This window comes from Bradyrhizobium sp. CCBAU 11430 (assembly GCF_028128855.1).
Taxonomy (GTDB): domain Bacteria; phylum Pseudomonadota; class Alphaproteobacteria; order Rhizobiales; family Xanthobacteraceae; genus Bradyrhizobium; species Bradyrhizobium ottawaense.
This window is the reverse complement of record NZ_LBJV01000069.1, coordinates 223,784-281,244: the sequence shown is the minus strand read 5'-3', so window position 1 is coordinate 281,244 and position 57,461 is coordinate 223,784. Positions and strand designations below refer to the sequence as shown.

Below are 57,461 nucleotides of genomic sequence, written 5' to 3'. Positions count from 1 at the left end.
CTCCGACCAGCGTCCGACCCGCGAGGCCATCCTGGCCCTGTTGCCCCGCTTCACCGGGGTGATCGAGCAGATCCCACCGCGCTATTCCGCGATCAAGGTCCAGGGCGAGCGCGCCTACGACCTCGCCCGCGACGGCGAGGTCGTGGAACTGGCCGCCCGTCCGGTCGAAATTCACCATTTAACCCTTGTGGATCAACCGGATAACGACCGAGCCGTGTTCGAGGCCGAATGCGGCAAGGGCACCTATGTCCGGGCGTTGGCCCGCGATATGGGCCGGATTCTCGGCACTTACGGCCATATCTGCGCGCTCAGGCGGACCCTGGTCGGCCCATTTGGCGAAAACGACATGATTCCGCTGGATCAGCTGGAGGCTTTGTGCGATAGAGCCGCGTCCGGCGAGGGTAGCCTCGCGGACGCGCTTATGCCCGTTGAGACCGCGCTGGACGACATCCCGGCACTGGCCGTCACTCGGGCTGATGCGGCAAGGCTCCATCGGGGCCAGGCCGTTTTGTTGCGCGGACGGGATGCGCCCACTTGTAGCGGCACAGTCTATGTCACGGTGGCAGGCCGTCTTCTCGCGCTTGCTGAAGTCGGCAATGGCGAAATCATCCCCAAGCGTGTGTTCAACCTGACCGGCCTGACTGCCAGCCCCGGTCGCAACGAGAGAAATTGACGATGTCGATTGCCGCAGAACGCAAAGCGGAAGTCATCAAGACGAATGCCAACAAGGCCGGCGACACCGGCTCGCCCGAGGTTCAGGTCGCGATCCTGTCGGAACGCATCAACAACCTCACCAACCATTTCAAGACCCACGTGAAGGACAACCATTCGCGTCGCGGCCTCTTGAAGCTGGTCTCGACCCGCCGCTCGCTGCTCGACTACCTCAAGAAGCGGGACGAGGCGCGTTACAAGGCGCTGCTCGAGAAGCACAACATTCGTCGCTAAGAGTTCTTGCGCGCGCCAACGGCGCGCGTTTTCGCACGTGGTTTCGAACGAAAGCGCTTATTTTAAGCTTTTTGATCGAGGTTGCGTGCACGTCGGATGCGGGCCGTTGACGGCCAGCATCCGGGCATGATGAGCGAAGATCGCAATTCGGTGTTCGCATTCGTGCCGACTGACAGTCCAGCAGCAATCCGGCGGCTGGGCACAACGGGCAAGGCGCCCGTATGACCCGAAAGGATGGACGCCATCCGAAATCCAAAAACCATGGCAGGATCGCAGGACGCTGATCACCCGCTTCGATCAGCGCCCCGCAATCTTGCGCATGGTTTTTGTTTTTCGAGCCGTCCTTCTTTCGAGAACCCATGAAAGAAGACATCTATGTTCAATAAGCATTCGGTCGAGATCGACTGGGGTGGACGCACTCTCAAGCTGGAAACCGGCAAGATCGCCCGCCAGGCCGATGGCGCCGTCGTCGCCACCTATGGCGAGACCGTGGTTCTCGCCACCGTCGTCGCCGCGAAGTCGCCGCGCGAAGGCGTCGATTTCCTGCCGCTGACCGTCGATTACCAGGAAAAGACCTACGCCGCGGGCCGCATTCCCGGCGGCTATTTCAAGCGCGAAGGCCGTCCGACCGAGAAGGAGACGCTGGTCTCCCGCCTGATCGACCGTCCGATCCGTCCGCTGTTCGTCGACGGCTGGCGCAACGAGACCCAGGTGATCGTCACCGTACTCTCCCACGACATGGAGAACGACCCTGACATCGTCGCGCTGGTGGCGTCGTCCGCTGCGCTGACCCTGTCGGGCGCTCCCTTCAAGGGCCCGATCGGCGCGGCACGCGTCGGCTTCGCCAATGACGAGTTCATCCTCAACCCGACGCTCGACGAGATGGTCGACACCCAGCTCGACCTGGTCGTCGCCGGCACCGCCGACGCCGTGCTGATGGTCGAATCGGAAGCCAAGGAACTGAACGAAGACATCATGCTCGGCGCCGTGATGTTCGGTCACCGCCACTTCCAGCCGGTGATCAACGCGATCATCGAGCTGGCCGAGAAGGCCGCCAAGGAGCCGCGCGAAGTCACCGTGATCGACAATTCGGCGCTCGAGAAGGAAATGCTCGGCCTCGTCGAGCAGGAACTGCGCGCCGCCTACGCCATTCCGGTCAAGCAGGATCGCTACGCCGCGGTCGGCAAGGTCAAGGAAAAGGTGATTGCCCACTACTTCCCCGAAGGGCAGGAGCCGAAATACGACAAGCTGCGCATCGGCGGCGTGTTCAAGGAGCTCGAAGCCAAGATCGTTCGCTGGAACATCCTCGACACCGGCAAGCGCATCGACGGTCGTGACAGCAAGACCGTGCGCAACATCATCGCAGAAGTCGGCGTGCTGCCCCGCGCCCACGGCTCGGCACTGTTCACCCGCGGCGAAACCCAGGCGCTGGTCGTGACCACGCTCGGCACCGGCGAGGACGAGCAATACATCGACGCGCTGTCGGGAACGTACAAAGAGACGTTCCTGCTGCACTACAACTTCCCTCCCTACTCGGTCGGTGAGACCGGTCGCCTCGGTGGCACCAAGCGCCGCGAGATCGGCCACGGCAAGCTCGCCTGGCGCGCGATCCACCCGGTGCTGCCGCCGCATCACGAATTCCCCTACACCACGCGCGTGGTGTCGGAGATCACCGAATCGAACGGCTCGTCCTCGATGGCTTCGGTCTGCGGCGCTTCGCTCGCGCTGATGGATGCCGGCGTGCCGTTGAAGCGGCCGACTGCGGGTATCGCGATGGGTCTGATCCTCGAAGACAAGCGCTTCGCGGTTCTCTCGGACATCCTCGGCGACGAGGACCATCTCGGCGACATGGACTTCAAGGTCGCCGGGACCGAGCAAGGTATCACCTCGCTTCAGATGGACATCAAGATCGAGGGCATCACCGAGGAGATCATGAAGGTCGCGCTCGGTCAGGCCAAGGATGGTCGTATCCACATCCTCGGCGAAATGTCCAAGGCGCTGACCAACGCCCGCGCCGAGCTCGGCGAATACGCGCCGCGCATCGAGACCTTCAAGATCGCCACCGACAAGATCCGCGAAGTGATCGGCACCGGCGGCAAGGTGATCCGCGAGATCGTCGAGAAGACCGGCGCCAAGGTCAACATCGAGGACGACGGCACCGTGAAGGTTGCGTCCAGCGATGGCGAGGCCATGAAGGCCGCGATCAAGTGGATCAAGTCGATCGCCTCCGATCCGGAAGTCGGCCAGATCTATGACGGCACCGTCGTCAAGGTGATGGAGTTCGGCGCCTTCGTGAACTTCTTCGGCTCCAAGGACGGTCTCGTCCACATCAGCCAGCTCGCATCGTCGCGCGTGCAGAAGACCTCCGACGTCGTCAAGGAAGGCGACAAGGTCAAGGTCAAGCTGCTCGGCTTCGACGACCGCGGCAAGACCCGCCTGTCGATGAAGGTCGTCGACCAGACCACCGGCGAAGACCTCGAAGGCAAGCTCGGCGACGGCGAGAAGGCCCCGCGCGAAGCGGCCGGCGAGTAAGCGCTCGGCAACATCAGAAACACGAAGGGCGGCCGAAAGGCCGCCCTTTTTGTTTGTGTCCGCCCCGGGGTGACTTGCACCTCTCCCGCAAGCAGGAGAGGTGCAGCGACTTACGCCGCGATGTCGTACCGGTCGAGGTTCATCACCTTGGTCCAGGCCTTGGCGAAGTCCTTCACGAACTTCTCCTTGGCGTCCGAGGTGGCATAGACCTCGGCGTAGGCGCGGAGCTGCGAGTGCGCGCCGAAGATCAGATCGACGCGCGTGCCGGTCCACTTGACGGCGTTGGTCTTGCGGTCGCGCCCCTCGTAGGTGCCGTCGGCCGCCGGCGTCCATTGCGTGCTCATGTCGAGCAGGTTGACGAAGAAGTCGTTGGTCAGCGTTCCCACCTTGGAGGTGAAGACGCCGTTCTTCGAATTGCCCGCGTTGGCACCGAGCACGCGCAGGCCGCCGAGGAGCGCCGTCATCTCGGGCCCGGTTAGCCGCAGAAGCTGCGCGCGGTCGACGAGCGCCTCTTCCTGCTGCATGAACTGATGCCGCTTGCCGATGAAGTTGCGGAAGCCATCGGCCCGCGGCTCCAGCGGAGCGAAGGACTCCGCATCGGTCTGCTCCTGCGAGGCGTCCATCCGGCCCGGCGTGAAGCCGACCTTGACGTCGACGCCGGCATCCTTGGCGGCCTTCTCGACCGCGGCAGAACCGCCGAGCACGATGAGGTCCGCGAGCGAGACCTTCTTCGCGCCTGAAGACGCGTTGAAGTCCTTCTGGATCGCTTCGAGCTTGCCCAGAACCTTGGAGAGCTGAGCCGGCTGGTTCACCTCCCAATCCTTCTGCGGGGCAAGACGGATGCGCGCGCCGTTGGCGCCGCCGCGCTTGTCGGAGCCGCGGAACGTCGAGGCGGACGCCCAGGCGGTCGAGACCAGCTCGGAGACCGACAGACCCGAGGCCAGGATCTTGCTCTTCAGCGCCGCGATGTCCTGCTCGCTGGCCAGCTCGTGATTCACGGCCGGAATCGGATCCTGCCAGATCAGCGTCTCCTTCGGCACCAGCGGGCCGAGATAACGCTGAATCGGACCCATGTCGCGATGGGTGAGCTTGAACCAGGCGCGGGCAAAGGCGTCCGCGAACTGAGCCGGGTTCTCCAGGAAGCGACGCGAGATCTTCTCGTAGGCCGGGTCGAAACGCAGCGAGAGGTCGGTGGTCAGCATGGTCGGCCGATGCTTCTTCGACTTGTCGAAGGCATCGGGAATGATCGCGTCGGCGCCCTTGGCGGTCCACTGGTTCGCACCGCCCGGGCTCTTCGTAAGCTCCCATTCGTAGTTGAACAGGTTCTCGAAGAAGTTGTTGCTCCACTTGGTCGGCGTCGCCGTCCAGGTCACTTCGAGACCGCTGGTGATGGAATCACCGGCGAGGCCCGAAGCGTGCTTGCTCTTCCAGCCGAGGCCTTGATCCTCGAGCGCGCCCGCTTCCGGCTCCGGACCGACCAGCGACGGATCGCCGGCGCCGTGTGTCTTGCCGAAGGAGTGGCCGCCGGCGATCAGCGCGACGGTCTCTTCGTCGTTCATCGCCATGCGGGCGAAGGTCTCGCGGATGTCCTTGGCCGCGGCAACCGGGTCCGGCTTGCCGTTCGGGCCTTCCGGATTGACGTAGATGAGGCCCATCTGCACCGCGCCGAGCGGCTCGGCGAGCTGGCGTTCGCCGCTGTAGCGCTCATCACCCAGCCACGTGCCTTCGGGACCCCAGTAGAGCTCTTCCGGCTCCCAGACGTCGGCGCGGCCGCCGGCGAAGCCGAAGGTCTTGAAGCCCATCGATTCCAGCGCGACGTTGCCGGCGAGAACCATCAGGTCGGCCCAGGAGAGCTTGCGGCCGTATTTCTGCTTGATCGGCCACAGCAGCCGGCGCGCCTTGTCGAGGTTGGCGTTGTCGGGCCAGCTGTTGAGTGGTGCGAAACGCTGCTGGCCGGCTCCGGCGCCGCCACGGCCATCGGTGATGCGGTAGGTGCCCGCGCTGTGCCAGGCCATACGGATCATGAGACCGCCATAGTGACCGAAGTCGGCGGGCCACCACTCCTGCGAGTCCGTCATCAGCGCGGTCAGGTCCTTGACGACCGCGTTAAGGTCGAGCGTCTTGAATTCCTTGGCATAGTCGAATTCGTCGCCCATCGGATCGGACAGGCCGGAATTCTTGTGCAGCATCTCGATGCTGAGCTGAGTTGGCCACCAATCGCGGTTCGCTGGCACGCGTTTTCCACCCGAAAACGGGCACTTCGAAGTGTCGTCCATGAATACCTCCTCTGGTGGCGTCGAACTCGCGCCCTTGACCAGGTAGAACCACTCTAAGCGTCGCGTCCTATCAGGTAAAGTTGACTTTAATGATCGCTGCGATAGGATTTTCTGATGATAAACCTGACGCTGCGCCAGCTCCGGTATTTCGACGCCCTGGCGCGTCACGGCCATTTCGGCCGCGCGGCTGAGTCCTGCTCCATCTCGCAACCGGCCTTGTCGATGCAGATCAAGGAGTTGGAGGAGACGCTCGGCGGCCTGCTGCTGGAGCGCAGCGCCCGGCAGGTGGCGCTGACCCGGTTCGGCGAGGAGCTCGCGCAACGCGTTCGCGACATTTTGCGCTCGGTCGATGAGCTCGGCGATTTCGCCCGCGCCTCGCAGGATCGCTTCGCCGGTCGCCTGCGCATCGGCATGATCCCGACGATCGCGCCGTATCTGCTGCCCACCATCACCAAGAATCTCACGCGCATGCATCCGGAGCTCGACATCCGCGTGCGCGAGACCATGACGCCGCGATTGATCCAGGAGCTGGTGGAAGGGCGGCTCGACACCGCCATCGTGGCCCTGCCGGTGTCCGAGCCTTCGCTCACCGAGGTCGCACTGTTCGAGGAGAAATTCCTGCTGGTCCGGCCGAGCGCGGATGAGGGGACCCCGGCGCCGTCGCGCGAGATGATGCGCGAGATGCGGCTGTTGCTGCTCGAAGAGGGACACTGCTTCCGCGATCAGGCGCTGTCGTTTTGCAACATGCAGTCGGCGCCGCCGCGCGAGATGCTGGATGCCAATTCGCTGTCGACGCTGGTCCAGATGGTCAGCGCCGGCATCGGGGTCACGCTGATCCCGGAGATGGCCGTGCCGGTGGAGACGCGATCGGCGTCGGTCTCGCTCGCGCGCTTCCTCGATCCGCAGCCATCCCGCACCATCGGCATGGTCTGGCGCAAGACCAGCCCGTTGGCGCGGCAGCTGCTGCAAATCTCCGAAGTGGTGTGCCTGTCGGCCGGCAAGGTGCGCGCACGCCCGCCTGTGCGCAGCCAGCGGGCCTGAGGCTCCGATGTCGCATCCGATCATCCGCCTCGCCCGCGCCGACGAATACGACGAGGTCGGCCGCGTCTGGATGGAGAGCTGGGTCTCGACCGGCCTCGGCGAGGCCAGCGACTTTCTGCTCGCCAATCTCCGCGCGCGCATCCGACGCGAGATCGAGAACGGATGGAGCCTGTTCGTCGCCGATGATCGCGGCACGATCGCCGCCATGCTGGCGCTGCATGTGCCAAAACTCTATCTCGACATGCTGTTCGTCGGACCCGCCTATCAGGGGCAATCGCTCGGGCGAAAGCTGCTCGCCTTCACGCGCACGCAAATGCCCGACGAGATGCACCTGCGCTGCGTGCGCGAGAACGAAAAAGCCTGGCGCTGGTACGAGCGCGAAGGTTTTGTGTTCGAGAAGGAAGAGATCGAGCCAGCGAACGGGTTCATGATGAAATATTACCGGTGGAAGCGGCAGCGACCAACCGGATAGACCACGACCTCCGGGTGCAGCTTGCGGTTGTCACCGTCCTAATCTAGGGTGGCGTGATCGATATTCTCCCGCTGCTGATGCCCTGGAATCCATGATTCGATTTGCTGCTTCCGCGATCGTTTTGCTGTCTTCTCTAGCTCTGGCAGCAGCTCAAACTCCTCCTGCAACCACCGCGCCACCCACGCCTCCCTCAAAGCCGACCGTCAAGAAAGCGGCGACGAAGCCGAAAGCTGCGGCAGTCAAACCAGCCGAGCAGATGAACAGCGGTCCGTGCCGTCTCGGCGTAATCTCGGTAATCGGCGAGCATTACTCCGTACAGAAGTTCGGCGTGACAATCTTCGAGGCGGAAGCAAAGGAGGCCCCGATCGACTGGGGCCTCGATGATCTCGTTTTCGCGCGCGTGCGGGCGGCAACGAACAACGATTCCTCGATACGCAGGATCGCTTATCCCAAGGGCGCCTTCGATCCCTTCTATCATGCGAAGGCGATCTTCATCCCGGACCCCAAAGAGACTCTGCCGGTGATCGTGAAGGGGTTCACCGCGAATGCGAATTGCGATCGCTATCTCGTCGCAACCACTTTCAAGACGAAGCTGCCGAACTCAAACATGACGCTGAACGGGATCGGCACCTACAACCAGGGGCTCGGCAGCTTGATTCGGCACTCACACCTTTTCGCCAATGTTGCGATCACGCTGATTGACGGCCGCAGCTACGAACAGATCAAGCGCCCCCTTACGGATATCGGCGCGAATCTCGCCACAAGCATGCGTCTGTTTGAAGACCCGATCACGAAGCTCGACAATTCACTGTTCCCAGATCCGCCCGAGACAGCTTCGACCAACGCGGCGTTGCGCGAGAGAACGCGTGCGCTCGTCGTAGAAAGGCTCGACCGGAACCTCCCCGGCTATCTAAAGGAAGAGTAAGCGCCTTTGTCGACACGACGCGCCAAAGGATCAAGTTTGGCTGCGCCTGCGAACACAGTCGCATTCAGCATGATCGCCCGGCTGCTCGTCATTACGCTCATCCTGTGGTGTTTTTCAACTCAGGCGCCGGCACAAGCCCAATGGGAGACGGCACAACCAACCGTCAAACAAGCCAATGGCAAGCTGACCACGCGGCGTGAAGCGACGGGCAAGCCCGCTCCCGTGGCCGGCGGCTCGTGCGACTTCGGTGTCGTCATCACCACCGGCGATGAGTTCACCGTGCAGACGACCGGCCTGACCATATTTCAGAACAAGAAGACGGTGGTCCCGATCCCAGGCTGGGGACTGAGCGATCTGATCTTCGCGCGGACTCGCGCCGCGATCCCTGCCGGCGCGTCCGTTCTGAGAATCACCTACAATCCGGCGAAATTTCCTCCCCACGATGAGTCAAAGGACACGTTGAAAGATAGGTTGGTCCGCGATCCCAACGCGGAGCTGGCCGGATACATGCGCGAGGCCGTGAAAGGAACGAATTGCCGGCACTACATCCAGATCCTCAATGCAATCAGTCCGATCGGGTCATCAAGCTATACGGTCCGCGGCTTCGGCATCCTCAACCAGGATGTGGTGCTCGGGCGTCGCATCTTTCTCCACGCCCTGGCGTTTATCCGTATCTTTGACGGGCGCGCCTTTGCCATCGTCAGACAGAGCTCTGCACTGATCAACCTGGATCATTCGCTGGCGGTGCAGAGGTTTTTGGGCAAGCTCGTCGGCGGCCCTTATCGCGAGTTGCCCGCAGAATCGTTTCCAACGCGCCCTGAAGATGCCGCCGACAACCCCGCACTGCGCGACGGCGTGCGCGCCATGCTGGCGGAAAGCCTCGACAAGACGTTGCCGCTTTTGCTTGGACGTCGACCAGCAGCACGCCAAAGCGACACTGAACAACGTTGACCCACATGTCGTTTACGCTGGTTGGCATCGACCCAGGCGTAGTGCGTTGCGGATACGCGGCAAACGCGGCATGAATTGCACGCTGCTGGCCTTCCGCCGATGAAAGGTTCCCGCCATGATCAAGCTCTATTGGTCGCCCCGCTCGCGCTCGTTCACGACGCTCTGGCTGATGGAAGAGAGCGGCCTGCCCTATGAGCGCGTGCTGACCGACATCTCGACCGGCGCGCAAAAGGCGCCGGATTTCCTCAAGGTCAATCCGATGGGGAAAGTGCCGGCGCTCAGCGACGGCGATGCAGCCCTTGGCGAGGCCGCGGCCATTTGCGCCTACATCGCCGACCGCTACCCCGAGACGAAGCTCGCACCCGCCGTGACCGACCCGCGCCGCGCGCGCTATCTGCAATGGCTGTTCTTCTCCCCGGGCTGCATCGAACCTGCCATCATCCAGATCTTCACCAAGATCGAGATCCCGACCTCGACCGCGGCCTGGGGCAGCGCGACGCAGGTGTTCGACGTTCTGGAAGCTGCGCTCGCCGAGGGGCCGTGGATTCTCGGCGAGGAGTTTTCGGCCGCCGACGTCACGATCGGCTCGGGCCTGAATTTCGCGCTGCGCCTGTTCAAGATGGTGCCGTCGCGCCCTGCCTTCGACGCCTATCTCGCGCGCTGCATGGCACGTCCCGCGTTCCAGCGCGCGGAGAAGATCGCCGCGGGTTAGACGAACTCTCGTAGGGTGGGCAAAGCGTAGCGTGCCCACGTCATGTATCTATTGCGATCACGCAGAGATGGTGGGCACGTCGCTTGCGCTCCTTTGCCCACCCTACGGCGTCGTCATATCAGGCTACTCGCGGACGCCTCAGTCGGGCGTCTTCAAATCGTCAGGCCTCGGCATCAGGACGATGTTGTAGCCGGAATCGACATAGTGGATCTCGCCGGTCACGCCGCCGGAGAGATCCGACAGCAGATACAGCGCCGAGCCGCCGAGCTCGTCGAGCGTGACGCCGCGGCGAAGCGGCGAATGCTTCTGCATGAAGGCGAACATCGCGCGCGCCTCGCCGATGCCGGAGCCGGCGAGCGTCCGGATGGGGCCCGCCGAGATCGCGTTGACGCGGATGCCGCGCGGTCCGAAATCGGAGGCGAGATAGCGCACGGAGGCTTCCAGCGCCGCCTTGGCCACGCCCATCACGTTGTAGTTCGGCATCGCGCGCTCGGAGGCGCCGAAGGTCAGCGTGATCATGCTGCCGCCCTCCGTCATCAGTTCGGCGGCGCGCTTCGCCACTTCCGTGAACGAGAAGCACGAGATCACCATGGTGCGTGAAAAGTTCTCGCGGCTGGTGTCGGCGTAGCGGCCCTTCAGCTCGTTCTTGTCGGCAAAGCCGATGGCGTGGATGACGAAATCGAGCTTGCCCCATTTTTCACGGAGCACATCGAAGGTCGCATCGACGCTGGCGATGTCCTCGACGTCGCACGGCAGCACCAGATCGACGCCGAGCTGCTCCGCCAGCGGCTTGACGCGCTTGCCGAGGGCCTCGCCCTGGAAGGTGAAGGCAAGCTCGGCGCCGTGGGCATGCAGCGTCTTCGCCATGCCCCAGGCGATCGAATGATCATTGGCGATGCCCATGATCAAACCGCGCTTACCTTTCATCAGACCTTCCATCTCGCGATTACCTTCCGCTTAGGTCATGCTCGGGCTTCCACGCCCTTCCAAACCTAGTCCCAATACGTGGATGGCCGGGACAAGCCCGGCCATGACGAGAAAATCAACAGTACGCCAACAACGACGTCACGCATCCAACCGGCTGAACACCAGCGTGGCGTTGGTGCCGCCGAAGCCGAAGGAGTTCGACAGCACGGTGCCGATCTTGACGTTGTCGATGCGCTTGCGCACGATCGGCATGTCGGCGAAGACAGGGTCGAGCTCCTGGATATGCGCGCTCTCGCAGATGAAGCCGTTATTCATCATCAGCAGCGAGTAGATCGCCTCCTGCACGCCGGTGGCGCCCAGCGAGTGGCCGGTCAGCGCCTTGGTCGCCGAGATCGGCGGGCACTTCTCTCCACTTCCGAACACGCGGCGGAGCGCGTCGATCTCCGGCGGATCGCCGGCCGGGGTCGAGGTCGCGTGCGGATTGATGTAGTCGACCTTGGTCTTCACCGTCGACATCGCCATGCGCATGCAGCGCTCGGCGCCTTCGCCTGAAGGTGCGACCATATCGTAGCCGTCCGAGGTCGCGCCGTAGCCGACGATCTCGCCGTAGATGCGGGCGCCGCGCGCCTTGGCATGTTCGAGCTCTTCCAGCACCAGCACGCCGGCGCCGCCGGCGATGACGAAGCCGTCGCGGTTGACGTCGTAGGGACGCGAGGCCGTGGCCGGCGTGTCATTGTATTTCGAGGACATCGCGCCCATGGCGTCGAACAGCACGGAGAGCGACCAGTCCAGTTCCTCGCAGCCGCCGGCGAAGATGACGTCCTGCTTGCCGATCTGGATCGTCTCATAGGCGTTGCCGACGCAATGGTTCGACGTCGCGCAGGCCGAGGAGATCGAATAGTTCACGCCCTTGATCTTGAACCAGGTCGCAAGCGTCGCGGAGGCCGTGGACGACATCGCCTTCGGCACTGCGAAAGGTCCGACGCGCTTCGGTCCCTTGGTGCGGGTGATGTCCGCGGATTCGACGATGGTACGGGCGGACGGGCCGCCGGAGCCCATGATGATGCCGGTGCGAATGTTGGAGACTTCGTCAGGCGACAGACCGGAGTCCTGGATCGCCTGCTCCATCGCGACGTGATTCCACGCCGCGCCCTGGCCGAGGAAACGCATCGCGCGGCGGTCGACCACCGTCGCAGGATCGAGCGTCGGCGCGCCCTGTACCTGCGAACGGAAGCCGAGCTCGGCATATTTCTCAGCCCGCGAAATGCCCGACTTCGCCTCGTGAAGGCTCGCAAGCACTTCCTGGGTGTTGTTTCCGATCGACGAGACGATGCCCATCCCGGTGACCACAACCCGCCTCATGACAGCCTCGCCTCAATCGTTGTTGTCTTGGTGATGCGCTCAGCCCAGGCTCGTGCCCTGCTTGAACAGGCCGACCTTCAAGTCCTTGGCGCGATAAATAATCTGGTCATCGACCGAAAGCCACCCGTCGGCGATACCGAGCACCAGCTTTGAACGCATCACGCGTTTGATATCGACGTTGTACACAACCTTGCGCGCCTCGGGCAGCACCTGGCCGCTGAACTTCAGCTCGTTCAGGCCAAGCGCGCGACCACGACCTTCGCCCCCGGTCCAGCCCAGGTAAAAGCCGACCATTTGCCACAGCGCGTCGAGGCCGAGGCAGCCGGGCATCACCGGATCGTTCTTGAAGTGGCAGCCGAAGAACCAGAGGTCGGGCTTCACGTCGAGTTCGGCGCGCACCAGCCCCTTGCCGAACTCGCCGCCATTGTCGTTGATGTCAGTGATGCGGTCGAACATCAGCATCGGCGGCAACGGCAGCTGGGCATTGCCCGGGCCGAACATCTCGCCGCGGCCACAGGCCAGCAGATCTTCATATTCGTAACCGTTGCGCCTGTTCAGCATGCACGAGCCTCTGTTTGAATTCCGATTGAGCGGCGCTTTTTGGCGAAAATGGGCCCCGTCTCGGTCGGAGAGCAACGCCAATTGCCACTGTCAGGCGCTGCGCCCGCATGCCCCGGATGGACTGCGGACCGGGCTTCGATGCCCGGCTGCGCCAAAATCGGCTAAGCGGAACCGCGCGCTCTCTAACACAGGCTATTTCGGGTAGCAAAGCGCATCCACGAAGGTAAAATGACGCGATCCCGCTCCGGTTCCAAGCCTGATTAGAACCCCTCTAGTTGCGAGAAACTTGCATCTGCATCTTTCTGTTCTTATATTGCTGAGAGATATTGTTCACGCGTGCCCGAAATCTGGAAATGAACGAGAATACCGCGCCCCATCACGACGACGACGTCCATGCCGCGGCCCTCTTGTCCGGCCGCCAGCCGGCTCTGACGGGCTGCCCCTGGCACGACGTCAATGAAATGCTCCAGTCCGCCGGGCTCCGTCCGACGCGCCAGCGCATGGCACTGGGCTGGCTGTTGTTCGGCAAAGGTGCGCGTCATTTGACGGCTGAAATGCTGTACGAGGAAGCCACGCTGGCCAAGGTTCCGGTGTCGCTGGCGACCGTGTACAACACGCTGAACCAGCTCACCGATGCCGGCCTGCTCCGCCAAGTCAGCGTCGACGGCACCAAGACCTATTTCGACACCAACGTCACCACCCACCATCACTACTACCTCGAGAACAGCCATGAGCTGGTCGACATCGAGGATCCGCATCTGGCGCTGTCCAAGATGCCGGAGGTGCCGGAGGGTTACGAGATCGCGCGCATCGACATGGTCGTGCGCCTGCGCAAGAAGCGCTGAACCTCACAACTCTATTGTCGTCCCGGCGAACGCCGGGACCCATACCGCGTGATCCCTCAATGAGGCACGCTGGCTGACGCCTTCCAAAACAATTTAACCTGTGGTTATGGGTCCCGGCATTCGCCGGGACGACGGCAGCGTCAATTCACCTGCTCGTCCGAATACACGCCCCAGAGGCGCTCCTGCTGGATCCAGCCGTCAAAACCGTTGCCGGTGACGCGGCACCAGTTTGCAGCGCACTTCTTTACCTGCGTGACGACGCCGGCCTGGAGTCTTGCTGCAACCGCGCTGTCGAGGTCGGCGCGATCGTAGATCGGGGCGAGGTCGTCCTTGTGCTTCATGGTGACGACCGCGGTGCGGCGGCCCGACAGCAACGAGTGATAGACCCAGCCCTCGGCGCCTTCGGAATCGCGCACCCGGCGCCAATTCTCGAACTCGGCGGTGATTTCCACCGGCAGGCCCGAACGGGTGTAGACCCAGGCCACGTCATTGTCCTTGGTCGGGCCGGCGCGGACGTTCACATGATCCGATTTGAGGCTGACATAGCGCGGCACCGGCAGGCCGCTGGCGGTCTGGGGCGTCGTATCCTTGGCCGAATGCGAGGGGCCGACCGAAGCGCTCAACCAGGTGCAAACGAGCGCCATCACCGAACAAAAACGCCCCAACGCCATCAACCCGTCTCCTGTCGAAGACCCGGCCCGAGCCGGGTCCTCACCCCAAATTCCAAAACCTGCCGCGCAACCCCCTGACCCGCCCCACGCGGGTGTTCCCAAGCCTTGACCCGTGGTTCTTGTCTTGGCCCGGCCTTCTGCTAGAGAGGACGGGCACTTGAACAACCAGTTTGCCCCGATTTTTCCGGCCGGAAATATCGGGAGAGCTTGAAGGAAACGCCGGGGACGGACACGGCAAGGGCAGTGTCGAACAACCGGGTTAATGAGACCTCAACGACCGGCCTTTGGCGACAGAGGCGGCTTGCGACGCCTCATGAGAGCAGGACATGTCGGTGAAGAAAAAGCCCCTCGTCGTGGTGACGCGCAAGCTGCCGGATTCGATCGAGACGCGGATGCGCGAATTGTTCGACGCGCGGATCAATCTCGAGGACACGCCGATGTCCGCCGACCAGATCGCGGAAGCCGCACGCACCGCCGACGTGCTGGTTCCGACCGTCACCGACCATATCAGCGCCGACATCATCAACCAGCCCGACTGCAAGCTGCGGCTGATCGCCAATTTCGGCAACGGCGTCGATAATATCGACGTCGAGGCCGCGCATGCTCGCGGCATCACCGTCACCAACACGCCGAAGGTCCTGACCGAGGACACCGCCGACATGACCATGGCGTTGATCCTCGCCGTGCCCAGGCGGATGATCGAAGGCGCCTCGATCCTGACCGAAGGAAAACCCTGGCCGGGCTGGTCGCCGACCTGGATGCTCGGCCACCGCATCGGCGGCAAGCGGCTCGGCATCATCGGCATGGGCCGCATCGGCCAGGCGGTGGCGCGCCGCGCCCGCGCCTTCGGCCTGCAGATCCACTATCACAACCGCCGTCCCGTCGCGCCGAAGATCGCCGAGGAGTTAGGGGCGACCTATTGGGAAAGCCTCGACCAGATGCTGGCGCGGATGGACATCATCTCGGTGAACTGTCCGCACACGCCGGCGACCTATCATTTGCTCTCGGCGCGGCGGCTGAAGCTGATCCGCAAGGACGCCTACATCGTCAACACCGCGCGCGGCGAGGTGACCGACGAGGACACGCTGATCAAGCTGATCGAAGGCGGCGAGATCGGGGGCGCCGGGCTCGACGTCTACGAGCACGAGCCCGCGGTCAACCCGAAGCTGGTGCGGCTTGCCAAGGCCGGCAAGGTGACGCTGTTGCCGCATATGGGCTCGGCCACGATCGAAGGCCGCGTCGAGATGGGCGAGAAGGTGATCATCAACATCCGCACCTTCCTCGACGCCCACAAGCCGCCGGATCGCGTGCTGCCGAGCATGCTCTGAGGTTTCACTGCCACCTCTACTCGCGGTGGATGCTCAAATCGTCGAACACCGGCCCGTCGCCATTGAGCGGGTTGGCCGGATCGCGCTCGTAGCGCAGCGTCTCGAAGCGCATCGCGCGCGCATCGATCATCAGGAGGCGGCCGACCAGGCCGTCGCCGAAACCGACGATCTCGCGGATCGCCTCCATCGCCATCATCGATCCCAGCACGCCCGCCAGCGCACCCATGACGCCGGCTTCCGCGCAGGCCGGAACGGTACCCGGCGGCGGCGCCTCCGGAAACAGGCAGCGATAGGTCGGATTGAATTCGCCCTGCTCGTTGGTCTCGTGCGCGCGGATGGTGGTGAGCGAGCCGTCGAAGGTGCCGAGCGCCGCCGTGATCAGCGGCCGCTTCGCGAAGAAGCAGGCGTCCGAGACCAGATAGCGCGTCGAGAAATTATCGGAGCCGTCGAGCACGAGGTCGTAGTCGCCGATCAGGCTGAGCGCATTGTCGGCATTCAGCCAGGTGGCGTGGCCGACGAAACGAACATGCGGATTGAGCGCCGCAATCCGCTCGGCCGCGCTCTCGACCTTGTGCCGGCCGATATCGGGCGTGGTGTGGATCACCTGGCGCTGCAGGTTGGACAGCGACACCACGTCGTCATCGACCACGCCGAGTGTGCCGATACCGGCGGCGGCCAGATACATCAGCGCCGGCGCGCCGAGCCCGCCGGCACCGACCACCAGCGCGGAGGCCCGCTTCAGCGCGGCCTGGCCCGGGCCGCCGACGTCGCGCAGCACGATATGACGGGCATAGCGTTCGAGTTCGTCCGGGCTCAGCATCGTCGTACGCCTCTCCTACCAAGCCGTCGCTTTCACTCCTCATGGTGAGGAGGCGCAAAGCGCCGTCTCGAACCATGCAGGCCCCGATCTCGCCGCGGCCATCCTTCGAGACGCGGCCTTGAGGCCGCTCCTCAGGATGAGGACCTGAGTACGCGGCTCGACCTTAGGCCTGAACCACCGCTACATTGTTCGCGACCAACGAGATGTGCTTGAATGACATTGCGTTCAATGGGCTGGCTGGATTTGTCATGAGATCGATGCTTGCGGCAACACTGATGTTTGCGTCTGCCACAGGCGCGAACGCCCAGATGACGACGCCGCAGATCCCCGGTACCAAGCCGAAGCCGGTCCAGATCGTGCCGATCCGGCCACCCGCAATGCAGACGCCGTCGGCGACGGCGGATGCGATGGCGCAGGGGGAGCGGCTGTCGCTGCAATCCGACCTCGCCTGGGTCGGCCAATACAACGGCGCCATCACCGGCGACGCCAGCGCGCGGCTGGTCACCGCCATCAAGGAATACCAGAAGGCCAAGGGCGGCAAGCCGACCGGCGTGCTCAATCCGCTGGAGCGCGCCGCGCTGGCCGAGACGGCGCGAAAGAAGCAGGACGGCGTCGGCTGGAAGATCGTGACGGAGCCGACCAGCGGCGCCCGGCTCGGCATCCCCTCGAAACTGGTGCCGCAGCAGGCGAGCGACGCCAACGGCTCGAAATGGACCTCGCCGACTGGAACCGTGCAGGTGCTGCTCAGCCGCCGCAAGGAGGCGAACCCGACCACGGCAAAACTCGCGGAGCTTGAGAAGGAGCCGTCCGGGCGCAAGGTCGATTACACCGTGGTGAAGCCGGATTTCTTCGTGCTGTCGGGTTTGCAGGGCCTGAAGAAATTTTACGTCCGCGGCACCTTTAGAGGCGACGAGGTCCGCACCATGACAATCCTCTACGACCAGGCGACCGAGAACACGGTCGAGCCGGTCGTGATCGCGATGTCGAGCGCGTTCAATGCATTTCCGCCAGGCCCGCAGGCCGGGCCGCCGCCCCGCAAGACCGTCGAGTACGGCACCGGCCTCGTCGTCAGCGACGACGGCGCGATCGTCACCGACCGGCTCGTCACCGACAACTGTCTTGCCATCACGATCGCCGGCTATGGCAGCGCCGATCGCCTCGCCGAGGACAAGGAGCGCGGTCTCGCACTCCTGCATATCTACGGCGCGCGCGGCCTGAAGCCGTTCAGCCTCGCTGGCGGCGCGGCAAGGACGAACGTGGATGTCGTCGGCATCGCCGATCCGCAGAGCCAGGGTGGCGCGGCCGGCGTGTCGAGCATCAAGGCCGCGCTGGCGCCGGTCCCGAGCAGCGATTCCGTGCTGTCCCCACCGCCGGCGGTCGGGGTATCCGGGGGTCCGGCGATCGATGGCGACGGCAAGTTCGCCGGCATTGCGCTGTTGAAGCCGGCGATGGTCGCGGGGCCCGCGACATCGGTGCCGGCGTCACAGGCGGTGATGGTGTCCGCGGAAACGGTGCGCGATTTCCTGAAGGCGAACGAGGTCACAGCGAACGGCACCTCGACGGATGCAAAAGCTGCCGTCGTGCGCGTGATCTGCGTCCGGAAGTAGGTCTAACGCCAACTCTCGTGTCCCGGACGCGGTGCGGCGCGTAGTGCCGCGCCGCTGAGCCGGGACCCATGCTTCCTCAAATTCCGTGCAAGTGGCTTTCTGGGCCCCGGCTCAGCAGCGCATCACTAGCGTGCTGCGCTTTGTCCGGGGCACGAGCTCAACCGAGCCGCGAGCATCATCACACGTACGACTACTGGTCCAGTAATGGTACGGATTAGCTGGCCATCCCTCTTCCGCCATCATCGTTGCTGCTGATTCGGACCTCCGCGATCCCCCTTTGGATCGGGCCGGCACGTCCTGAGCTAGAAGGCTCAGCATCGAGATCGATGCACGTTCGCGTGGCGTATTCCTGACCCAAGCATTCCAAAGGATTGATCTTCAAATGCACACGATCGTACTGGCCACCCAAAAGGGTGGCAGCGGCAAGAGCACGCTCGCCATCGGCCTCGCGCTCGCGGCCAAGCAGGCCGGCTTCACCGTCCGCCTGATCGAGACCGACCCGCAGGGCACCCTGTCGAACTGGCAGCGCCGCCGCACCGCCGATGATCTCGTCGTCGACCCGATCTATCACGCAGCCGACATCGAGCCGCGCCTGAAGATGCTGGCTGACCGCGGCCTGCAGCTTGCGATCGTCGACACCGCCGCCGGCCTCAGCGCCGCGACCACCGCTGCAATCCGCCATTCCGATCTCTGCCTGATCCCGGCCCGCCCGAGCGTCGCCGACATCGAGGCGACCGTCTCGACGCTCAGCGTCGCACGCGCCTGGAAGCGGCCCTACAGCTTCGTGTTGAACCAGACGCCGATCCGCGGCCAGCGCATCGACAACGCCGCCAACACCCTCGCCGAGGAAGCGGCGCTCGATCTTTCTGACGTGCTCGCGCGCCCGCTGATCGTGATGCGCAACGATCACCAGGACTCGCTCGCGAACGGCCTTGCGGTGAGCGAATTCGCGCCGAACGGAAAGTCGGCGGACGAGATCCGCGGCCTCTGGCGCTGGATCGAAACCCGGCTCGAGCTAAGTGCCACGACCAATGTCCAGATCGACCAGGTGATATCGGCTGCGTGCGGCATGCTGCATGTCGCTGCCGAGCTTTCGGCGGACGAGACTACGACACTGGCGTCCTGACCGGGGCGGTCGCTCAGACGGCAGCCGGCCCTCACCATCCCGAAGGGCTCCAGCGACGAAGCAATCCGGCCACCAGCCCGGCCGGATTGCTTCGCTCCGCGTTGTTTGCCCCCCATCCATCCGTCACGCCCCGGGCAAAAGCGCGAAGCGCGGCTTCGCGCAGGTGTCCCGGGCATCCACGTCTTGGCAACAGGGAAGAAGAACGCAGATGGCCGGGACAAGCCCGACCATGACGCTGGGCATGCATTAGCCTTCAATCGCAGATCTGTTGCCCAACCAGGCCTCCCGCCGCACGATCCATTTCTCGGACTTCGATTGCCCGTCGTGATGGGCGAGCTCGATGAAGCCGACGAATTCCGCGCCGGTCTTCTGCTTGACCCGACGCGAGGCTTCGTTGGTCGCGGCGTTGCAGACGTAGAAATGATCGAGGCCGAGCGTGAGGAAGGCAAAATCGTTCACCGCGGCGATGGCTTCCGTCATCAGTCCGCGCCGCCAGTAAGGCTCCGCCAGCCAGAAGCCGCGATTGCCTTTCGGGCCTTCGGCACGGGGCCGCAGATGAATGTTTCCAATCGCCTCGCCGTCACCCTCCTTGAGCACCAGAACCCAGAGATGGATGTCGTCGCCGGCTGAGATCTTGTCGAACTGCATCCTGACAAACGTCTCCGCTCCGTCGGCGGGATACGGCCACGGCACGACCATCGAGAGATGCCGGATGATGTTCCAATTGTCGAAATGGCGCTGGATCGCCGGCACGTCTGACAGCGCCAGCGGACGCAGGATCAGCCGTTCGGTTTCAAGCTGCGGCGTCGGCATGGATTTCTACTTCTGACACTTCTGACACCAGAAGGTGGACCGGCCATTCTGCGTAAACCGCTTGACCGTGCCACCGCACCCCGGCGTCGTGCATTTCTCGCCTTCGCGGTCGTAGACCTTGAACGAGTGCTGGAAATAGCCGAGCTCGCCCGAGGTCTGGCGATGGTCGCGCAAGGACGAGCCGCCGGCCTTGATGGCGTCGTTCAGCACGGTGTGGATCGCACTTACCAATCGCTTCGCATGATCGGTCGGCTCGCCGCCGCCAACGCCCTTGCGACCCTTGGTCGCGAGCGTCGCCGCGATCCGGCGCGGCGACAGATGCGAGCGATGCAGGGCTTCGCAGACATAGATGTTGCCGAGCCCCGCCACCACGCGCTGGTCGAGCAGCGCGGCCTTCAGGCTGGTGGCCTTGCCTTCGCAGGACCGCGCCAGCATCGCGGCGTCGAATTCGTTGCCGAGCGGCTCGGGGCCGAGGCCGCGCAGCAGCGGCTCCTCGTCGAGTGCGTTACGCGCGATCACTTTCATGTAACCGAAACGGCGCGGGTCGTTGAAGACGATGTCGGCGCCGGAAGACATCCGAAACAGCACGTGGTCGTGCGTGGAGTCCTTACCCCTAGGATAGTGAAACTCGCCGGGAGCTGCCTCGTTGTCCGGCTTGATGACGCGGAACGAGCCCGACATGCCCAGATGCATCAGGAGCACATCGCCGGAGGCGAGATCGGCCATGAGATATTTTGCACGGCGGCCGAGCCCCGTGACGACCTGCCCCTGAAGCCGGGCCACGAAGTCCGGCTGGAACGGAAAGCGCAGGTCCGGCCGGCGGGCCTCCGCCACCAGGATTTTCGCACCCTCCATCACGGGCTGAAGGCCGCGGCGGACGGTCTCGACTTCGGGCAATTCAGGCATGGTTCAGGCATTCACCTTATGAGGGCGGTGTGATAGCGCCATTGCGGCGGGCGCGCTATGGTTCGCCCAGTGGAGCAGAGTAATGGATCGGCCGGGCGAAACCACGCATTTTGGCTTCAGGGACGTCCCCCTCGGGGACAAGCAGACGCTGGTGAACGATGTGTTTCACAGCGTGGCGTCGCGCTATGATTTGATGAACGATTTGATGTCCGGTGGCCTGCACCGGGTCTGGAAGGACATCATGATCACCGCGCTCGACCCGCCCCGGAGCGACCGGCCGTTCGCCTTGCTCGACGTCGCCGGCGGCACCGGTGACATCTCGTTCCGCGCCGCAAAGGCCGCGGGCCCCGGCTTCCATGCCACCGTCTGCGACATCAACACCGACATGCTGGCGGTGGGCCGCGAGCGCGCCGCGAAGCGCCATCTCGAAACCCGGGTCGATTTCGTCGAAGGCAATGCCGAAGCGCTCGTCTTCGCCGACCGCAGCTTCGACGCATATACGATCGCTTTCGGCATTCGCAACGTGCCCCGGATCGATCTGGCGCTGCGCGAGGCCTATCGCGTGCTGAAGCCCGGCAGCCGCTTTCTGTGCCTGGAATTCTCCACCGTCGAGATGCCCGGGCTCGATCGGATCTACGACCTGTTCTCGTTCAAGGTGATCCCGCCGCTCGGCCGCATGATCACGGGCGACGCCGAGTCCTACCAATATCTCGTCGAGTCCATCCGCAAGTTTCCAAAACCCAACGCCTTCGCCGACATGATCCGCGACGCCGGCTTCGCCCGCGTCAGCTGGCAGACCCTGTCCGGCGGCATCGTCGCACTGCATTCGGGCTGGCGTTTGTGATCTCTGCCTTCACCCACATTGCGCGCCTGATCCGCGCCGCGTTCGTGTTTGCGCGCGAGGGCGTGTTCGGCTCGGTCGATCCGAGCCTGGTGCCGCCGCCGGGACAGCTCGCTCTGAAGCTGGCGCGCCTCGTCGAACGGCGTGGCGTCAAGCACGGCCCGCGGATATCGCGCGCGCTGACGCGGATGGGCCCCGCCTATCTCAAGCTCGGACAATTCCTGGCCACACGCCCCGACATCGTCGGCGTCATCATGGCGCGCGACCTCGAAAGTCTCCAGGACCGCCTGCCGCCGTTTCCGCAGGACGAAGCCGAAGCCGCGATCGCGACCTCGCTGGAGCGGCCGCTGAAGGACGTGTTTGTGAGCTTCGGCCCTCCCGTCGCGGCGGCCTCGATCGCGCAGGTGCATCGCGGCGAGGTCTTGCACGCCGGCATCCGCAAGTCGGTCGCGGTCAAGGTGCTCAGGCCCAACGTGGCCTCACGCTTCCGCCGCGACCTCTCCGATTTCTTCTTCGTCGCAAACAAAGCCGAGACCTACTCGGCCGAAGCGCGGCGGCTGCGGCTCATCGAGGTCATCAACACCATGTCGCGCTCGGTCGCCATGGAGATGGATCTGCGGCTGGAAGCTGCGGCGCTGTCAGAGATGGCGGAGAACACGCAGGGCGATCCTGATTTCCGCGTGCCGTCCGTGGACTGGGACCGCACCACGCACAACGTGCTGACGATGGAGTGGATCGACGGCATCGCGCTGAACGATCACAAGCGTCTGGCAGAATCGCAGGTCGACCTGCCCGATCTCGGCCGCAAGGTGATCCAGAGCTTCCTGCGGCACGCGCTGCGCGACGGCTTCTTCCACGCCGACATGCATCCGGGCAATCTGTTCCTCGATGACGCGGGACGACTCGTCGCAGTCGATTTCGGCATCATGGGCCGGCTCGGCATGAAGGAGCGGCGTTTTCTCGCGGAAATCCTGCTCGGCTTCATCACTCGCGATTATCGCCGCGTCGCCGAGGTGCATTTCGAGGCGGGCTACGTGCCCGCGCATCACTCGGTCGAGAACTTTGCGCAGGCGATCCGCGCCATCGGCGAGCCGATCCACAACCGCACGGCGGAAGAGATCTCGATGGCGCGGCTCTTGACGCTGCTGCTCGAGGTCACCGGCCTGTTCGACATGACGACGCGGCCCGAGCTGATCCTGCTGCAGAAGACCATGGTGGTGGTCGAGGGCGTGGCGCGCGGCTTCGATCCCAAGCTCGACATCTGGAAGATCGCCGACCCCGTGGTGCGCGAATGGATCGAGCGCAATCTCGGACCCATAGGCCGGGTGCAGGGTGCCCTCGCCGGGACCGGAGACATCGCGCGCGTGCTGATGCGCCTGCCGGAGATCGCCGAGCGGTCGGTGAAGGTGCTGGAGCAGCTCGAGACCATGACGCGGGAGGGCATCAGGCTGTCGCCGGAGAGCATCGCCGCGATGGGTCGCAGCGAGGGCCGCAAGAACCGCTGGCGCACCGTCGCGCTCTGGATCATCGCCGCGACCTTCATCGGGATCCTGATCGCCGTCCGGAATCTGTGATTGCCAAAAGTTTGATTGCATTGCAATCACACGATTGATAGCATCGCTATCATTCCGTGCTGGAGGGGCGTCATGGCAAGCCTGACCATCCGCAAGCTCGACGACGGCGTCAAAACCTATTTGCGGCTGCGCTCGGCCAAGAACCGCAGATCGGTCGAGGAAGAGGTCCGGGTCATCCTGCGGGAGCTGATCGAGGGCCGCGAGGAGCCGCTGACGCCGTTTTCGGCGCCGCCGGCAGCCTCCGTCGCCCCCACCCCTCAGCGCACCGGCGCCGTCCCTGAGGCCAGCGTCACCCTGATCATCGGCGGCGGGATCGCAGCCTATAAATCGCTCGACCTGATCCGAAGGTTGAAGGAGCGCCGCGTCGAGGTCCGCTGTGTCCTGACCAAAGCGGCGCAGCAATTCGTCACGCCGCTGGCGGTCAGCGCCCTCTCCCATGAGCGCGTCTATACCGACCTGTTCGACCCCCAGAGCGAGTTCGACGCCGGCCATATCAGGCTTGCGCGCGACTGCGACCTGATCGTGGTGGCGCCCGCGACCGCCGACTTGATGGCGAAGATGGCCAACGGCCACGCCGACGATCTCGCCAGCGCGATCCTGCTCGCGACCAACCGCAAGGTGCTGCTGGCACCGGCAATGAACCCGCTGATGTGGAACAATGCGGCGACGCGTCGCAACGTCGCGCAGCTGCAGCGCGACGGCGGGGTGCTGATCGGGCCCAATTCCGGCGAGATGGCCGAAGCGGGCGAAGCTGGTGTCGGCCGCATGTCCGAAGCGATCGAGATCGCCGCCGCCGCCGAGCGTCTGCTGCGGCCGCCGGTGCCGCGCCCGCTCGCCGGCAAGCGCGTGTTGATCACCGCAGGTCCCACCCACGAGCCGATCGATCCGGTGCGCTACATCGCCAACCGCTCTTCCGGCAAGCAGGGGTTTGCCATCGCCGCCGCCGCACAGGCCGCCGGTGCCGAGGTCATTTTGGTGAGCGGTCCGGTCGACCTCAGCGATCCCCAGGGCGTGACGGTGAAGCATGTGGAATCGGCGCGGCAGATGCTGGAGCAGGTGCAGGCCGCGCTCCCCGCCGACATCGCGATCTTTGCTGCCGCCGTCGCCGACTGGCGCGTTGCCAACGAGGGCGAGCAGAAGCTGAAGAAGACCGCAGCCGGCATGCCGCCGCTTCAGCTGATCGAGAACCCCGATATCCTCGCCACGATCTCGAAGCTGACCGACAAGCGCCCGCCGCTGGTGATCGGCTTTGCCGCCGAGACCGAGCACCTCATCGACAACGCCAAGTCAAAACTCGCCCGCAAGGGCTGCGACTGGATCGTCGCCAATGACGTCTCGCCCGCCACGGGCGTGATGGGCGGCGACCGCAACACCGTGCATCTGATCAGTCGCAAGACTGGTGAGAAGGACGGCGAGATTGCAGTTGATTCCTGGCCGGTGATGACCAAGGAACAGGTCGCCATCGAACTGGTCGCGCACATCGCGAAAAGCGTGACCGACAAATCCCTGGAGCCGGCATCTTGAGCACGAAGGTCACTGTCGAACTGCAACGCCTGGCCCATGCGGAAGGCCTGCCAATGCCGGCCTATCAGACCACCGAGGCTGCCGGCCTCGATCTGATGGCGGCGGTGCCGGACAGCGAGCCGATGACGCTCGCCCCCGGGCAATATGCGCTCGTGCCGACCGGCCTTGCGATCGCATTGCCGGCCGGGCACGAGGCGCAGGTGCGGCCGCGCTCGGGGCTTGCCGCCAAGCACGGTGTCACCGTGCTGAACGCGCCGGGCACGATCGACGCGGACTATCGCGGCGAGATCAAGGTGATCCTGATCAACCACGGCGCGGCGCCGTTCGTGATCAAGCGCGGCGAGCGCATCGCCCAGATGGTGATCGCGCCCGTGGTGCAGGCCGCGCTGGTTCCGGTGGCCACATTGTCGGCCACGGATCGCGGCGCCGGCGGCTTCGGCTCGACCGGCCGCTAGTTTCTTACCTCTCCCGCTTGCGGGAGAGGTCGACGCGCAGAGCAGGGGAGGGAGCGCACCTGCTCCGCGGCGGCCATGTCGCCCAAATATTCAGCCCCGCTAACGCACGGCAATTTCAGCCGAATCATCCCGAAGAACTACGTGGGCGGGAACCCCTCCCCCGGCATTTTTTTGGGGCCGCCTTTGCGTTCACGATCTGGACTCTTACCGGCGGAGTCGCGGTGAGGGTATTGTCGTTTGATTCGCGCGCGACGGGGGTCGCCGCGCGTAAATTCGTGCGGTCTTGGGGCAACTATGTCAGGCGTGATCGTGTCGATGCGTCGGACGCTGCTGTCGTGCACATCGCTCGTGCGCAACGGCTTGTTGGGAGGCGCTCTTGCAGCGCTGCTGCCGGCTGCGCCGGCCGAGGCGGCCGACCTCATCGACACCCTCTCCATCATGCTGGATTTCAACCGGCAGGAACTCGCGGTGCTCGCCACCGCGCTGGCCTTGCTCGGCTTCTCGGTGGTGGCTGCGATCCTCTTGATGCGCACGCGCGTGCGCACCGCGAAGAACGAGGCGCGGCTGCGCGCCCGAATCGGGGAACTCCAGCTCCAGGCCGACCGCTTCGGCGCGCTGCTGTTCGCCGAGCCGCAGATCCTGATCTCCTGGCCGGCCGGCGACAATCGCGCGCAGATCTCCGGCGACATCTCCATGGTGCTGCCGCGCGACTCCTCGCCGCAACGGGTGCTCGCATTCGGAACCTGGCTGCCGCCCGAGCCCGCGCTCCAGATGGATCACGCCGTCGATGCGCTGCGTGACCGCGGCGACGGGTTCCAGCTGACGCTGACGACCGCGCATGGCCACACGCTCGAGGCCATCGGCCGCGCCATCGGCGGCCAGGCCATTGTCCGGATTCGCGAACTCTCGGGTCTCCGCCGCGATCTGGCCGAGACCAATCTGCGCTACAACGCGCTCTCCGACGAGACCGAGATGCTGCGCGGCTTTGCCGCCAACGCACCTTGGCCGATCTGGGCCAAGGGCGAGAACGGCGCGCTGACCTACGCCAACCCGGCCTATGTTCGTGCCACCGAGGCGAACAACGTCACCGATGCGCAGGAGCGCAAGCTCGAGCTGCTGGACAGCGCCGACCGCACCGCGATGGAACGGGGACTGAAGGACACCGCCAATTTCAACGCCCGGCTGCCGATTGTGATCAGCGGCGAGCGCCGCATCTACGATGTGCGCGCGGTCAATGTCGGCAGCGGCAGCGTCGGCGTCGCCATCGATGCCAGCGAGGCGGACGCGCTCAGCTCGGCGCTGGTGCGGATGGCGGAGGCGCATCGGCGCACGCTCGACCAGCTCTCCTCCGGCGTTGCCGTGTTCGATGGCCAGCGCCGGCTCGCCTTCTACAACGATTCCTACCGCCGGCTGTGGGACCTCGACCGCACCTTCCTCGACGCCAATCCCGATGATTCCAGCGTGCTGGATCAGCTCCGTGCCGCGCGAAAACTGCCGGAACAGCCGGACTTCCGTGCCTGGAAATCCAAGCTGCACGAGGCCTATCGCGCGGTCGAGACCACCAAGGACACCTGGTACCTGCCCGACGGCCGCGCGCTCTCGGTCGTCACCACGCCGAACCCGGAAGGCGGCGTCACCTATCTGTTCGACGACGTCACCGAGAGCCTCGAGCTCGCCCGCCGCTTCGACGGCATGATCCGTGTCCAGCGCGAGACGCTGGACAGCCTCGCCGAGGGCGTCGCGGTGTTCGGCAGCAACGGCAAGGCGCAGCTGTTCAACCCGGCCTTCGTCCGGATGTGGAAACTGTCGAGCGATGCCATGCGCGACGAGCCGCACATCCAGACGGTGGAAGGTTGGTGCCATCAGCTGTTCGACGACCCCACGGTCTGGCGCCAGATCCGCGAGGCCGTCACCTCGATCGAGAGCCGCGCCGACGTGCCGCTGAAGCTGGAGCGCAAGGACGGCAGCGTGCTCGACGGCATGATCCGCCCGCTGCATGACGGCGCGACCATGCTGACGTTCCAGGACATCACCGACACCGAGAACGTCGAGCGCGCGCTGCGCGAGCGCAACGAGGCTCTGGAGGCCGCCGACCAAATGAAGGTGGATTTCGTCCACCACGTCTCCTACGAGCTGCGCTCGCCGCTCACCACCATCATCGGCTTCGCGCATTTCCTCAGCGATCCCTCGACCGGGCCGCTGACGCCGAAACAGGCCGAATATCTCGACTACGTCACCAAATCGACCAATGCGCTGCTGGCGCTGACCAACAACATCCTCGATCTGGCCACCATCGACGCGGGCGCCATGAAGCTGGAACTCGGCCCGGTCGACGTCAGCAAGACCATCGAGCTCGCGGCCGAAGGCATCCAGGACCGGCTCGCGACCGACCGCATCCGCCTAAAAGTCGAGATCGCGCCCGATGTCGGCAGCTTCGTCGGCGACGAGAAGCGCGTGGTGCAGGTGCTCTATAACCTCCTCGCCAATGCCGTCGGATTTTCTCCACAGGATTCCACCGTCGGCATCAGCGCACGCCGCACCGAACGCAGCGTGGTCTTCACTGTGACAGATTCCGGGCCTGGAATACCTGCCGACATGAAGGACAAGGTGTTCAACTGGTTCGAAAGCCGCTCGCAGGGCTCGCGTCACCGCGGCGCCGGGCTCGGCCTGTCGCTGGTGCGCTCCTTCGTCGAGCTGCATGGCGGCAAGGTGCGGGTGGATTCGATCGTCGGCCGGGGCACGGTCGTGATCTGTGACTTTCCGACCGACCAGGCGGCGCATCGCGACGCCGCCGAATGAGCGCGCCCACCACATTCTCCGTCGCGCTTCACAACGAGACGGCCACCGCGCAACTGATGGCCGACCTCGCGCTGCTGGTCGGTCCCGGCGATGTCATCACCCTCACCGGCGATCTCGGCGCAGGAAAGACCGCGGCCGCCCGCGCGCTCATCCGCTACCTCGCCGGCGACGAGGCGCTGGAAGTGCCCAGCCCGACCTTCACCCTGGTGCAGGGCTATGAGCTGCCGCCCTTTCCGGTGATGCACGCCGATCTCTACCGCGTCGAGGATGAGAGCGAGCTCGAGGAGATCGGGCTGTCGCCGCTGCCCGATGCCACACTCGTCTTGATCGAATGGCCAGAGCGCGCGCCGTCGGCGATGCCACAGGATCGCATCGACATCGCGCTGACGCATCGGCCGGCACTGGGCTCGAATGCGCGCGCCGCCGACATCACCGGTTACGGCAAGGCGGCCGCCGCTGTCGCGCGGCTGCAGGCGCTGCGCGAATTCCTCGACGCCACTGGCTACATGGATGCGACTCGCAAGCGCATGGCCGGCGATGCCTCGACGCGCTCCTATGCGCGGCTGCTGCGCGACGATGAGATCGTCATCCTCATGAACTTTCCGCAGCGCCCTGATGGTGCTGCGACGTACAACGGAAAATCGTACAGCGCCGCGGTGCATCTCGCCGAGAACGTCAAGCCCTTCGTCGCCATCGACGAAGGCCTGCGCGCGCAGGGCATCTCGGCGCCCGCGATCCACCATTCCGACCTCGACCATGGCTTCCTGATCACCGAGGATTTCGGCAGCGAAGGCGTGATCGAAGGCGACCCGCCACGCCCGATTGCCGAGCGCTACGAGGCCGCGGCCGATGTGCTGGCCGTGCTCCACGGCAAGACGCTGCCGGAAACATTGCCGCTGGACGGACAGACCTACGACATTCCCCTCTTCGATGCTGAGGCGCTGCTGATCGAGATCAGCTTGATGCCGGAATGGTACCTGCCCGATCGCAACGCGCCGCTGAGCGAGGCGGCGCGCTCGGAATTCTTCGCGATGTGGCGCGAGCTGCTGAGGAAGCCGCTGGCCGCGCCGAGGACGTGGATCATCCGCGACTATCACTCGCCCAATCTGATCTGGCTTCCGGATCGCGCCGGCATCGCGCGCGTCGGCGTGATCGATTTCCAGGACACCGTGCTCGGTCCGCAATCCTACGACGTGGTGTCGCTGCTGCAGGACGCCCGCATCGACGTGCCCGAAAGTCTCGAGCTGACGCTGCTGTCGCGCTACATCAAGGCGCGGCGCGCTGGCGATGCCGGCTTCGATCCGGCCGGGTTCGCCGAGCTCTACGCCATCATGTCGGCACAGCGGAATACGCGGCTGCTCGGCACCTTCGCCCGCCTCAACCGCCGCGATGGTAAGCCGCATTATTTGCGTCACCAGCCGCGGATCTGGACCTATCTCCAGCGCTCGCTGGCACATCCCGCGCTGAGCTCTTTGCGCGACTGGTATCTCGCCAACGTCCCTCCGCCCCAAAGTCCGGCCTGATTCGGAGGCCGATTTACCAGCTGTTAGCCAAGACGCCGGTATTCTGGCGGCGAGGCAGCCGGATCATTACGGGCTGGAGCGGGCAGATGGCGGTAAAGACGGACCAGCGCGGCAACAGCCGGGTTGTCTTCGAGCGCGGGATCTCGGCCCAGATGATGGGGATCGACGGCACCTGGCGGCGCGACTGCACCATGGAGGACGTCTCCGAGACCGGCGCCAAGCTGACCATCGACGGCTCGGTGGAGGGCCTCCATCTGAAGGAGTTCTTTCTGCTGCTGTCGTCCACCGGACTTGCGTACCGGCGTTGCGAGCTGGCCTGGGTCAATGGCGACCAGATCGGGGTCAATTTCCTCAAGCTCGGCGACAAGAAGAAAAAGGCGCGTTCCACAGCCGTCGGGGCATGATGGCAACACCCGTCGTACAACCGTCACGGCGGGTGGTTAAGGCGGTTGAGATGCGGTGCGGCTGATCGAACCTCGTGTTAGGATTGCTGCGAACGCGAAAGGTCTGAGAAAGCGAAGGATGTCCGTCAAACCGACCAAAGCCATGGTGCTCGCCGCAGGGTTTGGCCTGCGCATGCGTCCCCTGACGGACAAGATGCCGAAGCCGATGGTGCCGGTGGCCGGCCAGCCACTGCTCGACCACGTGCTCGACAAGCTCGGCCAGGCGGGCGTGACCGAGGCCGTGGTCAACGTGCATTACCTGCCGGACCAGATCATCGATCACGTCGCATCGCGCCAGCTTCCGCGCGTGACAATTTCTGACGAGCGCGACCAGGTGCTCGGCACCGGCGGCGGCGTGGTCAAGGCGCTGCCGTTGCTCGGCCACGCACCGTTCTTCCACGTCAATTCCGACACGCTCTGGATCGACGGCGTGCGCTCCAATTTGACGCGGCTCGCCGAGAATTTCGACCCCGCGCGCATGGATATCCTGCTGCTGATGGCGCCGACTGCGACCAGCATCGGCTATAGCGGTCGCGGCGATTACGGCATGCTGCCCGACGGCGCCCTGCGCAAGCGCAAGGAAAAGGAGGTCGTTCCGTTCGTCTATGCCGGCGCGGCGATCCTGTCGCCGTCGATCTTCGAAGGCGCGCCGCAGGGCGAGTTCTCGCTGACGAAAATGTTCGACCGCGCGGGCGAGCAGGAGCGGCTGTTCGGCCTCCGCCTCGACGGCGTCTGGATGCATGTCGGCACGCCCGACGCCGTGCACGCCGCGGAAGAGGCGTTCCTGGAGAGTGTGGCGTAGGGACCGGCCCCGAACGCGGTGCCGTAGGGTGGGCAAAGGCGCCCTTGCGCCGTGCCCACCATCTCTCTCGATGGCAAAATGGGTGGGCACGCTTCGCTTTGCCCACCCTACAAGACCTGTCAGGCCTCGCGAAGAGCGGGGACGACTTCCCCCCGCCCCATGACCATTCGACCTCGCCTCCCTATATTGCCTGATCCTTCGAATCAGGCGATCCATGCGCGTCTTCAGCGTTCCCCTCTCAGTTCCATTCCTGCGCACGATCGTCGCGAGCCTGCTCGACGGACGGCTGGTCGAGGGATTCGAGGCGCGCAAGGAACCGGCGCGGCTGGCGGATGCCACGCTGTATCTGCCGACAAGGCGCGCGATGCGCGTGGTCCGCGAGATCTTCCTCGACGAGATGAAAGCGGACGCCGTGGTGCTGCCGCGCATCGTCGCGCTCGGCGACATCGACGAGGATGAGCTCGCCTTCGCCGACGAGGGCGAGCAGTTCTCCGGCGCAACGCCGCTCGACATTCCGCCGCGGCTTGGCGAGCTCGAACGACGGCTGACGCTGGCGCAACTGGTCGCGGCCTGGGCCAAGGGCCCGGTGCTGTCGCCGCTGGTGGTCGGCGGGCCCGCCTCGACGCTGGCGCTCGCCGGCGACCTCGCGCGCCTGATCGACGACATGGTGACGCGCGGCGTCGACTGGAGCGCGCTCGACGGTCTCGTACCTGACAACCTCGACCGTTACTGGCAGCACTCGCTCGAATTTTTGCGGATCGCGCGGATCGCCTGGCCCGGTCATCTCGCCGAGATCAACCGGATCGAGCCCGCGGCGCGGCGCGATCTCCTGATCGCGGCGGAGGCCAGACGGCTGACCGCGCATCCGAACGGGCCGGTCATCGCGGCGGGTTCGACCGGCTCGATGCCGGCCACAGCAAAATTTCTGCACGCAGTCGCATCGCTGCCGCATGGCGCAGTGGTGCTGCCGGGCCTCGACACCGATCTCGACGACGGCGCCTGGCGGAGCATCGGCGGCGTGCGCGACTCGCTGGGCAAGTTCGCAGAGCATCCGGCGTCGAACCATCCGCAATATGCCATGCACGCGCTGCTGGATCGTTTTGGCATCAAGCGCAGCGACGTCGAGATTCTCCAGCCGCCAGCGGACGGCGGCCGCGATCTGCTCGCCTCCGAATCGATGCGGCCGTCGGCCAAGACGGAAGTCTGGCACGACCGGCTGAAGCAGCCGGATGTCGCAGCGAAGATCTTGGGCGGCATGAAAAGCCTCGCCGTCGTCGAAGCCCCCAATCCGGAGATGGAAGCGCTCGCCATTGCCATCGCCATGCGCGAAGCACGGCATCTCGACAAATCGGCAGCGCTGGTGACGCCGGACCGCGTGCTGGCGCGGCGGGTGATGGCTGCGCTGACCCGATGGGATCTCGCCTTCGACGATTCCGGCGGTGACGTGCTGATGGAAACATCCGCCGGCGTCTTTGCCCGGCTCACTGCGGAAGCGGCGACCAAGGGACTGGAGCCGCCAACGCTGCTGGCCATGCTGAAGCATCCGCTGTGCCGGCTCGGCCGGCTGCCTGGCGCGTGGAAGGCGGCGATCGAAGATCTCGAGCTTGCAGTCCTACGCGGCACGCGTCCGCCTGCCGGCACCGGCGGCCTGCTGCGCGAATTCAACCGCTTTCGCAACGAGCTGACAAAGCTGTGGCGCAGCGAGGTCTCCGCGCTTCACAAGGCCGAGCCCCGTGCGCATCTCAAGGCCGAAAACATCGACCGCATCCAGACGCTGATCGACACCTTGCAGAAGGCGCTGGCACCGATCGAGAGTCTGGCGTCGGCAAAGCCGTTCGACTTCGCCGAGCTTGCCCACCGGCATCGCGAGATCATCATCGAGCTGTCGCGCGACGAGCAGGGCATCCCGCTCGCCTTCGAGGAGCGCGAAGGCCTCGCGCTCGCCGGCGCCTTCGACGATCTCCTGCGCGGCGGCACGATCAGCGGACTGATGGTGACGCTGCCTGATTATGCCGACGTCTTCCAGACCGCTTTCAGCGATCGCGCCGTGAGGCGGCGAGACAAGCCGGGCGCGCGGCTGCAGATCTACGGCCCGCTGGAATCGCGCCTGATGCAAGCCGACCGCGTCATAGTCGGCGGACTGATCGAGGGGGTTTGGCCACCGGCGCCGCGCATCGACCCCTGGCTGAGCCGGCCGATGCGGCACGAGCTCGGTCTCGATCTGCCGGAGCGCCGCATCGGCCTCTCCGCCCACGATTTTGCCCAGCTGCTCGGTGGCGACGAGGTGATCCTCACCCATTCCGCCAAGGCCGGCGGCGCGCCGGCGGTGGCTTCGCGCTTCCTGCATCGGTTGGAGGCGGTTGCGGGCGACGATCATTGGAAGGCGGCCGTTCGCGCCGGCGAGAAATACGTGCAGTTCGCGGGCGCGCTCGACCAGCCGGACGAGGTCAGGCCAATCAAGCAGCCCGAGCCGCGGCCGCCGCGCGCGATGCGGCCGCTCAGGATGTCGGTGACCGCGATCGAAGACTGGCTGCGCGATCCCTACACGATCTACGCCAAACACATTTTGCGGCTCGATGCGCTCGATCCCGTCGACATGCCGCTGTCGGCCGCCGACCGCGGCTCGGCGATCCACGACGCGATCGGCGAGTTCACCGAGAACTATGCGGCGAATCTGCCTGACGATCCCGCCCGTGTGCTGCGAGCGATCGGCGAGAAATATTTCGCGCCGCTGATGGAGCGACCCGAGGCGCGGGCGCTGTGGTGGCCGCGCTTCCAGCGCATCGCGCGCTGGTTCGGCGAATGGGAGACCGCGCGCCGCGACGCGATCGAATCGATCACGGCGGAGACCCGCGGCGAGATATCGATCCGCCTCGACAATGCGCGCACCTTCTATCTTTCCGCGCGCGCCGACCGCATCGAGCGGCGCCAGGGCGGCGGCTACGCCATCCTCGACTACAAGACCGGACAGCCGCCGACCGGCAAGCAGGTCCGCATGGGCCTGTCGCCGCAGCTCACACTGGAGGCCGCGATCCTGCGCGAGGGTGGCTTTCCCGATATCGACGCCGGCGCGTCGGTGAGCCAGCTCGTCTATGTGCGCTTGAGCGGCAACAATCCGCCGGGCGAGGAGCGCATCCTCGAGCTCAAGTACAAACCCGGCGACGAGCCGCAGCCGCCGGACACAGCGGCCGCCGAAGCGCGCGCCAAGCTGGAGGCGCTGATCCGTGCCTTCGACGACGAGAACCAGCCCTACACCTCGCTGAACCTGCCGATGTGGTCCAATCGCTACGGTACCTATGACGATCTCGCCCGGATCAAGGAATGGTCCGCGGCCGGCGGTTTGGGGATCGAGGAATGGTGAAGGCACCGCGCCCCATCCCCGACGAGGTCCGCGCGCGGCAGGCGCGTGCGTCCGACCCAACTGCGTCGGCCTTCGTGTCGGCCAATGCCGGCTCGGGCAAGACGCATGTGCTGGTGCAGCGCGTGATCCGCCTGCTGCTGTCGGGCGTGCCGCCGGAGAAGATCCTCTGCATCACTTTCACAAAGGCCGCCGCTGCCAACATGGCCGAACGCGTGTTCACCACGCTTGGTCACTGGGTGACGCTGGATGATACCGGGCTCGACGCAGCGATCCGCGCTGTCGGCATCCCGCATCCCAGCGCAAAAATTCGGCGCGAAGCGAGAAAACTGTTCGCCTGCGCGCTGGAGACGCCGGGCGGGCTGAAGGTGCAGACTATCCACGCGCTGTGCACGCGCCTTCTCCAGCAGTTTCCGTTCGAGGCCAACGTTCCCGCGCGCTTCGCCGTGATCGACGAGCGCGACCAGACCGACATGATGGAGCGCGCCAATCTGAAGGTGCTGCTGGAGGCGGCGCGCGATCCGGAGAGCGTCACCGGTCGCGCATTGCTGACCGCGATGGCGAGCGCGGCCGACGTCACCTTCAAGGAGGTCGTGCGCGAAGCGTGCCTGAGCCGCGATCACTTCATGGCCTGGACGGATGAGGCCGGCAACGCCGAAGCCGCTGCTGCGCAGATGGCGGCGGCGCTGGGCGTTGATGCGAGCGATCGCATCGAGGACGTCGAGACCGAGATTCTCGATGGACCCTATCTACCGCGATCGCGCTGGGACGACATCGCCTTTGCGCTGGAAGACGGCAGCAAGTCCGACAACGACCAGGCCGGTCGGCTCCGCGAGGCCAAGGCGTTCTCCGCCAGCGCGCAGGTCGATGCCTATCTCTGCGTCTTCCTCACCGACGAAAAGCTGCCGCGCAAGGCGGTGCTAACCAAGAAGTTTGGCGAGCACAACCCGTCCGTCGCGCGCCTGTTCGAGAACGAGGCGCAGCGCATCAGTGGATTGGTCGAGAGGCGCCGCGCGGTGACCATGCGCGACCGCACCGCGGCCCTGCTGCATATCGCCACCGCCGCCGCCGCAAATTACCGGCGCGAGAAGCAGGAGCGCGGGCTGCTCGACTACGACGACCTCATCGACAAGACGCTGGCGATGCTGAACCGTGTGTCTTCAGGCTGGGTGCACTACAAGCTCGACCGCGGCGTGGACCATGTGCTGATCGACGAAGCGCAGGACACCAGCCCGCGGCAATGGGACATCGTCGCGCACATCATCTCCGAATTCACCGCCGGCGAAGGCGCGCGCGAAGGATTGAACCGCACGGTCTTCGCGGTCGGCGATGAGAAGCAGTCGATCTTCTCGTTCCAGGGTGCGGCGCCGCACGAGTTCGACGCGCGCCGGCGCGAGCTGCACCGCAAGTTCACCTCGGCGGGGCTGAAGTTCGATCCGGTCGCCTTCACCTATTCGTTCCGCTCGGGCGCTGCGATCCTGCACTCGGTCGACCACGTCTTCCGCGAACAGGAGATCTACAAGAGCATCCATTCGGTCGAGATCGGCCATCCCCTGCACAACGCGCTCGCCGATGCCGGTCCGAGCGTGATCGAGCTGTGGGATCTGGCTGTCGCCGACGACCGCCAGGAGATCGAGGGCTGGCGCGCGCCGTTCGACGGCGTCGCCGTCACCAGCCCAGAAGTCAAGCTGGCGCGTCGCATCCAGGCCGAAATCAAGCGGCTGGTCGAGAGCGGCACGCTGACGGGACACGCGGGCGAGCGCCGACCGCTGCGCTATGGCGACATGCTGATCCTGGTGCGCCGGCGCGGCAATGCCTTCGATGCCGTGATCCAGGCGCTGAAGCACGCTGGCGTTCCGGTGGCCGGCGCCGACAGGCTCAAGCTGACCGAGCACATCGCGATCATCGACCTGATGAACCTCGCCGATGCGCTGCTGCTGCCGCAGGACGATCTCGCGCTGGCTGTGGCGCTGAAGAGCCCGCTGTTCGGGCTGGATGACGACGACCTGTTCCAGCTTGCCCATGACCGCAAGGGATCACTGCGCCGTGCACTCGGCGAGCATGCGGCCGGAAGCGAGAAGTTCGCGGCCGTGCTGCGGCGGCTTGAAGCCTGCGAGACCCGCGCGCGCGAGGAAACGCCGTTTGCCTTCTACGCCTGGTTGTTAGGGGGCGACGGCGGACGTGCGCGCATCCTGCGCCGGCTCGGCTTTGAAGCCAACGACGCGCTCGACGAATTCCTGGAGCTCGCGCTGAGCTGTGAGCGCAAGGCGCCGGCATCGTTGCAGGGCTTCATGGCCTGGCTGCGCTCGGCCGACACCGAGGTGAAGCGCGACATGGAGATCTCGCGCGACGAGGTGCGGGTGATGACGGTGCATGGCGCCAAGGGCCTGGAGGCCTCGGTCGTATTCATGGTCGACACCACGTCGTCGCCCGCGGACTCGCAGCGGGTGCGGCTGATCCACGTGCCGCGCGGCAATGGCGGCGAGGTCGTGGTCTGGGCCGGCCGCAAGGCCGACGACCCCAAGCCCGTCGCCAACGCGCGCAAGGCGATGCTCGAGGAGACCGAGGACGAATATCGCCGCCTGCTCTATGTCGCGATGACGCGCGCGGCCGATCGGCTGATCGTCGGCGGCTGCATGCCTGGCAATATGAGGACGGTCCGCAAGCTGAGCTGGTATGACCTGGTCGACACCGGGCTCGCCGGCTCGGGCCTAGACAAGCAGACGATCGAGACGCCGCTCGGCAAGGTGACGCGATTCGCCCGGCCGGAGGACGTCGCCGCGCTGGGTATCCCGGCGGCGACCGTGGACCAGACGGTCGCGCTGCCGGCCTGGCTGCGAACGCCGGCGCCGCGCGAGATCGTCGACGACGACATGGTGCGCCCGTCCGGCCAGTCGGCTGAGGAAGGCCGCAGCGTGCGGACCGGCGAATCGGTGCGGTCCCGCGCGCTCGCACTGCAGCGCGGCACGCTGGTGCACCGTCTCCTGCAATCCCTGCCTGATATCGCCGCGGAGCGCCGGCGCGAGGCCGCGCTCGGCTTCATGGCACGCAATGCCTCCGACTGGACGGAGGCCGACCGCGCCGCTTTGGCCGACAAGGTGCTCGCCCTGCTCACTGAACCGCGCTTCGCGCCGGTCTTTGCCGCCGGCAGCCGGACGGAAGTCGCCATCGCCGGCAGGCTGGAGCGGCCGGGCCGTGCCCCGGCATTGGTGTCGGGGCAGATCGACCGGCTGATCGTTCGTCCGGATGAGGTTTTGATCGTCGATTTCAAGACCAACCAAGCGGCGCCCAAGAACGCGGCCGCAGCGCCCGCCGCCTATGTCCGGCAGCTTGCGCTGTACCGGGCGGTGCTGGCGCGGCTTTATCCCCAAAAGCCCATCCGCGCCGTCCTGCTCTGGACCGAGGCCCTTGAATATATGGAGATTTCAGCCCCCGCGCTGGACGCGGCGCTGGCATCCCTTCATCTCAGTGTGAGCGTCCTTGACCCGGCAAGGGGCCGTTCATAGGTTGACGGCATGATCCCGGGCGCGATTCCCATCCGCGCCGATTCTTTCAACCGAACGAGGTACTCCCATGGCCGTTGGCAAGGTTTCTGACACCGATTTCGAAGCCGAAGTGCTCAAGGCGAACGGTCCTGTGGTCGTCGATTTCTGGGCTGAGTGGTGCGGCCCCTGCCGCATGATCGCGCCCGCCCTCGACGAGATCGCTGGCGCGATGGGCGACAAGGTCAAGATCGTGAAGCTCAACGTCGACGAGAGCCCCAAGACCGCGTCCAAGTATGGCGTGATGTCGATCCCGACGCTGATGATCTTCAAGGGCGGCGAGATGGCCTCCCGCCAGGTCGGCGCGGCGCCGAAGGCGAAGCTGCAGCAGTGGATCACCTCCGCGGTCTGATCCGCCTGGCGCAAGTTTATTTTCGACAACGGCCGGCGAAATGCCGGCCGTTTGCGTTGACGGGACGTGTCCAGCGTATGACGAGTCCCGACCCTTGCCTGCCCCTCCTGCAAAGCGCGCGCGAAAATCGACCTCTCTCGTTGCCATGGAGGCGCGGTCGGTCGACGAAATTCCACGCGGCAAGGAATGGCAATACGAGCCGAAATGGGATGGCTTTCGCTGCCTGCTGTCGCGCGACGGCAGTCATGTCGATCTGCGCTCGAAATCGGGCGAGGACCTCGCGCGCTATTTCCCGGAAGTCGTCGCCGCGGCGCTGAAGCTGAAAGCCGACCGTTTCACGCTCGACGGCGAGATCGTCGTACCGCACGGCAAGAGCTTTTCGTTCGACGCACTGCTGCAACGGATTCATCCCGCCGCAAGCCGTGTGAAAAAGCTCTCGCAGGACACGCCGGCGCTCTATCTCACCTTCGATCTGCTCGCGACGGTAAAACAGAAGCAGCTTGCCGGAAGGCAGCTGAGCGAACGGCGGCCGGCGCTGGAGGCTTTTGCGAAGGCCAATCTGAAGGGCGGCCTCTTCCGCCTGTCGCCGGCGACGACGAGCTTCGCCACGGCGAAAAAGTGGCTGGCGCAATCCGGTGGCGGCTCGGACGGCATCATCGCCAAGCGCGTCGACCTGCCCTATCAGGCCGGAAATCGCGACGGCATGCAGAAGATCAAGAAATTTCGCAGCGCCGATTGCGTGGTCGGCGGCTTCCGCTACGCCACCAACAAGATCGCCGGGCGAAAGGTGGTCGGCTCGCTGCTGCTCGGGCTCTACGACGATGGTGGCTTGCTGCATCATGTCGGCTTCACATCCGCGATCAAGTCAGAGCAGAAGCCCGCGCTGACCGACCGGGTGGAGGCGCTGATCGCGGAACCCGGCTTCACCGGCAACGCGCCGGGCGGACCGAGCCGCTGGTCCACCGAGCGCTCGGCAAAATGGTGTCCTCTGAGACCGAAGCTGGTGATCGAAGTCTGCTACGACCATTTCAGCGGCGAACGCTTCCGCCACGGCACCTCGATCCTGCGCTGGCGCCCCGACAAGGCGCCGCGGCAATGCAGCTTCGAGCAGCTGAAGCAGAAGGTGGCCGATCCGATGAAGCTGCTGAAGTGATTCGGTCTAGTGCAGAGCCGGGGCCCAGAAGCCGCGAGTCTGGGTCCCGGCTCTGCGGAGCAGCGCTTTGCGCTGCACCGCGTCCGGGACACGAGAGGATTTACCTGAGCCATCCGGTCGCGATCGCCTGCGCCAGTTCGGGCTGCCCATTGCGCCGCGCCAGCGCCGCCATCGCCTCGTGATCATATGCGACGTGGCGGAATGTCACCTGCCAGGCACCATCAGCCAGCTCGAGGATCGCGTAGCGCGCATGCGGCGTGCCAGCTTCGACTACATGCGGATAGGGATGCTTGTCACGATACCCAGGACTGCCGACGCTGCCGGGATTGACGATCAGCCGGCCGTCATGCAAGCGCACGGCGCGGGCGAGATGAGTGTGGGCGCAGAGGATCAGGGATTGCGTGAGCCCCAGCGCGAATTGCTCGATGCGGTCGAGCGGCGACAGCGCCACCGCGCCGTCCGGGTGCACCATGTCGAGCCAATAAACTTCGTCGTTATCGGGCGTGGCGTGGCAGAGGAACACCTGATCACGGAAGACGCGCGTCATCGGCTGCGCGCGCAGCCAATCCAGTTGCACGGTATTAAGCGCTGCGTGGGCGGGGCGATCCCACGAGCCCATTTTCTCCGGGGAGCGGTCGAGCAGATAGCGGTCGTGATTGCCGAGCACGTGGACGGCGTCGAGCGTCATCAGGATCTCGATGGTGCGGCGCGCATCGAGCGGGCCGCTCAGCATGTCGCCGAGATTGACGATGGCGGTGATCCCAAGGGCGCGGATGTCGGCGAGCACCGCCTCCAGCGCGAGATAGTTTCCGTGAACGTCGGCAATCGCGGCGAAGCGCATGTTGTTATCCCCACTCTCGTGCCCCGGACGCAGCGCAGCACGCAGTGGTGCGCTGCTGAGCCGGGGCCCACATTGCGGCATTCTGGGTCCCGGCTCGCGCTCCGCGCGTCCGGGACAAGAGAAATCATGCAGGAGGCGTGCCGTTGATCGCCAGCACGTGGCCGGCCAGATACAACGAGCCAGTGATCAGGATGCGCGGAGGCACCTCGTAGGCGAGCTTCGAGAGGGCGCGCAGCGCGGCTTCGACGCCGGAGACGGTCTCGACGCGCATGCCGAGGCTGCGGGCGGCGTCGGCGAGGCGATCGACCGGCATCGCGTTCTCGGTGTCGGGGATCGGCACCGCGATGATGTGACGGGTGAGACCGGCGAAATTGGCAAGGAAGCCCTGCGCATCCTTGTTGGCCATCATGCCGGCGATGACGACCAGCGGTCGCGACACCCGCTCTTCGAGATCTCCGAGCGCCGCCGCCGCGACACGGCCGCCTTCGGCATTGTGCCCGCCATCGAGCCAGATCTCCGAGCCCTGCGGACCGAGAGCGAGCAGCTCGCCCGAGGTGATGCGCTGCATCCGCGCCGGCCATTCGGCACCGACGATGCCGGCCTCGAACGCCGCCTGATTGATCTTGAAGTTCGGAATCGCGCGCAGCGTCGCGATCGCAAGGCCGGCATTGTCGAACTGGTGGCGGCCGAACAGCCGCGGCGCCGTGAGATCCATCAGGCCGCGATCGTCGGAGTAGACGAGGCGACCGTGCTCGACATTGACGTGCCAGCTCTCGTTCGCCGCAAAAAGCGGCGCGCGCATGCGCTTGGCCTGCGCCTCGATCACCGCCATGGCTTCGCCCGCCTGCTCCGCGGAGATCACGGGCACGCCGCGCTTGATGATCGCCGCTTTCTCGCCGGCGATCGACGTCAGGGTGTCCCCGAGGAAATCCATGTGGTCCATGCTGACGGGCGTGATCACGCAGGCCGCCGGCGCATCGATCACGTTGGTCGAATCGAGCCGGCCGCCGAGGCCGACTTCGAGCAGCACCACGTCGGCCGGGTTCTGCGCAAACAGATGGAAGGCGGCCGCCGTCTTCAGCTCGAACAATGTCGCGGCTTCGCCGGCATTGACGCGCTCGACCTCTTCCAGTGCCGCACGCAATTCGTCATCGCCGACCAGCTGACCACCACTGAGGCGGCCGAGCCGGAAGCACTCGTTGATCCTGACAAGATAGGGCGAGGTGTAGGCGTGCACCCGCAGGCCTGCTGCCTCCAGCGTCGCGCGCAGATAAGCGAGCGTCGAGCCCTTGCCATTGGTGCCGGCGATGTGGATCACCGGCGGCAGCTTGAGCTCGGGGTGGCCGAGCCGTTCGAGCAGGCGGTGCATCCGCTCCAGCCCGAGATCGATGCGCTTCTGATGCAGGACCGACAGCCGCCCGATCAATTCACCGAGCGGCGTCTTCGCGCTGTCAGAGGACGCGTTCACGCGTGCGGCGCAGCCGGCGCCGTCTCGGCGGCCGATACGATCTGTGCCGGGCTGAGCACCGGCTGCATCGGCTTCGACGCGGTCTCCGGCGCCGGCGCCTTGGTCAGCAGACGGCAGAGCCGCGCCAGAGTCGGACGCAGCTCGTGGCGATGCACGACCATGTCGACCATGCCGTGCTCCTTCAGATACTCGGCGCGCTGGAAACCTTCAGGCAGCTTCTCGCGGATGGTCTGCTCGATCACGCGGGCGCCGGCAAAGCCGATCAGCGCGCCGGGTTCGGCGATCTGAACGTCGCCGAGCATCGCATAGGAGGCGGTAACGCCGCCGGTGGTCGGGTTGGTCAGCACGACGATATAGGGCTGCTTGGCCTCGCGCAGCATCTGCACAGCGACCGTCGTGCGCGGCATCTGCATCAGCGACAAGATGCCTTCCTGCATGCGCGCGCCGCCTGATGCGGCGAACACGATGAACGGCGACTTCTTTTCAACGGCGAGTTCGAGCCCGCGGACGATGGCTTCGCCTGCGGCCATGCCGAGCGAGCCACCCATGAAGTCGAAATCCTGCACGGCGACGACGACGGCGGAGCCTTCGAGTTTGCCGTAACCGACCTTGATCGCATCGTTCAGATTGGTTCGGGCGCGCGCGTCCTTGATGCGGTCGACGTATTTCTTCTCGTCGCGGAACTTGAGCGGATCTGGCGTGACGTCAGGCAGCGCGACGTCGAACCAGGTCTCGTTGTCGAAGATCGACTTCAAGCGCGCCACCGCCCCCATGCGCATGTGATAGTTCGAGCCGGGGATGACGAACTGGTTGGCCTCGACGTCCTTGTAGAACACGAGCTGCCCGGAGTCCGGGCACTTGATCCACAGATTCTCCGGCGTCTCCCGCCGCAGCATGTTGCGGATCTTCGGCCGGACCACGTTGGTAAGCCAGTTCATGGTTTGCTCCGATGTGCGACCCGCCTCGCGGATCGCCTGAAGGGATATATGGCGACCGGGCCGTTGCCCGGCAAGCCGCCGTGTCGCCCGCTCCAAAAGCGGAATTATGGCCTATTCCGCCGCCTGTTGCGCGCCCTTGACGCCCTGGGCCAGGGCCGCCGTCAGCTCAGCCACGGCGTTAACGGTTTTGCCGGTCGCCCGTCCCTCGGCGTCGAGGCTGTTCTTGAGCGCGTCGACCAGCGCGGTGCCGACGACCGCACCATTGGCATGGGAGGCAATGGCACGCGCCGTCTCCGGCGTGCGGATACCGAAGCCGACGCACACCGGCAGCTTGGTGTGCCGCTTGATGCGGGCCACCGCTTCGCTCACGGCCGAGGAGTCCGCCGCCGCCGCACCGGTGATGCCGGTGATCGAGACGTAGTAGACGAAGCCCGAGGTGTTGGCGAGCACGGCCGGCAGCCGCTTGTCGTCGGTCGTCGGTGTCGCCAGACGAATGAAATTGAGGCCGGCCTTCATCGCGGGCAGGCAGAGCTCGTCGTCCTCCTCCGGCGGCAGGTCGACGATGATCAGACCATCGACGCCCGCGCTCTTGGCATCGACCAGGAACTTGTCGACGCCGTAAATGTAGATCGGATTGTAATAGCCCATTAACACGATCGGCGTCGCATTGTCGTCCTTGCGGAAGCCGCGCACCAGCTCCAGCGTCTTCTTCAGCGTCATGCCGGCCTTGAGCGCACGCAGCCCGGCGGCCTGGATCGAGGGACCGTCGGCCATCGGATCGGTGAAGGGCATGCCGATCTCGATGACGTCGGCGCCTGATTTCGGCAGCGCCTTGATGATCTCGAGCGAGGTCGCCGGATCGGGATCGCCGGCCATCAAGAAGGTGACGAAGGCCGAGCGGCCCTGCTTCGCAAGCTCGGCAAAACGGGTGTCGATACGCGTGGTCACTTCTTGCCCCTCAGGATGTCGCCGACCTGCGGGACGTCCTTGTCGCCGCGGCCGGAGAGGTTGACGACCATCAGGTGATCCCGAGGCCGCTTCGGCGCGAGCTCCATCACCTTGGCGATGGCGTGCGCGGGCTCAAGCGCGGGGATGATACCTTCGAGGCGCGACAGCAGCTGGAACGCGGCGAGCGCTTCGTCATCGGTCGCGGAGAGATAGTTCACGCGGCCGATCTCGTGCAGCCAGGAATGCTCGGGGCCGATGCCGGGATAATCGAGGCCGGCCGAGATCGAATGCGCGTCCTGGATCTGGCCGTCCGCGTCCATCAAGAGATAGGTGCGGTTGCCGTGCAGCACGCCGGGACGGCCGCCCGCGATCGACGCCGCATGCAGCTGCGTCAGCCCATGGCCCGCAGCTTCGACGCCGAAGATTTCGACGGAGGGATCGTCGAGGAACGGATGAAACAGGCCCATCGCGTTCGAGCCGCCACCGATGCAGGCGACCAGCGAATCCGGCAGGCGGCCTTCGACCTCCTGCATCTGCGTCTTGGTCTCGTTGCCGATGATCGACTGGAAGTCGCGCACCAGCGTCGGATAGGGATGCGGGCCGGCCACCGTGCCGATGCAGTAGAAGGTGTTGTGCACGTTGGTGACCCAGTCGCGCAGGGCCTCATTCATGGCGTCCTTCAGCGTGCGCGTGCCCGACTGCACCGGGACCACCGTCGCACCCAGCATCTCCATGCGGATCACGTTGGGCTGCTGCCGCTCGACGTCGACGGCGCCCATATAGACCACGCATTCGAGCCCGAAGCGCGCGCACAGCGTCGCGGTGGCGACACCGTGCTGGCCGGCGCCGGTCTCGGCGATGATGCGCTTCTTGCCCATGCGCCGCGCCAGCATGATCTGGCCGAGCACGTTGTTCACCTTGTGCGAGCCGGTGTGGTTGAGCTCTTCGCGCTTCAAATAGATCTTGGCGCCGCCGAGATGCTCGGTGAGGCGCTCGGCGAAATAGAGTGGCGAGGGCCGGCCGACATAATGCGTGAGATAGCCGTTCATCTCGGCCTGGAAGGCCGGATCGGCTTTGGCCTCGGTGTAGGCCTTCTCGAGATCGAGGATCAGCGGCATCAGGGTTTCGGCGACGAAGCGGCCGCCGAAGATGCCGAAATGGCCGCGATCGTCGGGACCGCTGCGATAGGAATTGGGTTTGGCGACGTTCATCGAACACTCAACTCTTGGCTGGATTCTTGGCTGGCGCGCGCAGCGCGAATGAAGGCCTTGATCATTTCAGGATCTTTCACGCCGGGGGCGCTCTCGACACCGGAGGAGACGTCGACACCGCCGGCGCGGGTGACGCGGAGTGCCTCGGCGAGATTGTCGGCATGAAGCCCGCCCGAGACCATGTAGGGCAGCTTCAGATCGAGGTTTTCGAGCAGGTGCCAGTCGAAGGGCTCCCCGAGGCCGCCCGGCCGGGTCGCATCCTTCGGCGCGCGGGCATCGAACAGGATGCGGTCGGCGATCGCGGCATAGCCGGGCAACACGGCGAGATCGGCCGCGGTCGCGACCGGGACCGCCTTCATCACCGGGCGGCCGAACCGCTGCTTGATGTCGCGCAGCCGCGCCACGCTCTCCTTGCCGTGCAGCTGGAAAATGTCCGGCGACAGCGCGTCCATGATGTTGTCGAGCGTCGCATCGTCGGCGTCGACGGTGAGGGCGACCTTGAGCGCGCGCCCCTTCACCTGGCGGCCGAGGTCGCGGCCGAGCTCCAGGGACAGATGCCGCGGCGAAGGGGGGAAGAACACGAACCCCACCATATCCGCACCCGCCTCGAGCGCCGTTTGAAGCGTCTCGCGCGTGGACAGGCCGCAGATTTTGACGAGCAGGGACATGGTCTCAAAGCAAATGGAGGCCGCAACGTGCGGCCGGAAAACAGCGTTTTCGGTCGGGGCCGCTTCTACAACGTCGCGCGCTGCTTGTCTCGCCCGATGGGCCCGTAAAGCCCGACCCCGGAGGGTACGGGAAGGCGCTGCGAGCCGGGCTTTGCCGCGGCCGCCTGGGCCCGCAAATCGGCCAGTTCGGCCCTGGCGACCCGTGAATCCGTCTCGTGCCGGCGCGCCGCGCGGCGCCAGCGCCGCTGACCGAGCCAGACGGCGGAGCCGCCGGCGAAGACGCCGAGGGCGGCGACCAGGATCAGGAGCAGGAACAGCGGCAGCGTGACCGACAATGACGGGTCGTTCGCAATGAACGGATCGAACGAGACCGTGACGAAGTGCCGGTTGGCAACGGCGAATGCCACCAGGATCAGGCCCAGCGGGATCACGATCAGCGCGGTCAGGAACTTTCGCATCGCGATCGCTCGTCTTGAATCAAGCTTGCGGCCGCATCATGCGGCCGTTCGGTTAAACCCCGACGACGACAGCCTCAGTCGGGCGCGCCGGGATCCGGATGGTCGCGGTTCAGCCGCTCGCGCATTTCCTTGCCGGTCTTGAAGAACGGAACGCTCTTCTGATCGACGGGCACATGGGCGCCGGTGCGTGGATTGCGCCCGGCGCGTGCAGGGCGATGCTTGACCGAGAAGGCACCGAAGCCGCGCAACTCGACGCGGTCACCGCGCGCGAGGGCCGCTACGATCTCTTCGAGAATCGCATTCACAATGTTCTCGACATCCCGCTGGTACAGATGCGGGTTGTGCTCGGCGATACGCTGAACAAGTTCGGATTTGATCATCGAGAGATAGGACCCGGAAGCGTGCGGATGACCATTTCCGTGAAAATACCTTGATCTGTCAAGACGCTAAATCAAGGTTGAGCGTCGCGAAATTACGTGACAAATGCCGAAAAAGCGGGCTGACCCGACGCCCGCCAAACGGGAAAACCCTCAGCCGCTCGCCCAACCCCCTCAATTTGAGGCGGCCGGTTGCCACAGGGCCAGCATTCCATCCATTCCGAACCGATCGACCGCCTGCGCGACGCCGGTTTGCCCGATTTGATGCGCAATCGAGCCCAAACCGAGCGCTTCCAGCGTAACGGCGGCGGCCGTCTTGAGGAATGGCAGATCGCCGAAGCGCGGCTGGAGCTTGTAGTCGCGCACGGAGAGCCCCTTCTTGACGCCCTTCTGCTCGACCAGCCAGGTCACCGCCGTCTTCTCGTCGCCGATCTGATCGATCAGCTTGAGATCGATCGCCTGGCGCCCGGTGAAGACGCGGCCATCAGCCACTTTCTCGAGCTGCGTGTCATCCATGCCACGCCGCTCCTTCACCAATCCCCTGAACCAGGCATAGGAATCCTTCACCAGCGCATCGAGCGCGGCCCGTGCTTCCGGGCTGGTCGGCTCAAAACCGTTGGGCGCGGCCTTCAGCGGTGACGACTTCACCTCCTCGACCTTGACGCCGATGGTCTTCAGGAGCTCGCTGACGTTGGGATATTGGAACAGCACGCCGATCGACCCGACCAGCGAACTCTGCTGGGCGATGATGTGATCGCTGGCAATCGCCGTGATGTAGCCCCCGGAGGCAGCCAGGCCCTCGACCACCACGACGAGCGGCTTCTTCGCCTTCAGCCGGACGAGTGAATCGTAGAGCTGCTCGGAGCCGGCGGTGGTGCCTCCCGGCGAGTTGATGTGAATGATGACGGCGGCGGCCTGCGAATTCTCCAGCCGCTCCAGCGCCTGCGTACGATCGGAATCGCTGCGGATCAGGCCCTCGATCTGGACCCGCGCGATCGAGCCGGCGGATGCGAACGTGCCCCGCGTACCCGGTGTCACGACCAGCGCAAAGCCCGCAATCGCCGCAATCGCGATCAGCGCAGCCGCCACGCGCCAGAACGTCAGCTTGCGGCGGATCCTGCGGCGATCGACGATGATGTCCGAATCGAGCGACATCTAGATATCTCCAAATGAAAGGCCGGACGCGTTGTGCCCTCACAGCGTGACCAACGGCTTATCTGGATACATCAATTGCGGCGCAATTAGAAGAAAACAAGGCTGTGACAGCGTAGGCCGAGATGCTGCCACACACTCACATGTCGTCCCGGCGAAGGCCGGGACCCATACCCACAGGGAGGAGTGTGACGCGAGACGCCCACTCCGAGTCTTCGTCAGACCACTCCCTGTGGGTATGGGTCCCGGATCTACGCGCGCTTTGAGCGCGCTTGTCCGGGACGACAGCGGAGTTTGTGGAGGCGGCAACAAAAAAGCCCCGGCTCGCGCCGGGGCTTCGATGTCTGTCGAACCGAAAGGTTCGCTTACTTGCTGTCGCGGTTCTTGAGCGCGGTGCCGAGGATGTCGCCGAGCGTTGCTCCCGAATCGGAGGAGCCGTACTGCGCGATGGCTTCCTTTTCTTCGGCGACTTCGAGCGCCTTGATCGACACCTGGACCTTGCGGGCCTTCTTGTCGAACTGGATCACGCGGGCATCGACCTTCTCACCGACGGCAAAGCGTTCGGCGCGCTGGTCGTTGCGGTCACGGGCGAGCTCGGAGCGCTTGATGAAGGTCGAGAAGTCGGTACCGGTGATCTTCACCTCGATGCCGCTTTCCTTCACTTCGAGCACTTCGCAGGTCACGACCGCGCCCTTCTTGACATCGCCCGGCTCGGCGAAGGGGTCGCCTTCGAGCTGCTTGATGCCGAGCGAGATGCGCTCCTTCTCGACGTCCACATCGAGCACCACGGCCTTCACCATGTCGCCCTTCTTGTAGTTGTCGATCACCTGCTCGCCCGGAAGCTTCCAGTCGAGGTCGGAGAGATGGACCATGCCGTCGACGTCGCCCTCGAGACCCAGGAACAGACCGAACTCGGTCTTGTTCTTGACCTCGCCCTCGACCGTCGAACCGGTCGGGTGACCTTCCACGAAGACCTCCCAGGGGTTGCGCATGGTCTGCTTGAGGCCGAGCGAGATGCGGCGCTTGACGGAATCGACTTCCAGCACCTGCACTTCGACTTCCTGCGAGGTCGAAACGATCTTGCCGGGGTGCATGTTCTTCTTGGTCCACGACATCTCGGAGACGTGGATCAGGCCTTCGATGCCCGGCTCGAGCTCGACGAACGCACCGTAGTCGGTGATGTTGGTGACGCGGCCGGTGAAGCGGGCACCCAGCGGGTACTTGGCTTCGATGCCCTGCCACGGATCGTCCAGCAGCTGCTTCATGCCCAGCGAGATGCGGTGCGTCTCGTGGTTGATCTTGATGATCTTGACCTTCACGGTCTGGCCGATCGAGAGCACCTCGGTCGGGTGGTTGACGCGGCGCCACGCGATGTCGGTGACGTGCAGCAGGCCGTCGATGCCGCCGAGATCAACGAACGCACCGTAATCGGTGATGTTCTTGACCACGCCGTCGATGACCTGACCCTCTTCGAGGTTCTGCACCAGCTCCTGACGCTGCTCGGCGCGGGTCTCTTCGAGAACCGTGCGGCGGGACACGACGATGTTGCCGCGACGGCGATCCATCTTGAGGATCTGGAACGGCTGCGAATTGTTCATCAGCGGCGCAACGTCGCGGATCGGACGGATGTCGACCTGCGAGCGCGGCAGGAAGGCCACGGCACCGTCGAGGTCGACGGTGAAGCCACCCTTGACCTGATTGAAGATGACGCCGTTGACCTTCTCGTTGTTCTGGAACGCCTTCTCGAGCTTGCCCCAGCTCTCTTCGCGGCGCGCCTTGTCGCGCGACAGCACGGCTTCGCCGAGCGCGTTCTCGATGCGATCGAGGAACACTTCAACCTCGTCGCCGACCTTCAGTTCGCTGTCACGGCCGGGGCCGGAAAATTCGCGCAGGGCGACGCGGCCCTCGGTCTTCAGGCCGACGTCGATGACGGCCATGTCCTTTTCAATTGCAACAACCTTGCCCTTGACGACGGAGCTCTCCTGCAGGTTGCCACCTGCGAAGGACTCGTCGAGCATCGCGGCGAAATCGTCGCGCGACGGGCTATAGGTATCAGCAGAAGTCGAAGCCATTTGTTCTCCAGTTGCGGATGTCGTGCCGGCCGTTGGGTTCATGGGCGCATCGCACGCGCAGTGTCGGAAGGTCCGCAAGACCTTCGAGCGACCGCTCGCTGCTCCGGCCTGAAAGGCGGAACAGCGGAAGCGGGCCGGCTGAGGCCCGCGCGTTCGATACGTGGAAATCTTGTGTCCGGAGCCTGGATCGCGTCGGCCCCAAACAGGGGACCGAGGTATCGACCTCAAAGAGCGGGAGCGGGCACTTCCTCCAATGACGGCGGCGGCTTAACCCCGCGACCGGCCCGCTCGGACGGCCTCGATAATGTCGATGGCGGCCCGGACGCCGCCTTCTATATCCAGTTGGGAGTTATCTAGCAAGTAAGCATCGGCGGCCGGTTTCAGGGGCGCAATAGGCCGGTTCTTGTCGCGTTCGTCGCGCTGGATGATGTCGGCGAGCACGGCGGCCTCGTCGGCCTCCTCGCCCCTCGCCTTGGCCTCCATGGTCCGGCGGCGCGCTCGGACTTTTGGATCGGCGACGACGAAAATCTTCACGTCCGCATGCGGGCAGATCACGGTTCCAATGTCCCGGCCGTCCAGCACCGCTCCGGGCGGATCGGCGGCGAATTGCCGCTGAAAATTGACCAGGGCCTCGCGAACCCTGGGGATCGCCGAGACGATGGAGGCGCCCTCGCCGGCCTTCTGGGTCTTCAGGGCCGGATTGCCGAACTTTTCGGGATCGAGTTCCAGCGCCGCAGCGACCGCAGCCTCCTCGTCCCGGAGATCGTGACCGGACTGCATCAGGGCATAGGCCACCGCACGGTAGATCACGCCGGTATCGAGGTGACGGTAGCCGTAATGGTGCGCGAGACGCTTGCCGAGCGTCCCTTTGCCCGAGGCCGCGGGTCCGTCGATGGCGATGATCATGAAAACTCGGCCCCTAGCGAACGCATCATCGGAATGAAGTCCGGGAAACTGGTGGCGATGAAAGCGGTGTCGTCCACGGTCACCGGCTGGTCCGAGGCGCAGCCCATCACCAATGCGGACATCGCGATGCGGTGGTCCATGTGGGTCGCGACAGTGCCGCCGCCGGGGACGTGACCGCGACCCTCGACGATCAGATCGTCACCGGAGACCTCGACCTTCACGCCGTTGACGCGGAGCATGGCAGCGGTGGCCTCCAGGCGGTCGGACTCCTTGACGCGCAGCTCCTGCAGGCCGCGCATGATCGTCGTGCCCTCGGCGAAGGCGGCCGCCACCGCGAGCACGAGATATTCATCGATCATCGAGGGCGCGCGCTCCGGCGGCACCACGACGCCGCGCAGCTTCGAGGCCCGCACGCGCAGTTTCGCCATCGGCTCGCCGGCGTCGCCGCGGACTTCGCTCTCCTCGATCGATGCGCCCATTTCGCGCAGCGTGGTGAACAGGCCGGTGCGCAGCGGATTGGTCATGACATCCAACAGGATAACATCGGAGCCCTCGACGATCAGCGCCGCGACCACCGGGAAAGCTGCCGAAGAGGGATCGGCCGGCACCACCACGGTGGCGCCGTGCAGCTCGGGCTGGCCTTTGAGCGTGATACGGCGGCCGTGCACGCCCTCCTGTGCCGAGGTGATGTCGGCACCAAAATGCTTCAGCATCAATTCGGTGTGGTCGCGGCTGGCCTCGGTCTCGATGACCGTCGTGGTGCCGGGCGCGGCAAGGCCCGCCAGCAGCACCGCAGATTTGATCTGGGCCGAGGCGACCGGGGTCTTGTAGGTGATCGGCAGCGGATCGCGGGCACCCTGGAGTGTCAGGGGCAGGCGGCCGCCCTCACTGCCGGAGATGACCTTGGCGCCCATCTTTTCCAGGGGATCGAGGATTCGGCGCATGGGGCGGCTGCGCAACGAGGCGTCCCCGTCGAAAACCGCCGAGATCGGGCAGCCGGCGACGGCGCCCATCACCAGCCGGCAGCCGGTGCCGGAGTTCCCGAAATCCAGCGCTTCCTTGGGCCGGGCGAAGCCCGCGACGCCGACGCCCTGCACTTTCCAGGCAAAATCGCCGGTCCGCTCCACGGTGGCGCCCAGCGCCTGCATCGATTTGGCGGTGTTGAGGACGTCTTCGCCCTCCAGCAGACCTGAAATCCTGGTCTCGCCGACCGCGAGCGCGCCCAGGATGAGGGCACGGTGGGAGATCGACTTGTCCCCGGGCACCCGTACTTTCCCGGTCAGCGGCCCGCTGGCGCGAGCCTGGAGCGGCCTCGTTTGGTCGGAATGGGTCACGATTGTGTCCTTGGATGCGCCCTCGAGGGGGCTGGGCGCAGGTACCACATGGTCAGCGCCTCGTCACGGGCATGTCGTTCTCCCGTAATGCGCTATTGACAGCGGGCCGCCAACTAGCCAAGTGAAACACCGCTTTTCAGACATTCCCAGGATTCCTGCCGTGGCCAAGTCCGAACTCGGAACCAAACGTATTTGCCCAACCACGGGCAAGAAGTTCTATGACCTCAACAAGAATCCGGTGATCTCGCCCTATACCGGTGAAGTCGTGCCGATCGCCCCGGTCGCGCCCGCGCGCATGCCCCGCGGCGCCGAAGCCCGGCACGCAGCGACGGCCGACGCCACGCCGGAGCCGGCAGAGGTCGAGGAGGTCTCGCTTGAGGAGGCCGACGCCGAGGAGAACACCGGCAAGGTCAAGGCCGCCGTGCCCGAATCCGAGGACGATATCGAGGTCGATGAGACCCTCGATGACGACGATGACGATGATTCGACCTTCATTGCCGACGAAGAAGAGGGCGATGAGGACGTGACCGACATCATTGGTGATGTCGGAGGTGATGAAGAGACTTGAGATCAGCCCTGATCTGTGAAAAAGGGTGCACCGCGCGAGTCACCAGGGCTCGCCGGTACGGGTGATCCACCAGGATCCCCACAAGGACTAAGGGGCCATAGCTCAGCTGGGAGAGCGCTTGCATGGCATGCAAGAGGTCGGCGGTTCGATCCCGCCTGGCTCCACCAGCCTTCGCTCGCTTCGCGAGCTTCGGCTGGGCAAGCCTACGGAAGTCCCTCGTAGCGAAGTGAGCGAAGGCTGTCCCGCCATAGCCCGAAGGGCGACGGCGGACTTGGGCCGGCAATCACTCTGTTTGCTCCCTTGCGACTGCGGGCTGAGGTAACACCCTAAACGTGTCTCGAAGCTGCTATCCTACCCTCCGGGGAGGGAGCGCGATGAAATACATCTATATCCTCGAGAGTCTCGATTCCGAGCACTTCTACGTTGGAATTACCGACGACCTGAGGGCTCGTTTGGCAAAGCACAACGCCGGCGAGGTACCGCACACTTCGAAATATGGGCCATGGCGGATACGGACCTATTTCGCGTTTGACGATGCCTCGCGCTGTCGCGTTCGAGCGTTACCTGAAATCGGGATCGGGACGCGCTTTTGCCAAGAAGCATTTCTGATCGCGCGCGCTACCCCCCTACTCCCCGATCACCGCGTTCAGCCGATCCCGCAGCGCGACGATCTCGTCCTTCATCGACACCAGTTCCGACACTGAGCAGTCCGAGGCCGCCAGGATCGACTGCGGCACGCTGCGGGCCTTTTCCTTCAGTGCATGCCCCTGCGCCGTCAACGCGATCAGGACCTGACGCTCGTCCTCGCTCGAGCGGGTGCGCCGCACGAGATGGGCGGCCTCGAGCCGCTTGAGCAGCGGCGTCAGCGTGCCCGAATCCAGGAACAGCCGCTCGCCGATGTCCTTGACCGGCACGTCGTCGCGCTCCCACAGCACCAGCATCACCAGATATTGCGGATAGGTCAGGCCGAGCCGGTCCAGCAGCGGCTTGTAGACGCGGTTGAAGGCATGCGCGGCCGAGTAGACCGCGAAGCAGATCTGATTGTCGAGGCGTTGCGGATCGAGGGTCGATAGCTTCCGGGGCATGGAGAATCTCACGGGATTTCCTCCCATTCTGGGGCCGGCGGGCGGCACATTCAATTGCGAACAATTAAATGTGAGCCGCGCTAATTTCAATTGCGCACAATCTAATTGTTTGCGATACAGAGCACACCCCAACCGGAAGACCCGAGGAGACGACAATGTCCGTGAACGTCCTCTACAAGACCAGCGCCAAGGCCACCGGCGGCCGTGATGGCCATGCTGCAACCCTCGACGGCGCGCTCGACGTCAAGCTCACCACGCCGAAGGAGCTCGGGGGCGGCGGCGGCGCCGGCAACAATCCCGAGCAGCTGTTCGCGGCCGGCTATGCGGCCTGCTTCATCGGCGCGATGAAGTTCGTCTCGTCGCAGGGTGGGCCGAAGGTTCCGGCCGATGCCTCCGTGACCTCGACCGTCGGCATCGGCCCGCGCTCCGAGGGCGGCTTCGGTCTCGACATCGATCTCGCCGTCTCGCTGCCGGGCCTCGCCCGCGCGGAAGCCGAGGCGCTGGTCGAGAAGGCGCACCAGGTGTGCCCGTACTCCAATGCCACGCGCGGCAATGTCGACGTTCGCCTGACGGTCGTCTGATCGAAAGTGCGGATTGGCTGGCCCGGGATCCCCCTCGGGCCGGCCGCTTCCGCTGATCTGCCAATCCTGATTTGCCATGCCGCGGCATGCGGCCGGCAGTGCATACGCCCCTACGCAACAGGCCATTGCTGGCTTGTGCGAACCTCGCTAGGCCTGTGGCCAAATATCGACACAGGGGAAGCGAAGGCATGAGTTCTGAAGCCGCCAGTTCTGAAGCCGCATTGGGCGCAATGAGCGGATTGCGCGTCATCGATCTCACGCGCGTGCTCGGCGGTCCCTACTGCACCCAGATCCTCGCCGACCACGGCGCCGACGTGATCAAGGTCGAGCCGCCCGCGGGCGACGAGGTGCGCGAATGGGGCCCTCCCTTCCACGAGGAGGACGCGGCCTATTTCGTCGGAATCAACCGCAACAAGCGCTCGATCGGCCTCGACCTCGCCTCCGAGGGCGGCCGCATCGTGCTGCTCAAGATGCTGGAGACCGCCGACGTCCTGATCGAGAATTTCAAGCCGGGCACGCTGGAGAAATGGGGCATCGGCAACGACGTGCTCAGCAAGAAATTCCCGCGCCTCGTGCATTGCCGGATCTGCGGCTTCGGCGCCGACGGCCCGCGCGGCGGCAATCCCGGCTATGACGCCATCATCCAGGCCATGACCGGCATGATCGCCGCGACCGGCTCGCCCGAGAGCGGACCGATGCGGATAGGCGTGCCCTTGGTCGACATCACCACCGGACTTTATGCGGCGATCGGCATCCTGATGGCGCTGTCGGAGCGGCAGCGTTCCGGCAAGGGCCAATTCCTGGAGACGACGCTGTACGAGACCGGCCTTGCCATCATGCATCCGCACACCGCGAATTATTTCATGCATGGCAAGCCGCCGAGCCTCACCGGCAACGAGCATCCCAACCTCGTGCCTTACGCGATCTTCCCGACCAAGACCGACGACATCTTCATCGGTGTCGGCAATGACGGCACCTTCCGCAAGCTCGCCAAGGAGATCGGCAAGCCCGAGCTCGGCACCGATCCGCGCTTTGCCCGCAACAAGGACCGCATCGCCAATCGCGAGGCGCTGCGCGCCGAGCTTGCTGCCGTGTTCAGCCAGCACGAGGCCGAGCCGCTGTGCAATCGCCTGCTCGCCGCGGGCCTGCCCGCCGGGCCCGTGCAGAAGATCGACCAGGCGTTGACCAACCCGCACACGATCGCGCGCGGCGATATTATCGAGAAGGACTGGTACAAGGGCGTCGCCTCGCCGATCCGGCTCGACCGCAGCAAGCCGAGCCTGCGCCGGCTGCCGCCGAAATTCAGCCAGCACTCCCAGGAGGTGCTGGGCGAGTTTGGCTACTCCAAGGCCGAGATCGACGCGATGGTCGAGAAGGGCACCGTCTGCGGCCCCGAGCGCAAGCGGTAGAGGCCACCACCTCCGTCCGACGAATGATGCCGCAGTGCGGCGCGGGCACGATAGTGCACCGCGAACCAATGCGGCTGCCGCTCCGTCTTCGCCTATTTGCCGTCTTCCCTTTTCCAGCGCTTGCCGCTTTCGTTTCGGCCGCCTACACAGTCATGTGAACGTCATATGGCGCTGCTAGCGCAAGCGCTTCTTTTGACGGCCAAGGGAGGTTTACTTGATGGCTCTTCGACACTTTGGGGTGGCTGCCGCATTTGCACTCACGGTTGGCATGACGGCGTCGCCGGCGCTGGCCGTGACGGAAATCCAGTGGTGGCACGCGATGACCGGCGCCAACAACGACGTCATCGTCAAGCTCGCCAACGACTTCAACACGTCGCAGAGCGACTTCAAGGTCGTTCCGACCTACAAGGGCAATTACGCCGACACCATGAACGCGGGCATCGCGGCGTTTCGTGCCGGCAACGCGCCGCACATCATGCAGGTGTTCGAGGTCGGCACCGCCACCATGATGGCTGCGACCGGCGCGGTGAAGCCCGTCTACAAGCTGATGGCCGAGGCCGGCGAGAAGTTCGATCCCAAGATCTACCTGCCCGCCATCACCGGCTACTACTCGACCTCGAAGGGCGAGATGCTGTCGTTCCCCTTCAACTCGTCGTCCACCGTGATGTGGGTCAATCTCGACGAGCTGAAGAAGGCCAATGTCGCGATCCCGAAGACCTGGCCCGAGACGTTCGAGGCCGCCAAGAAGCTGAAGGCTGCCGGTCATGACACCTGCGGCTTCTCCGGCTCCTGGGTCACCTGGGTCAATCTCGAGCAGCTCTCCGCCTGGCACAACGTCCCGCTCGCCAGCAAGGCCAACGGCCTCGACGGCTTCGACACCAAGCTCGAGTTCAACGGGCCGCTCCAGGTCAAGCATCTCGAAAACCTGGTCGAGCTCCAGAAGACCAAGGTCTACGACTATGCCGGCCGTACCAACACCGGCGAAGGCCGCTTCACCTCGGGCGAATGCCCGATCTACCTGACCTCGTCGGCCTTCTTCGGCAACGTCAAGGCCCAGGCCAAGTTCAACTTCACCGCGGTGCCGATGCCGTATTATCCGGAGGCAAAGGGCGCGCCGCAGAACTCGATCATCGGCGGCGCTTCGCTCTGGGTCATGGGCGGCAAGCCGGCCGACGAATACAAGGGCGTCGCAAAATTCCTGACCTTCCTCTCCGACACCGATCGCCAGGTCTACATCCACAAGGCCTCGGGCTATCTGCCGATCACCAAGGCGGCCTATGAGAAAGCCAAGGCCGAGGGCTTCTACAAGGACCAGCCCTATCTCGAGACCCCGCTGCTGGAGCTGACCAACAAGGAGCCGACCGAGAACTCGCGCGGTCTGCGCCTCGGCAACATGGTTCAGCTGCGTGACGTCTGGTCGGAAGAGATCGAGCAGGCGCTGGCCGGCAAGAAGACCGCCAAGCAGGCGCTGGATGCCGCCGTCGAGCGCGGCAACACGATGCTGCGGCAGTTCGAAAAGACCGCCGTCAAGTGAGGCGATGAGCGGCAGGCCGGTCCCCCGGCCTGCCGCTTTCGGCGGACACCATGCAGAAGCAAGCCATTTTCCAATCCAGGCTATTGCCTTACGCGCTGGTTGCCCCGCAGCTCGCGATCGTCCTGCTATTCTTCTACTGGCCGGCCCTGCAGGCGGTGATCCAGTCCTTCCTGCTCCAGGACGCCTTCGGTCTGTCGACGAGCTTCGTCTGGTTCGAGAACTATCTCGACCTGTTCAGAGAGCCCGCCTATTTCGAGGCGATCCTCCGCACCTTCTTCTTCTCTTTCGCCATCGCGGTCTCGTCGTTGTCCTTTGCGCTGCTGCTCGCCGTCATGGCGGACAAGCCCCTGCGCGGCTCGATGCTGTACCGCACCCTCTTGATCTGGCCCTATGCGGTGGCGCCGCCGGTCGTCGGCGTGCTCTGGATCTTCATGCTGCATCCCTCGCTGGGCATCATCGCGCGCTATTTGCGCGCGATCGGGGTCGACTGGAATCCGCTGCTCGACGGTGACCAGGCGGCAACCCTGATCATCCTCGCCGCCGCCTGGAAGCAGATCTCCTATAATTTCCTGTTCTTCCTCGCCGGCCTGCAGAGCATCCCGCGAAGCGTGCTCGAAGCCGCCGCGATCGACGGTGCCCGTCCGATGCGCCGGTTCTGGACCGTGACCTTCCCGCTGCTGTCGCCGACCATCTTCTTCCTGCTGGTCGTCAACATCGTCTACGCC

Annotated in this window: 50 protein-coding genes, 1 tRNA gene and 1 pseudogene (2 of these 52 running past the window's edge); 31 read left to right on the top strand and 21 right to left on the bottom strand. The window is 65.0% G+C overall.

The window, feature by feature from the left end; genetic code table 11:
• The 3 genes from truB to pnp all read left to right on the top strand — a co-directional run.
• Positions 1-673 carry the 3' portion of a tRNA pseudouridine(55) synthase TruB gene (gene truB, locus XI04_RS29715; RefSeq protein ID WP_271611360.1) on the top strand. Its footprint begins 449 nt before the window's first position, so 673 of the gene's 1,122 nt are visible here — the last part of the coding sequence; its start codon lies off the left edge, out of view; the stop codon is at positions 671-673.
• 2 nt (positions 674-675) lie between these two features.
• The gene (rpsO, locus tag XI04_RS29710) at positions 676-945 is read left to right on the top strand and encodes a 30S ribosomal protein S15 (RefSeq protein ID WP_008131787.1); all 270 of its coding nucleotides are present in this window, start codon (positions 676-678) and stop codon (positions 943-945) included.
• 375 nt (positions 946-1,320) lie between these two features.
• Positions 1,321-3,477 (top strand): polyribonucleotide nucleotidyltransferase, encoded by a 2,157-nt coding sequence (pnp, locus tag XI04_RS29705; protein ID WP_271609478.1) that lies wholly within the window; start codon positions 1,321-1,323, stop codon positions 3,475-3,477.
• A 110-nt stretch (positions 3,478-3,587) separates the two neighbouring features.
• Here the strand turns inward: pnp and katG are convergent, their stop codons facing one another.
• Entirely contained in the window at positions 3,588-5,753 is a 2,166-nt protein-coding gene (gene katG, locus XI04_RS29700) for a catalase/peroxidase HPI (protein ID WP_038949447.1), read from the bottom strand.
• A gap of 114 nt (positions 5,754-5,867) precedes the next feature.
• On the opposite strand from katG, the gene XI04_RS29695 reads away from it, so the two are divergent.
• The 5 genes from XI04_RS29695 (at position 5,868) to XI04_RS29675 (ending at position 9,854) form a co-directional block, all read left to right on the top strand.
• Positions 5,868-6,794, top strand: coding sequence for a hydrogen peroxide-inducible genes activator (locus tag XI04_RS29695; RefSeq protein ID WP_028139503.1), 927 nt, complete (start codon positions 5,868-5,870; stop codon positions 6,792-6,794).
• Between the two features lie 7 nt (positions 6,795-6,801).
• Positions 6,802-7,266 (top strand): GNAT family N-acetyltransferase, encoded by a 465-nt coding sequence (locus tag XI04_RS29690; RefSeq protein ID WP_028139502.1) that lies wholly within the window; start codon positions 6,802-6,804, stop codon positions 7,264-7,266.
• A 91-nt stretch (positions 7,267-7,357) separates the two neighbouring features.
• A complete protein-coding gene (locus XI04_RS29685; protein WP_271623871.1) occupies positions 7,358-8,191 on the top strand; it encodes a hypothetical protein in 834 nt (277 codons plus the stop codon).
• Between the two features lie 69 nt (positions 8,192-8,260).
• On the top strand, positions 8,261-9,142 hold the full coding sequence (locus XI04_RS29680) for a hypothetical protein (protein WP_085967967.1): 882 nt from the start codon (positions 8,261-8,263) through the stop codon (positions 9,140-9,142).
• A gap of 115 nt (positions 9,143-9,257) precedes the next feature.
• On the top strand, positions 9,258-9,854 hold the full coding sequence (locus XI04_RS29675; RefSeq protein ID WP_271609477.1) for a glutathione S-transferase family protein: 597 nt from the start codon (positions 9,258-9,260) through the stop codon (positions 9,852-9,854).
• Between the two features lie 138 nt (positions 9,855-9,992).
• Here XI04_RS29675 and fabI read toward each other — a convergent pair whose 3' ends face one another.
• The 3 genes from fabI to fabA form a co-directional block, all read right to left on the bottom strand.
• Positions 9,993-10,793, bottom strand: coding sequence for an enoyl-ACP reductase FabI (fabI, locus tag XI04_RS29670; protein ID WP_028139498.1), 801 nt, complete (start codon positions 10,791-10,793; stop codon positions 9,993-9,995).
• 126 nt (positions 10,794-10,919) lie between these two features.
• Positions 10,920-12,143 (bottom strand): beta-ketoacyl-ACP synthase I, encoded by a 1,224-nt coding sequence (fabB, locus tag XI04_RS29665; RefSeq protein WP_038949452.1) that lies wholly within the window; start codon positions 12,141-12,143, stop codon positions 10,920-10,922.
• A gap of 39 nt (positions 12,144-12,182) precedes the next feature.
• Complete coding sequence (gene fabA, locus XI04_RS29660; protein WP_018323402.1) at positions 12,183-12,704, bottom strand: bifunctional 3-hydroxydecanoyl-ACP dehydratase/trans-2-decenoyl-ACP isomerase; 522 nt, start codon at positions 12,702-12,704, stop codon at positions 12,183-12,185.
• A 353-nt stretch (positions 12,705-13,057) separates the two neighbouring features.
• Between fabA and irrA the strand changes: the two genes are divergently transcribed.
• On the top strand, positions 13,058-13,549 hold the full coding sequence (gene irrA / locus XI04_RS29655; RefSeq protein ID WP_094894280.1) for an iron response transcriptional regulator IrrA: 492 nt from the start codon (positions 13,058-13,060) through the stop codon (positions 13,547-13,549).
• A 140-nt stretch (positions 13,550-13,689) separates the two neighbouring features.
• Here irrA and XI04_RS29650 read toward each other — a convergent pair whose 3' ends face one another.
• The gene (locus tag XI04_RS29650) at positions 13,690-14,220 is read right to left on the bottom strand and encodes an SH3 domain-containing protein (protein ID WP_018323403.1); all 531 of its coding nucleotides are present in this window, start codon (positions 14,218-14,220) and stop codon (positions 13,690-13,692) included.
• Between the two features lie 326 nt (positions 14,221-14,546).
• Between XI04_RS29650 and XI04_RS29645 the strand changes: the two genes are divergently transcribed.
• Positions 14,547-15,548 (top strand): 2-hydroxyacid dehydrogenase, encoded by a 1,002-nt coding sequence (locus tag XI04_RS29645; protein WP_018323404.1) that lies wholly within the window; start codon positions 14,547-14,549, stop codon positions 15,546-15,548.
• A 16-nt stretch (positions 15,549-15,564) separates the two neighbouring features.
• Here XI04_RS29645 and XI04_RS29640 read toward each other — a convergent pair whose 3' ends face one another.
• Positions 15,565-16,368, bottom strand: a complete 804-nt coding sequence (locus XI04_RS29640; RefSeq protein ID WP_038949454.1) for a HesA/MoeB/ThiF family protein — start codon at positions 16,366-16,368, stop codon at positions 15,565-15,567.
• Positions 16,369-16,616: 248 nt separating this feature from the next.
• Here XI04_RS29640 and XI04_RS29635 point away from each other — a divergent pair, with 248 nt between their 5' ends.
• Together XI04_RS29635 and XI04_RS29630 are read left to right on the top strand one after the other, a co-directional pair.
• On the top strand, positions 16,617-17,975 hold the full coding sequence (locus XI04_RS29635; RefSeq protein ID WP_271609476.1) for a peptidoglycan-binding protein: 1,359 nt from the start codon (positions 16,617-16,619) through the stop codon (positions 17,973-17,975).
• Between the two features lie 382 nt (positions 17,976-18,357).
• Positions 18,358-19,101 carry a ParA family protein gene (locus tag XI04_RS29630; protein WP_271609475.1) on the top strand — a complete coding sequence of 248 codons (744 nt, stop codon included), beginning with the start codon at positions 18,358-18,360 and terminating at the stop codon, positions 19,099-19,101.
• Between the two features lie 246 nt (positions 19,102-19,347).
• Here the strand turns inward: XI04_RS29630 and XI04_RS29625 are convergent, their stop codons facing one another.
• Both XI04_RS29625 and mutM read right to left on the bottom strand, forming a co-directional pair.
• Entirely contained in the window at positions 19,348-19,914 is a 567-nt protein-coding gene (locus XI04_RS29625) for a GNAT family N-acetyltransferase (RefSeq protein ID WP_038970610.1), read from the bottom strand.
• Between the two features lie 6 nt (positions 19,915-19,920).
• Complete coding sequence (gene mutM, locus XI04_RS29620) at positions 19,921-20,820, bottom strand: bifunctional DNA-formamidopyrimidine glycosylase/DNA-(apurinic or apyrimidinic site) lyase (protein WP_038970609.1); 900 nt, start codon at positions 20,818-20,820, stop codon at positions 19,921-19,923.
• A gap of 82 nt (positions 20,821-20,902) precedes the next feature.
• On the opposite strand from mutM, the gene ubiE reads away from it, so the two are divergent.
• From ubiE to XI04_RS29560, 12 genes are all read left to right on the top strand, one after another.
• Positions 20,903-21,664: a bifunctional demethylmenaquinone methyltransferase/2-methoxy-6-polyprenyl-1,4-benzoquinol methylase UbiE gene (gene ubiE / locus XI04_RS29615; protein ID WP_212475310.1), complete on the top strand. Its 762-nt coding sequence runs from the start codon at positions 20,903-20,905 to the stop codon at positions 21,662-21,664.
• The gene (gene ubiB, locus XI04_RS29610; protein WP_271609473.1) at positions 21,661-23,235 is read left to right on the top strand and encodes a 2-polyprenylphenol 6-hydroxylase; all 1,575 of its coding nucleotides are present in this window, start codon (positions 21,661-21,663) and stop codon (positions 23,233-23,235) included. The genes ubiE and ubiB overlap by 4 nt, the downstream gene beginning before the upstream one ends.
• Positions 23,236-23,307: 72 nt before the next feature.
• Complete coding sequence (coaBC, locus tag XI04_RS29605; RefSeq protein WP_271609472.1) at positions 23,308-24,759, top strand: bifunctional phosphopantothenoylcysteine decarboxylase/phosphopantothenate--cysteine ligase CoaBC; 1,452 nt, start codon at positions 23,308-23,310, stop codon at positions 24,757-24,759.
• Complete coding sequence (gene dut, locus XI04_RS29600) at positions 24,756-25,214, top strand: dUTP diphosphatase (RefSeq protein WP_271609471.1); 459 nt, start codon at positions 24,756-24,758, stop codon at positions 25,212-25,214. The genes coaBC and dut overlap by 4 nt, the downstream gene beginning before the upstream one ends.
• Positions 25,215-25,508: 294 nt before the next feature.
• Complete coding sequence (locus XI04_RS29595; protein ID WP_018323415.1) at positions 25,509-28,013, top strand: sensor histidine kinase; 2,505 nt, start codon at positions 25,509-25,511, stop codon at positions 28,011-28,013.
• Entirely contained in the window at positions 28,010-29,536 is a 1,527-nt protein-coding gene (gene tsaE / locus XI04_RS29590; RefSeq protein WP_038949464.1) for a tRNA (adenosine(37)-N6)-threonylcarbamoyltransferase complex ATPase subunit type 1 TsaE, read from the top strand. Before XI04_RS29595 ends, tsaE begins: the two co-directional genes overlap by 4 nt.
• Positions 29,537-29,622: 86 nt before the next feature.
• The gene (locus XI04_RS29585; RefSeq protein ID WP_018323417.1) at positions 29,623-29,940 is read left to right on the top strand and encodes a PilZ domain-containing protein; all 318 of its coding nucleotides are present in this window, start codon (positions 29,623-29,625) and stop codon (positions 29,938-29,940) included.
• Between the two features lie 118 nt (positions 29,941-30,058).
• The gene (locus XI04_RS29580) at positions 30,059-30,781 is read left to right on the top strand and encodes a nucleotidyltransferase family protein (protein ID WP_097668272.1); all 723 of its coding nucleotides are present in this window, start codon (positions 30,059-30,061) and stop codon (positions 30,779-30,781) included.
• Positions 30,782-30,995: 214 nt separating this feature from the next.
• The gene (gene addB, locus XI04_RS29575) at positions 30,996-34,142 is read left to right on the top strand and encodes a double-strand break repair protein AddB (RefSeq protein ID WP_271610548.1); all 3,147 of its coding nucleotides are present in this window, start codon (positions 30,996-30,998) and stop codon (positions 34,140-34,142) included.
• Positions 34,136-37,645, top strand: a complete 3,510-nt coding sequence (gene addA / locus XI04_RS29570) for a double-strand break repair helicase AddA (RefSeq protein WP_179879876.1) — start codon at positions 34,136-34,138, stop codon at positions 37,643-37,645. The genes addB and addA overlap by 7 nt, the downstream gene beginning before the upstream one ends.
• A gap of 67 nt (positions 37,646-37,712) precedes the next feature.
• The gene (trxA, locus tag XI04_RS29565; protein WP_007598398.1) at positions 37,713-38,033 is read left to right on the top strand and encodes a thioredoxin; all 321 of its coding nucleotides are present in this window, start codon (positions 37,713-37,715) and stop codon (positions 38,031-38,033) included.
• Between the two features lie 145 nt (positions 38,034-38,178).
• Positions 38,179-39,186: an ATP-dependent DNA ligase gene (locus tag XI04_RS29560; protein ID WP_271610614.1), complete on the top strand. Its 1,008-nt coding sequence runs from the start codon at positions 38,179-38,181 to the stop codon at positions 39,184-39,186.
• A 100-nt stretch (positions 39,187-39,286) separates the two neighbouring features.
• Here the strand turns inward: XI04_RS29560 and XI04_RS29555 are convergent, their stop codons facing one another.
• The 12 genes from XI04_RS29555 to aroA all read right to left on the bottom strand — a co-directional run bounded on the left by XI04_RS29555 (position 39,287) and on the right by aroA (position 51,559).
• A complete protein-coding gene (locus tag XI04_RS29555) occupies positions 39,287-40,027 on the bottom strand; it encodes a metallophosphoesterase family protein (RefSeq protein WP_271610549.1) in 741 nt (246 codons plus the stop codon).
• Positions 40,028-40,151: 124 nt separating this feature from the next.
• Positions 40,152-41,495, bottom strand: a complete 1,344-nt coding sequence (locus XI04_RS29550; protein WP_271610550.1) for a bifunctional folylpolyglutamate synthase/dihydrofolate synthase — start codon at positions 41,493-41,495, stop codon at positions 40,152-40,154.
• Positions 41,492-42,433, bottom strand: coding sequence for an acetyl-CoA carboxylase, carboxyltransferase subunit beta (accD, locus tag XI04_RS29545; RefSeq protein WP_038950995.1), 942 nt, complete (start codon positions 42,431-42,433; stop codon positions 41,492-41,494). Before accD ends, XI04_RS29550 begins: the two co-directional genes overlap by 4 nt.
• A gap of 111 nt (positions 42,434-42,544) precedes the next feature.
• The gene (gene trpA / locus XI04_RS29540) at positions 42,545-43,381 is read right to left on the bottom strand and encodes a tryptophan synthase subunit alpha (RefSeq protein WP_028139478.1); all 837 of its coding nucleotides are present in this window, start codon (positions 43,379-43,381) and stop codon (positions 42,545-42,547) included.
• Positions 43,378-44,592 (bottom strand): tryptophan synthase subunit beta, encoded by a 1,215-nt coding sequence (gene trpB / locus XI04_RS29535; RefSeq protein ID WP_038950994.1) that lies wholly within the window; start codon positions 44,590-44,592, stop codon positions 43,378-43,380. Before trpB ends, trpA begins: the two co-directional genes overlap by 4 nt.
• Positions 44,589-45,260, bottom strand: coding sequence for a phosphoribosylanthranilate isomerase (locus tag XI04_RS29530; RefSeq protein WP_038950993.1), 672 nt, complete (start codon positions 45,258-45,260; stop codon positions 44,589-44,591). The genes trpB and XI04_RS29530 overlap by 4 nt, the downstream gene beginning before the upstream one ends.
• A gap of 65 nt (positions 45,261-45,325) precedes the next feature.
• A complete protein-coding gene (locus XI04_RS29525) occupies positions 45,326-45,718 on the bottom strand; it encodes a lipopolysaccharide assembly protein LapA domain-containing protein (protein ID WP_038950992.1) in 393 nt (130 codons plus the stop codon).
• Positions 45,719-45,792: 74 nt separating this feature from the next.
• Positions 45,793-46,098: an integration host factor subunit beta gene (locus tag XI04_RS29520; RefSeq protein WP_007598410.1), complete on the bottom strand. Its 306-nt coding sequence runs from the start codon at positions 46,096-46,098 to the stop codon at positions 45,793-45,795.
• Positions 46,099-46,269: 171 nt separating this feature from the next.
• Complete coding sequence (sppA, locus tag XI04_RS29515) at positions 46,270-47,250, bottom strand: signal peptide peptidase SppA (RefSeq protein WP_097668269.1); 981 nt, start codon at positions 47,248-47,250, stop codon at positions 46,270-46,272.
• 362 nt (positions 47,251-47,612) lie between these two features.
• Entirely contained in the window at positions 47,613-49,319 is a 1,707-nt protein-coding gene (rpsA, locus tag XI04_RS29510; RefSeq protein WP_028139473.1) for a 30S ribosomal protein S1, read from the bottom strand.
• 267 nt (positions 49,320-49,586) lie between these two features.
• Positions 49,587-50,225: a (d)CMP kinase gene (cmk, locus tag XI04_RS29505; RefSeq protein WP_028139472.1), complete on the bottom strand. Its 639-nt coding sequence runs from the start codon at positions 50,223-50,225 to the stop codon at positions 49,587-49,589.
• Positions 50,222-51,559: a 3-phosphoshikimate 1-carboxyvinyltransferase gene (gene aroA, locus XI04_RS29500; RefSeq protein WP_271610551.1), complete on the bottom strand. Its 1,338-nt coding sequence runs from the start codon at positions 51,557-51,559 to the stop codon at positions 50,222-50,224. The genes cmk and aroA overlap by 4 nt, the downstream gene beginning before the upstream one ends.
• Positions 51,560-51,719: 160 nt before the next feature.
• On the opposite strand from aroA, the gene XI04_RS29495 reads away from it, so the two are divergent.
• The 3 genes and pseudogenes from XI04_RS29495 to XI04_RS29485 all read left to right on the top strand — a co-directional run bounded on the left by XI04_RS29495 (position 51,720) and on the right by XI04_RS29485 (position 52,736).
• Positions 51,720-52,127, top strand: coding sequence for a TIGR02300 family protein (locus XI04_RS29495; protein ID WP_018323433.1), 408 nt, complete (start codon positions 51,720-51,722; stop codon positions 52,125-52,127).
• A gap of 91 nt (positions 52,128-52,218) precedes the next feature.
• Positions 52,219-52,294 (top strand) — tRNA-Ala (locus XI04_RS29490).
• Positions 52,295-52,501: 207 nt separating this feature from the next.
• Positions 52,502-52,736: pseudogene (locus tag XI04_RS29485) on the top strand (GIY-YIG nuclease family protein).
• A gap of 17 nt (positions 52,737-52,753) precedes the next feature.
• Here the strand turns inward: XI04_RS29485 and XI04_RS29480 are convergent.
• Positions 52,754-53,212 carry a MarR family winged helix-turn-helix transcriptional regulator gene (locus tag XI04_RS29480; protein ID WP_028139469.1) on the bottom strand — a complete coding sequence of 153 codons (459 nt, stop codon included), beginning with the start codon at positions 53,210-53,212 and terminating at the stop codon, positions 52,754-52,756.
• 155 nt (positions 53,213-53,367) lie between these two features.
• Between XI04_RS29480 and XI04_RS29475 the strand changes: the two genes are divergently transcribed.
• The 4 genes from XI04_RS29475 to ugpA form a co-directional block, all read left to right on the top strand.
• Entirely contained in the window at positions 53,368-53,793 is a 426-nt protein-coding gene (locus XI04_RS29475) for an organic hydroperoxide resistance protein (RefSeq protein WP_018323436.1), read from the top strand.
• A 188-nt stretch (positions 53,794-53,981) separates the two neighbouring features.
• Positions 53,982-55,202, top strand: a complete 1,221-nt coding sequence (locus XI04_RS29470) for a CaiB/BaiF CoA transferase family protein (RefSeq protein ID WP_038972336.1) — start codon at positions 53,982-53,984, stop codon at positions 55,200-55,202.
• A 217-nt stretch (positions 55,203-55,419) separates the two neighbouring features.
• Complete coding sequence (gene ugpB, locus XI04_RS29465) at positions 55,420-56,736, top strand: sn-glycerol-3-phosphate ABC transporter substrate-binding protein UgpB (RefSeq protein ID WP_028139467.1); 1,317 nt, start codon at positions 55,420-55,422, stop codon at positions 56,734-56,736.
• Positions 56,737-56,786: 50 nt separating this feature from the next.
• Positions 56,787-57,461 carry the 5' portion of a sn-glycerol-3-phosphate ABC transporter permease UgpA gene (gene ugpA, locus XI04_RS29460; RefSeq protein WP_028139466.1) on the top strand. It continues 207 nt past the right edge of the window, so 675 of the gene's 882 nt are visible here — the first part of the coding sequence; its start codon is at positions 56,787-56,789; its stop codon lies beyond the right edge, outside the window.

Excerpts from the sequence above, each read along its gene's own strand:
- rpsO (WP_008131787.1), top strand. The coding sequence starts at position 676 with ATGTCGATTGCCGCAGAACGCAAAGCGGAAGTCATCAAGACGAATGCC.
- pnp (WP_271609478.1), top strand. The coding sequence starts at position 1,321 with ATGTTCAATAAGCATTCGGTCGAGATCGACTGGGGTGGACGCACTCTC.
- katG (WP_038949447.1), bottom strand. The coding sequence starts at position 5,753 with ATGGACGACACTTCGAAGTGCCCGTTTTCGGGTGGAAAACGCGTGCCA.
- XI04_RS29695 (WP_028139503.1), top strand. The coding sequence starts at position 5,868 with ATGATAAACCTGACGCTGCGCCAGCTCCGGTATTTCGACGCCCTGGCG.
- XI04_RS29690 (WP_028139502.1), top strand. The coding sequence starts at position 6,802 with ATGTCGCATCCGATCATCCGCCTCGCCCGCGCCGACGAATACGACGAG.
- XI04_RS29685 (WP_271623871.1), top strand. The coding sequence starts at position 7,358 with ATGATTCGATTTGCTGCTTCCGCGATCGTTTTGCTGTCTTCTCTAGCT.
- XI04_RS29680 (WP_085967967.1), top strand. The coding sequence starts at position 8,261 with ATGATCGCCCGGCTGCTCGTCATTACGCTCATCCTGTGGTGTTTTTCA.
- XI04_RS29675 (WP_271609477.1), top strand. The coding sequence starts at position 9,258 with ATGATCAAGCTCTATTGGTCGCCCCGCTCGCGCTCGTTCACGACGCTC.
- fabI (WP_028139498.1), bottom strand. The coding sequence starts at position 10,793 with ATGGAAGGTCTGATGAAAGGTAAGCGCGGTTTGATCATGGGCATCGCC.
- fabB (WP_038949452.1), bottom strand. The coding sequence starts at position 12,143 with ATGAGGCGGGTTGTGGTCACCGGGATGGGCATCGTCTCGTCGATCGGA.
- fabA (WP_018323402.1), bottom strand. The coding sequence starts at position 12,704 with ATGCTGAACAGGCGCAACGGTTACGAATATGAAGATCTGCTGGCCTGT.
- irrA (WP_094894280.1), top strand. The coding sequence starts at position 13,058 with ATGAACGAGAATACCGCGCCCCATCACGACGACGACGTCCATGCCGCG.
- XI04_RS29650 (WP_018323403.1), bottom strand. The coding sequence starts at position 14,220 with ATGGCGTTGGGGCGTTTTTGTTCGGTGATGGCGCTCGTTTGCACCTGG.
- XI04_RS29645 (WP_018323404.1), top strand. The coding sequence starts at position 14,547 with ATGTCGGTGAAGAAAAAGCCCCTCGTCGTGGTGACGCGCAAGCTGCCG.
- XI04_RS29640 (WP_038949454.1), bottom strand. The coding sequence starts at position 16,368 with ATGCTGAGCCCGGACGAACTCGAACGCTATGCCCGTCATATCGTGCTG.
- XI04_RS29635 (WP_271609476.1), top strand. The coding sequence starts at position 16,617 with ATGAGATCGATGCTTGCGGCAACACTGATGTTTGCGTCTGCCACAGGC.
- XI04_RS29630 (WP_271609475.1), top strand. The coding sequence starts at position 18,358 with ATGCACACGATCGTACTGGCCACCCAAAAGGGTGGCAGCGGCAAGAGC.
- XI04_RS29625 (WP_038970610.1), bottom strand. The coding sequence starts at position 19,914 with ATGCCGACGCCGCAGCTTGAAACCGAACGGCTGATCCTGCGTCCGCTG.
- mutM (WP_038970609.1), bottom strand. The coding sequence starts at position 20,820 with ATGCCTGAATTGCCCGAAGTCGAGACCGTCCGCCGCGGCCTTCAGCCC.
- ubiE (WP_212475310.1), top strand. The coding sequence starts at position 20,903 with ATGGATCGGCCGGGCGAAACCACGCATTTTGGCTTCAGGGACGTCCCC.
- coaBC (WP_271609472.1), top strand. The coding sequence starts at position 23,308 with ATGGCAAGCCTGACCATCCGCAAGCTCGACGACGGCGTCAAAACCTAT.
- XI04_RS29595 (WP_018323415.1), top strand. The coding sequence starts at position 25,509 with ATGTCAGGCGTGATCGTGTCGATGCGTCGGACGCTGCTGTCGTGCACA.
- tsaE (WP_038949464.1), top strand. The coding sequence starts at position 28,010 with ATGAGCGCGCCCACCACATTCTCCGTCGCGCTTCACAACGAGACGGCC.
- XI04_RS29585 (WP_018323417.1), top strand. The coding sequence starts at position 29,623 with ATGGCGGTAAAGACGGACCAGCGCGGCAACAGCCGGGTTGTCTTCGAG.
- XI04_RS29580 (WP_097668272.1), top strand. The coding sequence starts at position 30,059 with ATGTCCGTCAAACCGACCAAAGCCATGGTGCTCGCCGCAGGGTTTGGC.
- addB (WP_271610548.1), top strand. The coding sequence starts at position 30,996 with ATGCGCGTCTTCAGCGTTCCCCTCTCAGTTCCATTCCTGCGCACGATC.
- addA (WP_179879876.1), top strand. The coding sequence starts at position 34,136 with ATGGTGAAGGCACCGCGCCCCATCCCCGACGAGGTCCGCGCGCGGCAG.
- trxA (WP_007598398.1), top strand. The coding sequence starts at position 37,713 with ATGGCCGTTGGCAAGGTTTCTGACACCGATTTCGAAGCCGAAGTGCTC.
- XI04_RS29560 (WP_271610614.1), top strand. The coding sequence starts at position 38,179 with ATGGAGGCGCGGTCGGTCGACGAAATTCCACGCGGCAAGGAATGGCAA.
- XI04_RS29555 (WP_271610549.1), bottom strand. The coding sequence starts at position 40,027 with ATGCGCTTCGCCGCGATTGCCGACGTTCACGGAAACTATCTCGCGCTG.
- accD (WP_038950995.1), bottom strand. The coding sequence starts at position 42,433 with ATGAACTGGCTTACCAACGTGGTCCGGCCGAAGATCCGCAACATGCTG.
- trpB (WP_038950994.1), bottom strand. The coding sequence starts at position 44,592 with ATGAACGTCGCCAAACCCAATTCCTATCGCAGCGGTCCCGACGATCGC.
- XI04_RS29530 (WP_038950993.1), bottom strand. The coding sequence starts at position 45,260 with ATGTCCCTGCTCGTCAAAATCTGCGGCCTGTCCACGCGCGAGACGCTT.
- XI04_RS29525 (WP_038950992.1), bottom strand. The coding sequence starts at position 45,718 with ATGCGAAAGTTCCTGACCGCGCTGATCGTGATCCCGCTGGGCCTGATC.
- XI04_RS29520 (WP_007598410.1), bottom strand. The coding sequence starts at position 46,098 with ATGATCAAATCCGAACTTGTTCAGCGTATCGCCGAGCACAACCCGCAT.
- sppA (WP_097668269.1), bottom strand. The coding sequence starts at position 47,250 with ATGTCGCTCGATTCGGACATCATCGTCGATCGCCGCAGGATCCGCCGC.
- rpsA (WP_028139473.1), bottom strand. The coding sequence starts at position 49,319 with ATGGCTTCGACTTCTGCTGATACCTATAGCCCGTCGCGCGACGATTTC.
- cmk (WP_028139472.1), bottom strand. The coding sequence starts at position 50,225 with ATGATCATCGCCATCGACGGACCCGCGGCCTCGGGCAAAGGGACGCTC.
- XI04_RS29480 (WP_028139469.1), bottom strand. The coding sequence starts at position 53,212 with ATGCCCCGGAAGCTATCGACCCTCGATCCGCAACGCCTCGACAATCAG.
- XI04_RS29475 (WP_018323436.1), top strand. The coding sequence starts at position 53,368 with ATGTCCGTGAACGTCCTCTACAAGACCAGCGCCAAGGCCACCGGCGGC.
- XI04_RS29470 (WP_038972336.1), top strand. The coding sequence starts at position 53,982 with ATGAGTTCTGAAGCCGCCAGTTCTGAAGCCGCATTGGGCGCAATGAGC.
- ugpB (WP_028139467.1), top strand. The coding sequence starts at position 55,420 with ATGGCTCTTCGACACTTTGGGGTGGCTGCCGCATTTGCACTCACGGTT.